The organism is Steroidobacter flavus (assembly GCF_042651805.1).
Lineage (GTDB): Bacteria > Pseudomonadota > Gammaproteobacteria > Steroidobacterales > Steroidobacteraceae > Steroidobacter > Steroidobacter flavus.
Genome location: NZ_JBHSDU010000015.1, coordinates 1,986,939 through 2,042,974, shown reverse-complemented (window position 1 = coordinate 2,042,974; position 56,036 = coordinate 1,986,939). Strand labels below are relative to the sequence as shown.

General features: G+C 61.6%; 53 protein-coding genes (2 of these 53 cut by a window edge). 39 read left to right on the top strand and 14 right to left on the bottom strand.

Translation table 11 applies throughout. The features are described from left to right. On the top strand, positions 1-155 hold the 3' portion of the coding sequence (locus ACFPN2_RS35875) for a hypothetical protein (RefSeq protein WP_380605729.1). The gene continues 1,468 nt to the left of window position 1, outside the view; only the last 155 of its 1,623 coding nucleotides appear in the window; its start codon lies beyond the left edge, outside the window; it ends in the stop codon at positions 153-155. Here the strand turns inward: ACFPN2_RS35875 and ACFPN2_RS35870 are convergent. Next, positions 113-1,114 carry an acyltransferase family protein gene (locus ACFPN2_RS35870; RefSeq protein ID WP_380605727.1) on the bottom strand — a complete coding sequence of 334 codons (1,002 nt, stop codon included), beginning with the start codon at positions 1,112-1,114 and terminating at the stop codon, positions 113-115. The genes ACFPN2_RS35875 and ACFPN2_RS35870 overlap by 43 nt on opposite strands. A 121-nt stretch (positions 1,115-1,235) precedes the next feature. Here ACFPN2_RS35870 and ACFPN2_RS35865 point away from each other — a divergent pair, with 121 nt between their 5' ends. Beyond that, positions 1,236-1,619 (top strand): DoxX family protein, encoded by a 384-nt coding sequence (locus ACFPN2_RS35865; RefSeq protein ID WP_380605725.1) that lies wholly within the window; start codon positions 1,236-1,238, stop codon positions 1,617-1,619. On the opposite strand, the gene ACFPN2_RS35860 is transcribed toward ACFPN2_RS35865, so the two are convergent. After that, positions 1,606-2,481 (bottom strand): aldo/keto reductase family oxidoreductase, encoded by an 876-nt coding sequence (locus ACFPN2_RS35860; protein WP_380605723.1) that lies wholly within the window; start codon positions 2,479-2,481, stop codon positions 1,606-1,608. The two genes, ACFPN2_RS35865 and ACFPN2_RS35860, sit on opposite strands and share 14 nt — an antisense overlap. Positions 2,482-2,572: 91 nt before the next feature. Between ACFPN2_RS35860 and ACFPN2_RS35855 the strand changes: the two genes are divergently transcribed. Both ACFPN2_RS35855 and ACFPN2_RS35850 read left to right on the top strand, forming a co-directional pair. Further along, the gene (locus ACFPN2_RS35855) at positions 2,573-3,523 is read left to right on the top strand and encodes a LysR family transcriptional regulator (protein ID WP_380605722.1); all 951 of its coding nucleotides are present in this window, start codon (positions 2,573-2,575) and stop codon (positions 3,521-3,523) included. 212 nt (positions 3,524-3,735) lie between these two features. Continuing rightward, a complete protein-coding gene (locus ACFPN2_RS35850) occupies positions 3,736-4,179 on the top strand; it encodes a hypothetical protein (RefSeq protein WP_380605720.1) in 444 nt (147 codons plus the stop codon). 105 nt (positions 4,180-4,284) lie between these two features. Here the strand turns inward: ACFPN2_RS35850 and ACFPN2_RS35845 are convergent, their stop codons facing one another. Continuing rightward, positions 4,285-5,880, bottom strand: a complete 1,596-nt coding sequence (locus tag ACFPN2_RS35845; protein WP_380605718.1) for an amidase family protein — start codon at positions 5,878-5,880, stop codon at positions 4,285-4,287. Positions 5,881-6,141: 261 nt separating this feature from the next. Here ACFPN2_RS35845 and ACFPN2_RS35840 point away from each other — a divergent pair, with 261 nt between their 5' ends. From ACFPN2_RS35840 to ACFPN2_RS35825, 4 genes are read left to right on the top strand one after another with little or no spacing between them, the layout of a single operon-like run. Next, positions 6,142-6,498 (top strand): ArsR/SmtB family transcription factor, encoded by a 357-nt coding sequence (locus ACFPN2_RS35840; RefSeq protein WP_380605716.1) that lies wholly within the window; start codon positions 6,142-6,144, stop codon positions 6,496-6,498. Positions 6,499-6,500: 2 nt separating this feature from the next. Next, positions 6,501-6,938 (top strand): arsenic resistance N-acetyltransferase ArsN2, encoded by a 438-nt coding sequence (arsN2, locus tag ACFPN2_RS35835; RefSeq protein ID WP_380605714.1) that lies wholly within the window; start codon positions 6,501-6,503, stop codon positions 6,936-6,938. A 12-nt stretch (positions 6,939-6,950) separates the two neighbouring features. Then, positions 6,951-7,382 (top strand): ArsI/CadI family heavy metal resistance metalloenzyme, encoded by a 432-nt coding sequence (locus ACFPN2_RS35830; protein ID WP_380605712.1) that lies wholly within the window; start codon positions 6,951-6,953, stop codon positions 7,380-7,382. Positions 7,383-7,385: 3 nt separating this feature from the next. Beyond that, a complete protein-coding gene (locus ACFPN2_RS35825) occupies positions 7,386-7,880 on the top strand; it encodes an arsenate reductase ArsC (protein WP_380605710.1) in 495 nt (164 codons plus the stop codon). Here ACFPN2_RS35825 and ACFPN2_RS35820 read toward each other — a convergent pair. Beyond that, on the bottom strand, positions 7,877-8,671 hold the full coding sequence (locus ACFPN2_RS35820; protein WP_380605708.1) for a 2-keto-4-pentenoate hydratase: 795 nt from the start codon (positions 8,669-8,671) through the stop codon (positions 7,877-7,879). The genes ACFPN2_RS35825 and ACFPN2_RS35820 overlap by 4 nt on opposite strands. 109 nt (positions 8,672-8,780) lie before the next feature. Here ACFPN2_RS35820 and ACFPN2_RS35815 point away from each other — a divergent pair, with 109 nt between their 5' ends. The 4 genes from ACFPN2_RS35815 (at position 8,781) to tsaA (ending at position 11,445) form a co-directional block, all read left to right on the top strand. Next, positions 8,781-9,101, top strand: coding sequence for a DUF1330 domain-containing protein (locus ACFPN2_RS35815; protein WP_380605706.1), 321 nt, complete (start codon positions 8,781-8,783; stop codon positions 9,099-9,101). Positions 9,102-9,116: 15 nt separating this feature from the next. After that, the gene (locus tag ACFPN2_RS35810) at positions 9,117-9,854 is read left to right on the top strand and encodes an SDR family oxidoreductase (protein ID WP_380605705.1); all 738 of its coding nucleotides are present in this window, start codon (positions 9,117-9,119) and stop codon (positions 9,852-9,854) included. A gap of 147 nt (positions 9,855-10,001) precedes the next feature. Then, positions 10,002-10,586, top strand: coding sequence for a pyridoxamine 5'-phosphate oxidase family protein (locus ACFPN2_RS35805; protein ID WP_380605704.1), 585 nt, complete (start codon positions 10,002-10,004; stop codon positions 10,584-10,586). Between the two features lie 34 nt (positions 10,587-10,620). Further along, complete coding sequence (gene tsaA, locus ACFPN2_RS35800; RefSeq protein WP_380605703.1) at positions 10,621-11,445, top strand: tRNA (N6-threonylcarbamoyladenosine(37)-N6)-methyltransferase TrmO; 825 nt, start codon at positions 10,621-10,623, stop codon at positions 11,443-11,445. Here tsaA and ACFPN2_RS35795 read toward each other — a convergent pair. Further along, entirely contained in the window at positions 11,442-11,993 is a 552-nt protein-coding gene (locus ACFPN2_RS35795; protein WP_380605701.1) for an energy transducer TonB family protein, read from the bottom strand. The genes tsaA and ACFPN2_RS35795 overlap by 4 nt on opposite strands. 189 nt (positions 11,994-12,182) lie before the next feature. Here ACFPN2_RS35795 and ACFPN2_RS35790 point away from each other — a divergent pair, with 189 nt between their 5' ends. After that, the gene (locus ACFPN2_RS35790; protein WP_380605699.1) at positions 12,183-12,809 is read left to right on the top strand and encodes an RDD family protein; all 627 of its coding nucleotides are present in this window, start codon (positions 12,183-12,185) and stop codon (positions 12,807-12,809) included. Positions 12,810-12,811: 2 nt separating this feature from the next. Then, positions 12,812-13,162, top strand: coding sequence for a DUF2200 domain-containing protein (locus ACFPN2_RS35785; protein WP_380605697.1), 351 nt, complete (start codon positions 12,812-12,814; stop codon positions 13,160-13,162). A gap of 39 nt (positions 13,163-13,201) precedes the next feature. Here ACFPN2_RS35785 and ACFPN2_RS35780 read toward each other — a convergent pair whose 3' ends face one another. Continuing rightward, positions 13,202-13,705, bottom strand: a complete 504-nt coding sequence (locus ACFPN2_RS35780) for a GIY-YIG nuclease family protein (RefSeq protein ID WP_380605695.1) — start codon at positions 13,703-13,705, stop codon at positions 13,202-13,204. Between the two features lie 70 nt (positions 13,706-13,775). Between ACFPN2_RS35780 and ACFPN2_RS35775 the strand changes: the two genes are divergently transcribed. Both ACFPN2_RS35775 and ACFPN2_RS35770 read left to right on the top strand, forming a co-directional pair. Further along, positions 13,776-14,348, top strand: a complete 573-nt coding sequence (locus tag ACFPN2_RS35775) for a hypothetical protein (protein WP_380605693.1) — start codon at positions 13,776-13,778, stop codon at positions 14,346-14,348. Positions 14,349-14,639: 291 nt separating this feature from the next. Further along, on the top strand, positions 14,640-14,864 hold the full coding sequence (locus ACFPN2_RS35770) for a hypothetical protein (protein WP_380605692.1): 225 nt from the start codon (positions 14,640-14,642) through the stop codon (positions 14,862-14,864). Here ACFPN2_RS35770 and ACFPN2_RS35765 read toward each other — a convergent pair. Continuing rightward, the gene (locus tag ACFPN2_RS35765) at positions 14,854-15,297 is read right to left on the bottom strand and encodes a hypothetical protein (protein ID WP_380605690.1); all 444 of its coding nucleotides are present in this window, start codon (positions 15,295-15,297) and stop codon (positions 14,854-14,856) included. The two genes, ACFPN2_RS35770 and ACFPN2_RS35765, sit on opposite strands and share 11 nt — an antisense overlap. 231 nt (positions 15,298-15,528) lie before the next feature. On the opposite strand from ACFPN2_RS35765, the gene ACFPN2_RS35760 reads away from it, so the two are divergent. The 7 genes from ACFPN2_RS35760 (at position 15,529) to ACFPN2_RS35730 (ending at position 22,023) form a co-directional block, all read left to right on the top strand. After that, entirely contained in the window at positions 15,529-16,020 is a 492-nt protein-coding gene (locus tag ACFPN2_RS35760; RefSeq protein ID WP_380605689.1) for an RNA polymerase sigma factor, read from the top strand. 2 nt (positions 16,021-16,022) lie between these two features. Further along, positions 16,023-17,078, top strand: a complete 1,056-nt coding sequence (locus ACFPN2_RS35755) for a FecR family protein (protein ID WP_380605687.1) — start codon at positions 16,023-16,025, stop codon at positions 17,076-17,078. A gap of 59 nt (positions 17,079-17,137) precedes the next feature. Beyond that, on the top strand, positions 17,138-17,446 hold the full coding sequence (locus tag ACFPN2_RS35750; RefSeq protein WP_380605685.1) for an STN domain-containing protein: 309 nt from the start codon (positions 17,138-17,140) through the stop codon (positions 17,444-17,446). Next, the gene (locus ACFPN2_RS35745) at positions 17,436-17,885 is read left to right on the top strand and encodes a winged helix-turn-helix domain-containing protein (RefSeq protein WP_380605684.1); all 450 of its coding nucleotides are present in this window, start codon (positions 17,436-17,438) and stop codon (positions 17,883-17,885) included. Before ACFPN2_RS35750 ends, ACFPN2_RS35745 begins: the two co-directional genes overlap by 11 nt. Positions 17,886-17,891: 6 nt before the next feature. Further along, on the top strand, positions 17,892-20,345 hold the full coding sequence (locus ACFPN2_RS35740) for a TonB-dependent siderophore receptor (RefSeq protein WP_380605682.1): 2,454 nt from the start codon (positions 17,892-17,894) through the stop codon (positions 20,343-20,345). A 67-nt stretch (positions 20,346-20,412) separates the two neighbouring features. Next, the gene (locus tag ACFPN2_RS35735) at positions 20,413-20,940 is read left to right on the top strand and encodes a GNAT family N-acetyltransferase (RefSeq protein ID WP_380605680.1); all 528 of its coding nucleotides are present in this window, start codon (positions 20,413-20,415) and stop codon (positions 20,938-20,940) included. A 6-nt stretch (positions 20,941-20,946) separates the two neighbouring features. Next, the gene (locus ACFPN2_RS35730) at positions 20,947-22,023 is read left to right on the top strand and encodes an alpha/beta hydrolase family protein (RefSeq protein ID WP_380605678.1); all 1,077 of its coding nucleotides are present in this window, start codon (positions 20,947-20,949) and stop codon (positions 22,021-22,023) included. On the opposite strand, the gene ACFPN2_RS35725 is transcribed toward ACFPN2_RS35730, so the two are convergent. Together ACFPN2_RS35725 and ACFPN2_RS35720 are read right to left on the bottom strand one after the other, a co-directional pair. Next, positions 22,020-22,268 (bottom strand): hypothetical protein, encoded by a 249-nt coding sequence (locus ACFPN2_RS35725; RefSeq protein WP_380605676.1) that lies wholly within the window; start codon positions 22,266-22,268, stop codon positions 22,020-22,022. The genes ACFPN2_RS35730 and ACFPN2_RS35725 overlap by 4 nt on opposite strands. Before the next feature lie 80 nt (positions 22,269-22,348). Next, positions 22,349-24,709 carry an arylsulfatase gene (locus ACFPN2_RS35720; protein ID WP_380605675.1) on the bottom strand — a complete coding sequence of 787 codons (2,361 nt, stop codon included), beginning with the start codon at positions 24,707-24,709 and terminating at the stop codon, positions 22,349-22,351. Between the two features lie 243 nt (positions 24,710-24,952). Between ACFPN2_RS35720 and ACFPN2_RS35715 the strand changes: the two genes are divergently transcribed. The 3 genes from ACFPN2_RS35715 (at position 24,953) to ACFPN2_RS35705 (ending at position 28,602) form a co-directional block, all read left to right on the top strand. After that, entirely contained in the window at positions 24,953-27,160 is a 2,208-nt protein-coding gene (locus ACFPN2_RS35715; protein ID WP_380605673.1) for a methyl-accepting chemotaxis protein, read from the top strand. A gap of 15 nt (positions 27,161-27,175) precedes the next feature. Further along, complete coding sequence (locus tag ACFPN2_RS35710) at positions 27,176-27,469, top strand: chemotaxis protein CheW (RefSeq protein ID WP_380605671.1); 294 nt, start codon at positions 27,176-27,178, stop codon at positions 27,467-27,469. 92 nt (positions 27,470-27,561) lie between these two features. Further along, positions 27,562-28,602: an MBL fold metallo-hydrolase gene (locus tag ACFPN2_RS35705; protein ID WP_380605669.1), complete on the top strand. Its 1,041-nt coding sequence runs from the start codon at positions 27,562-27,564 to the stop codon at positions 28,600-28,602. Positions 28,603-28,689: 87 nt separating this feature from the next. Here ACFPN2_RS35705 and ACFPN2_RS35700 read toward each other — a convergent pair whose 3' ends face one another. Then, positions 28,690-29,763, bottom strand: a complete 1,074-nt coding sequence (locus ACFPN2_RS35700; protein WP_380605667.1) for a branched-chain amino acid aminotransferase — start codon at positions 29,761-29,763, stop codon at positions 28,690-28,692. A 65-nt stretch (positions 29,764-29,828) separates the two neighbouring features. Here ACFPN2_RS35700 and ACFPN2_RS35695 point away from each other — a divergent pair, with 65 nt between their 5' ends. The 7 genes from ACFPN2_RS35695 (at position 29,829) to ACFPN2_RS35665 (ending at position 41,082) form a co-directional block, all read left to right on the top strand. Continuing rightward, positions 29,829-30,566 (top strand): helix-turn-helix domain-containing protein, encoded by a 738-nt coding sequence (locus tag ACFPN2_RS35695; protein WP_380605665.1) that lies wholly within the window; start codon positions 29,829-29,831, stop codon positions 30,564-30,566. A 138-nt stretch (positions 30,567-30,704) separates the two neighbouring features. Then, positions 30,705-32,855 (top strand): S9 family peptidase, encoded by a 2,151-nt coding sequence (locus tag ACFPN2_RS35690; protein ID WP_380605663.1) that lies wholly within the window; start codon positions 30,705-30,707, stop codon positions 32,853-32,855. 10 nt (positions 32,856-32,865) lie between these two features. After that, complete coding sequence (locus ACFPN2_RS35685; RefSeq protein WP_380605662.1) at positions 32,866-34,587, top strand: serine hydrolase domain-containing protein; 1,722 nt, start codon at positions 32,866-32,868, stop codon at positions 34,585-34,587. A gap of 11 nt (positions 34,588-34,598) precedes the next feature. Continuing rightward, positions 34,599-35,588: a class A beta-lactamase gene (bla, locus tag ACFPN2_RS35680; RefSeq protein ID WP_380605660.1), complete on the top strand. Its 990-nt coding sequence runs from the start codon at positions 34,599-34,601 to the stop codon at positions 35,586-35,588. Between the two features lie 80 nt (positions 35,589-35,668). Next, on the top strand, positions 35,669-37,438 hold the full coding sequence (locus tag ACFPN2_RS35675; protein WP_380605658.1) for a DUF885 domain-containing protein: 1,770 nt from the start codon (positions 35,669-35,671) through the stop codon (positions 37,436-37,438). A gap of 11 nt (positions 37,439-37,449) precedes the next feature. Beyond that, on the top strand, positions 37,450-38,376 hold the full coding sequence (locus tag ACFPN2_RS35670) for a proline racemase family protein (RefSeq protein ID WP_380605656.1): 927 nt from the start codon (positions 37,450-37,452) through the stop codon (positions 38,374-38,376). A 3-nt stretch (positions 38,377-38,379) separates the two neighbouring features. Then, positions 38,380-41,082, top strand: coding sequence for a DUF5695 domain-containing protein (locus ACFPN2_RS35665; RefSeq protein WP_380605654.1), 2,703 nt, complete (start codon positions 38,380-38,382; stop codon positions 41,080-41,082). A gap of 98 nt (positions 41,083-41,180) precedes the next feature. Here ACFPN2_RS35665 and ACFPN2_RS35660 read toward each other — a convergent pair whose 3' ends face one another. Together ACFPN2_RS35660 and ACFPN2_RS35655 are read right to left on the bottom strand one after the other, a co-directional pair. Then, complete coding sequence (locus tag ACFPN2_RS35660; RefSeq protein ID WP_380605653.1) at positions 41,181-43,565, bottom strand: beta-L-arabinofuranosidase domain-containing protein; 2,385 nt, start codon at positions 43,563-43,565, stop codon at positions 41,181-41,183. 9 nt (positions 43,566-43,574) lie between these two features. Further along, positions 43,575-44,996, bottom strand: coding sequence for an NAD(P)/FAD-dependent oxidoreductase (locus ACFPN2_RS35655; RefSeq protein ID WP_380605651.1), 1,422 nt, complete (start codon positions 44,994-44,996; stop codon positions 43,575-43,577). Here ACFPN2_RS35655 and ACFPN2_RS35650 point away from each other — a divergent pair. The 5 genes from ACFPN2_RS35650 (at position 44,877) to ACFPN2_RS35630 (ending at position 53,700) form a co-directional block, all read left to right on the top strand. Then, positions 44,877-45,779, top strand: a complete 903-nt coding sequence (locus ACFPN2_RS35650; RefSeq protein WP_380605649.1) for a dihydrodipicolinate synthase family protein — start codon at positions 44,877-44,879, stop codon at positions 45,777-45,779. The genes ACFPN2_RS35655 and ACFPN2_RS35650 overlap by 120 nt on opposite strands. A 45-nt stretch (positions 45,780-45,824) precedes the next feature. After that, complete coding sequence (locus ACFPN2_RS35645; protein ID WP_380605647.1) at positions 45,825-47,249, top strand: amino acid permease; 1,425 nt, start codon at positions 45,825-45,827, stop codon at positions 47,247-47,249. After that, the gene (locus ACFPN2_RS35640) at positions 47,236-48,939 is read left to right on the top strand and encodes a DUF885 domain-containing protein (RefSeq protein WP_380605645.1); all 1,704 of its coding nucleotides are present in this window, start codon (positions 47,236-47,238) and stop codon (positions 48,937-48,939) included. The genes ACFPN2_RS35645 and ACFPN2_RS35640 overlap by 14 nt, the downstream gene beginning before the upstream one ends. Before the next feature lie 372 nt (positions 48,940-49,311). Continuing rightward, positions 49,312-52,164 (top strand): TonB-dependent receptor plug domain-containing protein, encoded by a 2,853-nt coding sequence (locus ACFPN2_RS35635; protein ID WP_380605643.1) that lies wholly within the window; start codon positions 49,312-49,314, stop codon positions 52,162-52,164. A 27-nt stretch (positions 52,165-52,191) separates the two neighbouring features. After that, positions 52,192-53,700, top strand: coding sequence for a glycoside hydrolase family 27 protein (locus tag ACFPN2_RS35630; protein ID WP_380605641.1), 1,509 nt, complete (start codon positions 52,192-52,194; stop codon positions 53,698-53,700). On the opposite strand, the gene ACFPN2_RS35625 is transcribed toward ACFPN2_RS35630, so the two are convergent. Then, positions 53,684-54,379: a GntR family transcriptional regulator gene (locus ACFPN2_RS35625; protein ID WP_380605639.1), complete on the bottom strand. Its 696-nt coding sequence runs from the start codon at positions 54,377-54,379 to the stop codon at positions 53,684-53,686. The genes ACFPN2_RS35630 and ACFPN2_RS35625 overlap by 17 nt on opposite strands. A 33-nt stretch (positions 54,380-54,412) precedes the next feature. Next, positions 54,413-55,249, bottom strand: coding sequence for an endonuclease/exonuclease/phosphatase family protein (locus tag ACFPN2_RS35620; protein WP_380605637.1), 837 nt, complete (start codon positions 55,247-55,249; stop codon positions 54,413-54,415). A gap of 231 nt (positions 55,250-55,480) precedes the next feature. On the opposite strand from ACFPN2_RS35620, the gene ACFPN2_RS35615 reads away from it, so the two are divergent. Continuing rightward, positions 55,481-56,036, top strand: the 5' portion of a protein-coding gene (locus ACFPN2_RS35615) for a TonB-dependent receptor (RefSeq protein ID WP_380605636.1). It continues 2,252 nt past the right edge of the window; 556 of the gene's 2,808 nt are visible here — the first part of the coding sequence; its start codon is at positions 55,481-55,483; its stop codon lies off the right edge, out of view.

Genomic DNA, 56,036 nt, shown 5'->3' with positions numbered 1-56,036 from the left:
ACATGACGGCTCGCATGGTGGCCTTCTCGAAAGCGGCCTTATCCGGGCAGCGTGAAGTGCCGGGCGCGGCGCGGTTCCAGGATCTCAAGAGCCTGGTGACAACGAGCATTCCCTACTGGGAGCCGACCAACGATCCCAGCCGGGCGCGACGCTGACGTTTGATCGGCGCATCGACCCAGTGATAACAAATCGCCGCCATCGCGAACGCGAACGGCAGTGTCGCGCTCAGCGTCACCCACCAGGGTTGCCCGTAAGCCCGATTGAGCAGGACGACCAGGGGAAAGTGCCAAATATAAATGCCATACGACAGTTTGCCGATGTAGACCATGGGGCGTGACGACAGGAATCTGCTTTGCGCATGCGCCGCTGCGTAGCTCACGATGACGACGGCGGCAAACTCCGCCACCGTGATCCGCCACATGTCGGCTTCGTCCACCCGATGTGACGGCACCGTGGGTAGCGCAATGAGCACGGCAAGCACGACGCAGGCGATCATGAAAACGCGGCGTGAGATGGTAGGGCGGACGAGTGCGGCAATCGCTCCCAACAGAATGCCACTCATACGCGTGTCGAAGCTGAAATAAGCCTGCGCCCAACCCCAAGTGCCATTCACGAAGTAGCGCCACGCGCTTGCGACGAGAAATGCCGCCACCAGCCAAGCGATCGGACGCCGCGCTTTCAGAATGAGTGGCAACAGCAGCGGCCACAACAAATAGAACTTCTCTTCGACGCCGAGCGACCACGTGTGCGCAATGGTCAGCGGCGCATGCCAGAACGCGATTGCATAGTCCATGGTGTACGTACTGGCAAGCACCGCGGAGAGCCATCGATCGTCCGTCGGCCACAGCAGCGGCGCGAGCACGAGGTAGGCCGCCACCAGCAGTAGCAAAGTCGGGTACAGCCTCAGCGCGCGGCGAGCGTAGAACCGACCGATCTCGATGCCGTCGTTCCGGTACTCCGCCGCCAGTAGCGACGTGATGAGGAAACCCGAAAGAACGAAGAAGATGTCCAGACCCACGAAGCCGCCGCCGACGCCCGGCACTTCGCAATGGAAGAACACGACCACGAGAATGGACAAGGCTCGAATACCGTCGAGCGCCGGGTTGTACTGCATGGACCGGACCGAAACTGTTGAGCTCAGCCCGGTAATATCACAAGGCCGCCGCGAAGTCTTGGATCGGAGCGCGCTGTCGGGGATGGGCTACAATGGCGCCCACCTCGGCTGGAGAACACTCATGAACGACAACACTGGCAAGCTGATTCTTCGGTTGGCGCTCGGCATCCTGATCCTGTTGCACGGCATAGCCAAACTCAAAGGCGGCGTCGGCGGCCTGTCCGGCATGGTCGCCGCGGCCGGTCTGCCTGCCTTTGCCGTCTATGGCGTCTATGTCGGCGAAGTGGTCGCGCCGATTCTGGTCCTGCTCGGCTGGTACAGCCGCATCGGCGCCGGCGTGATCGCGATCAACATGCTGTTCGCGCTCTACCTGGCGCACCGAAATCAGTTCTTCTCACTGAGCGAGACCGGCGGCTGGGCGCTCGAGCTGCAGGGAATGTTTCTATTCACCGCCATCGCGATCGCGCTGCTCGGCCCGGGGCGCTTCAGCCTCAATGGGAAGTAGCGCCGATCCGATCCAACGTTTGCAAAGCCTCGGCCGGCAGTCGCAGGTGGGCTGCCGCCAGATTCTCCCGAAGATGCTCCACTGACGACGTGCCTGGGATCAGCAGGATGTTGGGCGATCGCTGCAGCAGCCAGGCAAGCGCGACCTGCATCGGAGTCGCGCTGAGCTGGATTGCGACACTGGCCAATTCGTCGGATTGCAGAGGACTGAACCCGCCGAGAGGAAAGAACGGAACGTAGGCCGTGCGTGCGGCGGCGAGTTCGTCAATCAATGCATCGTCGCTTCGATGGGCCAGGTTGTATTGATTCTGCACACATACGATCCTGGCGATCCGGCGCGCCTCGGCGACCTGTTTCGAAGTGACGTTGCTGAGTCCGATGTGACGAACCAGACCTTGTCGCTGCAACTCGGCCAGCGTTTGCAGCGGCGCTTCGATCGAGCCTTCCGCGGGCCCATGCACGTCGAACATGGCGCGAAGGTTGACGACATCGAGCACGTCCAAGCCAAGATTGCGAAGATTGTCGTGGACGGCCTGCGTCAGTTGCTCCGCTGAGAATGCCGGATTCCACGAGCCGTCCGCGCCGCGTAGCGCGCCAATCTTTGTGACGATGGTCAAGTCGCGAGGATAGGGATGCAACGCTTCGCGGATGATTTGATTGGTGACATGCGGGCCGTAGAAATCGCTGGTGTCGATGTGATTCACGCCGCTTGCGACCGCTTCGCGAAGCACCGCGAGGGCGGCTTGTCGGTCTTTCGGTGGCCCCATGACCCCGGGGCCGGCCAGTCGCATGGCGCCGTAACCCATGCGATTCACACTTCGATGACCCAGCGTAAAAGTTCCGGCGTGACTGATATCGATCATGGTTGCCTCCGCGTCAGGCATTCAATGTAGCCAGCGGGGCTGTGTGTGACAATCTGCTACAATCGATACAGGTTGTTCGGAGAGGCGGACAATGGCGGCGGAACTCAGCGATCTGACGGCGTTTGTCGCCGTGGCGCGTGCCGGTGGATTCCGGGAGGCGGCCCGAGGAAGCAATTACAGCGCATCCAGTTTGAGCGAGGCGGTCCGGAGGCTCGAAGCTCAACTCGGCGTGCGCTTGCTCAATCGCACCACCCGCAGCGTTGCGCCGACGGAGGCGGGGGCGCAGTTACTCGAACGGCTCAGCCCGGCGTTGTCCGAGATCGAATCGGCGCTCGACATCGTCAATGGCTTTCGCGACCGGCCCGCCGGCACGTTGCGTTTGAATGTACCTATCAGCGCGGCGCGCCTGGTGCTACCTAAAATCGTGCCGCCGTTTCTTGCCGCGTATCCGGATATTCTGCTCGAGGTTGTTGCTGAGGATAGTTTCGTCGACGTGCTCGCCTCCGGTTGCGATGCCGGCATCCGCTACGACGAACGGCTGGAGCAGGACATGGTGGCCATTCCCATCGGCCCACGTCAGCAACGTTTCGCCGTCGGCGCTTCGCCCGACTATTTGAATCGTCGTGGCCGCCCGGATCATCCTCGCGACTTGTTGAATCACGACTGTCTGCGCGGCCGATTTCCCAGCGGCGCGATGATCAGCCCATGGGAATTCGAGCGCGATGGCGAGGTCGTCAAAATCGAGCCGAACGGTCGGCTCATTGTCCGCGTCGGCGCCGCTGCCGACCTTGCCGTCGATGTAGCCATTGCGGGCGGCGGCATCGTCGCTCTGTTCGAAGAGTGGCTGCGGCCGCACTTCGACAGCGGCGCGCTCGAACCCGTGCTCGAATCCTGGTGGCCGACGTTCTCCGGCCCCTTCCTTTATTATCCAGGCCGCCGCCATCTGCCCGGTCCGCTGCGGGCGTTTGTGGATTTCATTGGATCGCTTCAAGGAAGATGGGGGGAAACCGATCAACGTGGGCGCTCGGTGGGGTCATGGTGAGGTCCTCGCAAGTGGCGGTCCGGCGGTCAGCAACTTGGCTGAAACGCACCGGCGGCCGTGCGACGAACGGGGTGAAGTGTTGGGAACGATGATCGATGCGGTAGGAAACCAGCTCGATACTGGCGGCAAGGCCAAGGCCGACTGCGAGCGTAGTAAATGCTGAGGGCGAATGAGCGCGGAAGCATTGTCGACCCCAGCGCGGTGGGCGCGGGATGCTGACGCTTTTCGCTCGATTCATGGTCTGGGGCGTGGCGTCCATGGCAGGCATCGCGCTCTTCGGCGTGGCGTCTCGATACCTGTTCGTCACACGCGATCTCGTCGTTTCCGCCAGGATGGTGAGTGCGGTGTTCGTGGGAGCGACAGCCATGGCGCTTTGCATTGCTTTATTACGAACGAGGGTGAGCGTACACGTCGCATCCCCGGGCCCAGGCCGGCTCGCTCAGCGATTCGTTCACCTGGTAAAAACCCTGCTTGGCTGCTTTTGCATGGTCGTCGCTCTTACGGCGGCAAGGGTCCTGTTAACGGAGTTGTCCTCTGCCGGGCCGGTTGAGATTGGCTACAGCCGGGTCCTATCGGAAATGCTGTTTGTATCGACTCTGTCCGGGCTTTGGCTGTTCTATCGGGATCTTCGATCCGATAAAGCAGGTGAGCAGTAGCGCCCACCGACGGATCACCGTTGATTGGATTCGAGTGCGCACTGAGCTGTTCGAGCGGGCGACAGACGCCGTTTCGCTTCCCGCCGTCTCGCTTGCGATTGGACTTCAAGGCATCGTGACCGCCTGATCCGGCAACGCCGGCGTGTGCACGGGCAATCGCCGTACGTGTGTTGCTTGTTCGAAGCTGTAGCCGAGTGCCAGTAACTTCGGTTCGCTGAAGGCGGGCCCGAAGAAAGAGATGCCGACCGGCAGGTCATCCGTCGTGAAGCCCGCGGGGACGATCAGATCGGGAAAGCCTGTGAGATTTGCGATGTTGGTGGCGGAGGCGGTGTCGGGTTGCGGCTGGGCTTGAGCGATCAGAGCTGGGCGACGGGGAGACGTTGGATAGACGATAGCATCGAGCTTCTCGGCGGCGAGAAGGCCCTCGACGACCATTCGCACCATCGGCAGCGCGTGATCGCGCACGGACAGATAACGATAATCGTCGAGCTTGCCAGCCTCCGCCTCTTTCTTGAACAGTGTCCAGCGTATCGGATTCGGGCCGGCGCCGTCGGCGCGCAACGATCTCACACCGGTTGAGCTGGCGATCAACTGTTCGAGGTTCTTCGGATAACCTGCCCCGGTCGCGGCGAGATAGTCGCCGATTTGAGCGGCGAACTCCGGGTTGCGAATCGCGGAATAGAACTCCTGTTTGCTATCGAGCAGCCACTTCGGATAACGCACGTCGACCACGGTCGCGCCCGCCTTGCGCATGGACTCGAGCGCCGACTCGATGACCCAATCGACGTCAGCGTCGGCCCCGAGGAAATCTCGTGCGATGCCGATGCGTGCGCCTTTCAGCGCGTCGGCTTTGAGAAATTGAGTGTAGTCGGTGGCGGCTTTTCCTTTGCTCTTCTGAGTCGCCGGATCCGCGGGATCCACGCCCGTCATGACGCCGAGGGACACGGCGATGTCATAAACGCTGCGTGCCATGGGCCCGCCGGTATCGAACGTGAGCGACAACGGAATGATGCCGTCGCGGCTCATCAATCCATGCGTGGGCTTCAGGCCCACGATGCCATTGGCCGTTGCAGGCCCACGGATCGAGCCGCCTGTGTCCGTTCCCAAACCGAGTGGCGCGTAGGCGGCTGCGATGGCTGCGCCCGTTCCGCCAGAGGAACCGGAAGGTGTGCGCGTCGGATCGTGAGGATTGAGTGTCTGGCCGCCGAGCGAGCTGTGCGCGGCTCCCGAGGCGAACTCGGAAAGATTGAGTTTCCCAAGAACGATCGCTCCGGCATCGCGTAGTTTCTTGACGACGTACGCGTCGTCCGGTGGCACCCAGTTCTCCAGCATCACGGAACCGCCGGTGGTCGGCATATCAAATGTGTCGTAGTTGTCTTTCAGCAGCACCGGTATGCCGTGCAAGGGCGAACGCGGTCCTTTGCTTTTGCGTTCGGCATCCAGCGCACGCGCGATCTCAAGCGCCTTCGGGTTCAGAGTGATGACGGCGTTGAGCTTCGGCCCGTTGTCGTCATAGGCCTCGATGCGAGCAAGGCACTGCTGCACCAGTTGTTCCGAAGTGAGCGTGTTCGCCTCGAACGCTCGATTCAGATCGGAAATGGTCGCTGCGTCGAATTCGATGGCCGCCGCGCGCACGCAGACGGTGTAACTGATCAGCAACGCGGCCAGCGCTGCCAGACGGAATGAACGATGCAATCGCACGGGTGCCCCAGGATTGTTGTTGTCCTTCCGGCGAAAGCACGATGCATGCCAGAAAAATCCATCCGCGCGAGGGGCGGTTCGCGCTCAATTCTTGTCGCGTCTGTGCCGTATGAGTGAGCTGGCGGGGTGGGCGCAAAAATCATGCACGGCCACTGCGCCACGATCGTGCGCCGCGAGCGCGGCGTGCACGCAGAAGGGTCGGCGCGCGGGTATCGACGCCGTTCTTGACGTTTCGACTATTCTCGTAATATCGTACTTCCCATGGAAGCCAAGCACGCTGTCGCCGCGTTGGGTGCGCTCGCGCACGAGTATCGCCTGGGGATCTATCGTCTGCTGGTCGAGCAAGGCCCGACGGGATTGTCTGCCGGCGCGATCGGCGAGGCCGTCGGTCTGGCGCCGTCGTCACTTACTTTTCATCTGCAGAATCTGCATCGCTGCGGCTTGATCGTGCAGCGACGTGAGAGTCGCAGTTTGATTTACAGCGTCGATTTCAGCGCCATGGACGAGCTGGTCGGCTATCTGACCGAGAATTGTTGTGCGGGTAGCGGCGACGCGTGTGAAACGGTGTGCAAGCCGGTGGCGCCGGCCAAGACAGGCAAGCGCCGGAAGGTGGCCTGATCATGGCAACTCCATTGGCAATCCATCGCGGCCCCCGCCATGAAGATGTCATTCGACTTCTGGAAATGGCGGCGCTGCCGACAGCGGACCTCACCAATGAGCACATGCAGGACTTCTTCTATGCGGGCCCGGCGACTGCACCGATTGGAATAGTTGGCGTGCAGCTATACGGCACGGACGCATTGTTACGCTCGCTCGTAGTGATGCAAGAACATCGTGCGCACGGCCTCGGGCAAGCTCTGGTCGAGCGCGCCGAGCAACACGCCCGAGAGCGGGGTGCTGCAACGATCTATTTACTAACGACGACAGCCGAGTCGTTCTTCCGCTCCCGAAACTATGTGGCGACATCCCGCGATAGCGCGCCACTCGCGATCCGATCGACGCCGGAGTTCGCGGGCTTGTGCCCGGCCAGCTCGGCGTTCCTGTCCAAACGACTTTGAGGGCGATCCGTCATGAAACGATTGCATGTGCATGTGAGCGTCGATGATCTGGCCAGGTCGATCCAGTTCTACAGCACGCTGTTCGCCGCCGAACCCACGGTGACCAAGGACGACTACGCCAAGTGGATGCTCGAAGATCCGCGAGTGAATTTCGCCATCAGCCAGCGTGGCGGTGACGCAGGTATTCGGCACTTGGGAATCCAGGTGGAGGATCGGGCCGAGCTGGCCGATGTTTATTCACGATTGCAGCGTGCGGAAGCGCCGATTCTCGAAGAGGGTGCAACGACCTGCTGTTACGCGCAGAGCGAAAAGAGCTGGGTGGAAGATCCGCAAGGGATTCAATGGGAGACGTTCCTCACGACCGGCGAGAGCACGACGTACAGTGCGGCACCGGCGAGGTTGAACAAGGGACGGCCTTGCTGTGAGCCCACCAGAGCGCCGTGAGCTATGCGCGATCGTCCTTACAACGTGCTCTTTCTGTGCACGGGAAATTCCGCTCGGAGCATCCTGGCGGAATCTTTGCTGAATCATTGGGGCAAGGGACGATTCCGCGGCTTCAGTGCAGGCAGCTTTCCCAAAGGCGCCGTGCATCCGCTCGCGATAGAACTCCTAAAGCGAACCGATCTTCCGACAGAAGGACTGCGTAGCAAGAGTTGGGAGGAGTTCGCCGCACCGGGCGCACCGCCAATCGACTTTGTCATCACTGTTTGTGACAACGCCGCTGGCGAAGTCTGTCCGATCTGGCCGGGCAAGCCGATCACCGCGCATTGGGGTATCGCGGATCCGGCGGCGGTTGAGGGCGAGACGGAAAAAGCAGCTGCCTTTCGCCACGCGCTCGCCGAGCTCGAGGCGCGCGTGAAGTTGCTCGTGAACGTTCCTATCGAGTCGCTGGATCGTATGGTGCTTCAGCAGACAGTGCGTGGTATCGGGCAGACAAGTTAGCGAATTCTCACTGTCACTGCCGGCAGCGAGCCCAGCTGAAACGTATACGTGTCGCCCTCGACCGCGAACTTCGTCGGGATGATCGAACCCGTCATGATCCATTGACCCGGGCGCAGCGCTTCGCCAGAAGCGCGGGCGAAACCGGCAATCCACGCCAGGATGAAGAGCGGACCCGACAAAACATCGCTGCTCGAGCCAGTCGCGACTTGCGTGCCGTTGACGAGCAATCGTCCTTCCAGCTCACGAAGATCGCCGAACGCGGCGGGTGAGACGGGCTCGCCGAGTACCATGCCTCTGTTCCAACTGTTCTCGGCGGCGATGGAGCTGGCTTCGAGGTGAGCGTAGTCGGCATCGCGATCGTCGATGACTTCGAACGCCGCAGCGATGGCATCGACGTAGCCGATCAACTCTTGAGCGCTCGTGTCCGGTCGCAGGGCGGGAATTTCTTTGCCGATGTGCAACGCGAGCTCGCTCTCGATCCCGAGTCGATGGAAGTCCGACTTTCGCACGGTGGCGCCGCTCCGGTGAACGCCGCTTTTGAGAATGCGTCCCGCGATCGGCTCGTTCACGCCGCAAAACTGCTGCATCTTCCCGGTGGTCAATCCGACCTTGTAGCCGGCGACGCTGTCGGTCCCGGAACGAAGCGCACGCGTCAGGATTTCCGATTGAATGGCGTACGCTTCATCGAGCGTCGCCGGGCGGTTATCGATGCGATAGAGCTGGAAGCGGGTGCGGTTCCGGACGTGCGCTTCAAAGCCATCGACGATGGCGCGAACCTGATCGGCGTGCACTGGCAACCTCGACACATCGGGCGGGTGCCGGAAACTGTAGCACAGGCCATTTAGGAAAAATTTCTGCATCCGGGGCAGTAAACTGCGTGAGCCAGTCGAGGAGACACAGATGGCCGCCTACATGATCTGCACGATGAAGGTCCACGATCCCGTGACCTTTCGAAAGTATTCCGATCACACGCCCAAGACGCTGGAAAAATACGGCGGCCGCTTTCTGACCCGCGGCGACCAGGTGACGACGTCGGAAGGCGAGACCTTCGGCGAGCGCATGGTGATTCTGGAATTTCCAGACCGCGCGTCGGCGGAGGCGTGGTACAACGACCCGGAATATCAACGACTGTCCGAGTTCCGGCGCGCGGCGACCACGAACGGGCGGATGATTCTTCAGGAAGGCCGGGCGGATCAGGTCGCGCCGGATCCTCGTGTTTGATCGGAGAGTGCGGCCATGGATTTAAAAATCTCCAATCGTCGTGCGCTCGTGTTCGGCGCGTCGAAAGGGCTGGGCAAAGCGGTCGCGCGCGAGTTGATTGCTGAGGGCGTGCAGGTCGCCATCGTTTCTCGCGACCCTGCTCGCGTCACGGTGACAGCAGCCGAGATCGGCGCGATCGGCATTGCGGGCGACGTATCCAAGCCCGGCAGTTCCGAAGCGCTCATCGCACAAGCGGCGAAGGCGCTCGGAGGGCCGCTGGATATTCTGGTGACCAACACCGGCGGCCCGCCGGCCGGCCCGTTCGAGCGCATGACCGCGAGCGACTGGCAGAAAGGGTTCGACAACTTATGGATGAGCACGGTGGAAAGCGTGCTCGCCGTGCTGCCTCACATGCGTGAGCGCAAGTGGGGACGCATTCTCGCGATCACGTCGATCTCAGCGCGAGAGCCACAACCCGGTTTGGTGATCTCGAACAGTTTGCGAGCCGGTCTGCTCGGGCTGATCAATTCAGTCAGTCGCGACGTCGCCAAAGATGGAATCACGATGAACGCGCTCTTGCCCGGTTACACCGCAACCGAGCGACTGACGGAGTTGGGTGTGGATGACGCGACCATGGGCCCGAAGATTCCCGCGGGACGCATCGGACGGCCCGAGGAGTTCGCCGCGCTGGCGGCGTTTCTCGCATCCGATCGCGCGTCCTATATCACGGGCCAGGCAATTGCCGTCGACGGCGGCTTCTTGAATTCGATCTGATCAGTATCGAGCGTCGATCCTGAGTGTCCAGTTGCGAGGCTCGTAGCATGCCTCATCCCCTGTCATGTGCCACCGCGCCGCACCAGCCACTTCCTGGCCCGAACCGGCGTATGCTTCCGCTGGCACCCGACGAGCCGGAGGCATCCCATGACGATGTTTCATCAGGGCAACCGAGATCTGCAGCAGCAGTTTGGCTCGACCGCGCTGGCCGACCGGCTGGTGGAGCGTCTGCGCCGCTCCGAATTCAACGAGGAGGACCGGGCGTTCATTCACTCGGTCGAGTTTTTCTTTCTCGCGACCGCCGCTCCCGACGGACATCCGGATTGTTCCTTCAAGGGCGGCCCGCCGGGCTTCGTTCGCATCGTGCGGCCGGATCTGCTGGTGTGGCCGGACTACGATGGCAACGGCATGTTCAAGAGCCTTGGAAACATCGGTCTGAACCCGTTCGTGGGGCTGTTGTTAATTCGGATCGGCGAGGCGCCCAAACGTTTGCGAGTCAATGGACGTGCCGAGGTTGTGTTGGACGATCCGTTGATGCGCGAGTTCGTGGGTGCACAGGCGTTGGTCCGCGTCACGCCCATCGATATCTTTCCTAACTGCCCGCGTTACATCCCCGATCTCGCGGCCGGCAAACCGTCGCCATATGTTCCCTGCGCCGACCGGCCGCCGCTGGAGCCGGGGTGGAAATCGAATCCAGCGTGGAACGAGGTGGTGCCGCCGCGACGGGCATGAGCCGAAGCGGCGGCGATGACGTATCCTGCACCTCATGTCGTCCGTTCAAGATAGTGACCCGTCCCGCCTCGTTCTCGAGCCGATCGGAATCGTCCGCACTTCACGCGTCACCAAAGTCGAAGCGCCCCGGCAGCCGCGGGCCGCGCAAGGTGAGCCTGCTCGCATCGAGCTCTTTCCCGGTCGGAACTTCGAGCACGCGCTCGAGGATCTGTCGCGCTGGCAGTGGATCTGGGTGATCTTCTGGTTTCATCAGAATCCGGGTTGGCGCCCCAAGGTGCTCCCGCCCCGCAGTACTTCCGGTCGCAAAGGCGTGTTCTCCACGCGCTCGCCTCATCGCCCGAATCCCATCGGCCTGTCCGTAGTCCGGTTGGAAAAGGTGGAGGGTTTGAATGTCCACATCCTCGACTCGGACATGCTCGATGGCACGCCCGTGCTCGACCTCAAGCCCTATGTTGCTTACACGGACTCACATCCCGATGCGGGCAATGGCTGGCTCGATGACGCCGACGTTTCTCAGCCGGCCGATCCGGTGAGTGCGTATTCAGTGACCTTCCTGCCGCTGGCGGTTGAACAAGCGAAGTGGATCGAGACGCGAACGGGCCTGGCGATCGAGGAACGAATTCGCTCGACGTTGACGCTCGGCCCGGAGCCGCATCCCTATCGACGTATCCGTCGGCTCAAGGACGGAATGCAGCTGGCGGTGAAAGAGTGGCGTGTTCGATTCAGTGTTGAAGGGCGCGACGTGCGCGTCATCGCGATTGCTTCAGGGTTTCGAGAGTCGCAGCTCGCGAGTGAGAGTGACGATGAGATGTTGCGAGCTCATCGGGAGTTTCGGGATCGTTGGAGCGAGCCTCGCTAGTCGGCGTCGGCCGTCGCGCCGTTACGCGTGAAGTTGAACTTCAGCAGCATCGTCCGCTGCTCTTCCAGCGTCGCCGGCGTGAACGTCCATTTCTTCGCTGCATCGACCGCGAGCCGCTGGAAATAACGGCTCGGCCCTCGTTCCTCCACGACCGCGCCCGTCACTGCGCCTTGTTTATCGATCGTCACGCGGACGGACACTTTGACGGTGCCGGTGATCGTGTCGAGCGCACTTTTCGGGACGTCCGGGACCGCTTCGTGGACGGGGGAGAGCGGGGCGTCGGGTTTCGGCGTCACGGCCGGCTCGACGGGCATCGCCTTCACCGGTTCGGTCTTCGTCGCGGGCGCAGGAGGGGGATCGGATTTGAAAGTGCTGATACCCAACCAGCCGAGCAGCACTGCGACAACGCCCACGATTACTAGCAGCGCAGGTTTACCCAAACGTGGTGGCTGGGGCGGAGGAGGAAGCTCCTCTTGCGGAATCAGCTTGACACGAATCACCAGCCGGCCAGCGGACGGAGTCTCTACCTCGGATTCGGTCGCCGGCATCTCGGTTCTAATGGGTTCGAAGAAGACAGATGAAGTGTGTCGAAGCGCCCCTTATCCTTCATCCAACGGACCTGCGCAATCGGATAGTCACCGACTTGTCATTTCAAGCATCAGCCGGCAGCCGGTGCTCGGTCGCTTGCTGTCCCCTGACTGAACACCTATTGTCCGCGCTCAGTCACAAGGAAAGACATGAAAGTCACCGAGCAGGATCTTCTCGAGCGCTATGAGTCGCTGGAAACAGAACAACTCATCGAATTGCAGGCGCAGGGCGGGTTGACCGAGACCGCCACGCGGGTTCTCGAGCAAGTGCTCGCCGGAAGATCGGTTTCGCCGGCGGAACGGGTCGCGGTCGCTTCGGAGGCCCAGCAGCGAGTGGCCGAGCAAGCGGCGATGAAGGCGGCGATCCCATCGCCCGGAGTACGGCTGGGCGCCAAGCTGATCGACGTAGTTGTGTCGCAGGCGATCTCGTTGCTTGCCTTCATGTTCTTTCCGCTGGCCAAGCAGTTCGGCTGGCTGGCGATCTACTTGGGATTCTTCGGTCTGTTTGTTTCTGTCGTCTACCTGCTGCTCGCCGACGGTCTGCCTCGGGGGCAAAGCGTGGGCAAACGCTTGCTCGGCATCGCCGTGATCGATCAGGTCACGCGCCACCCTTGTACCTACACCAAATCGGTCGTGCGCAACGTCACGCTGTGGCTGCTGGGGCCGATCGATTGGCTCCTCATCCTCGGTCGCCTTCGCCAGCGGCTGGGCGATAAGTTGTGTGCCACTCTCGTTGTTACAGTAAATCGGCAAGGTGCCCCTGCGGAGGCGGGCTGACAATGGCTAACGATCGAGTGTTTGCGATGAAGTTCGCCAAGGTCTATCCGCTGTACGTGCAAAAAGCGGAACGTAAGAATCGCACGAAAGAAGAAGTCGACCGGATCATCTGCTGGCTGACCGGCTACAGCCAGGCGGAGCTGCAACAGCAAATCGACCAGGAAAGCGATCTCAAAACCTTCTTCGCTCGCGCCCCCGCGCTTCATCCCAATCGTTCCCTCATCAAAGGCGTGGTCTGCGGCGTCCGCGTGGAAGATGTCGCGGATCCGTTGATGCAGAAGATTCGCTATTTGGACAAGTTGATCGATGAGCTGGCCAAGGGGAAGGCGATGGAGAAGATTTTGAGGCAGTAGCAGCCATGCGTGAGATCAATCCATTTCCCGACCGGACGATCAGTCTTGATTTGTCTGGGGCAGGAACCTGGCGGGATCGCGACGGGAGCCGTGCTTGTTCTCCCATGGGTCCAGTCGATCGATCAGGAACTCCTCGAGACCCGCGGCCTCGAAGGACTCAAGCAGGGGGATTGTTGCAACAAAGCACGGCTTGAAGTGCCAGCCACTATCAACAATGTGGCAGTCGCTGCCTCTTCCATTGGAGTACCTGAAATAGTTGTCGAGCCGAGTGCCTAGAGACCTCGACTTGCCGACATAGAGAAGCTGTCCGTCAGCTGCAAAGATTAAGTACACTCCAGGGGAATCTGCATTGGGCCATGAAGAAGGCCAGCGAAGCAGGCCTGAGACGGCATGGGTTTCGGAAGGGAATAGCGAGTAGAGTGGGCTCAACGTCGGCACGTATAAATCAGGGTGCCTCCAGTTGGCATGGTAGAACGAGACCGCTGCATCGATCTCATGCATCTGCATATTAAATTGATGAGTAAACATGTGGTCGACGATCATCGGCTCTTCTTCCCCTGAGTGATGCTTGTTCGTATGGATGATAGCTGCGAATGGACAAAGAAGGATAACAATGAACAGCGCACCAGCCAGGCTCAATGCCGATTTGATTCAACAGGTAATCCAGAGCTTTCCTTGTGACGGAGGCTGGCAAGAGCTGGCGTGCAGCATCTTGCGCCCTGACAGAGCAGCCAAGCGTAGTTGGACGAGCGTTTCCGCAGAACTTTCAGGCCAAGCCGGCCTGTACGCTTTTCTTTTTCCAAGGACACAGTTTTCGCGCACCTTCACGTTTGAGCTGGATGGGCCGGCGAAGAGAAAAATCCCATTCGGGTTCTGCGTCGAAGATCTCCCGGTCGTGGCGAAGGACTACTTCGTAGCGTACGTGGGGCGCAGTGCCAATCTACTGCAGCGTCTGCAGTGGCATTTCCAGTCATGGGAAGAATCAACCGCTGCTCAAGTACGCAAGGCGCTCATCAGGTGCGGCTACGTGCGGAGTGTCGAAGAAGCCGTCGATTTCATGATTCAGCACGGAAAGGTTGTGTACCGACGTATGCCGGGCGATGAGAATGTCGCCAACCGGGACATCATTGAAGTCGCGCTGTGGGCGACGTATCGATGTCCTTTCAATATCAAGTCTGAGCGATAGGATGCAGAGCAGCCCGTTTCTAAGGATCGGATTGTAGCTGGGCGGGCGTTTCTGCGGAAACGTCTGGCGCGCTGGAACCTCGAGCGATGGGTTATACCAGCTCCCAGTCGTAGATCTTTGTTGACAGAGTCATCGAGAAAAAGATCCGTAAAAAACTAAAGAAATTTTCTGCTGTGCCGCATTAAGAAAATCTAACCTACATCGCGACGGTGTACATGTTGCGTTCAGCGAGCTCTGCTAGATTTCAGTCACGGGAAAACTCTGCACGAAGGAAACTAACAAGGAGCCGGAGTGATGAAGACGCTGTATCGACCGCTTCTATTGCTGACCTTGGTGAGCGGCGTCGTTGTTGCCGCAGCGGGCCCATTCAACGCGACCTGCACCGATAATCACGGTCTGTCCGGTGGCTACCTGGGGCCGCCGCAGAAGACACGCGCCGAGGCGGAGAAGGATTGCGTGGCTCATAAGGCTTCGAAACCCGCGTACAAGAATCACGAGTGCTGGGTTACTGAGTGATGTGGAGCCGGGCCGGCGACCAGGCGAACGCGGCGGTGGCGACGATCGCGGCGGGGAGGGTGAAGAGGCTGCCCAGGAATTGGACAGACATCAGGCGAGCGCTGCTTTCGATGAAGGTCAGGGCAGCCATGGCGACGAAAGCGAGCCAGCCGGCCAATAGCCCGTAACCGTCTTTGGCGCGGCCGCCCTGCTCGGGTGGCACATAGGTCGAATGAATCCAGAGGCGCTTGCCGATGGACCAGATTCGCCAGACGCCATACAGGCCGGCCAGGGATGCCAGAACGACACAGCCTCCGATCCAGGGATTGCTCAGCGATCCTTGGAGGGTCACGACGATGTTGAAGGACAAGATCGCGTAGGCCTGCAGGGTCGTTGCGGCTAAAGGAACATAAGTGACGAACAGGAGAGTCCGCAGCGCGAGGGTTCTCAGCATCGTCTCAACAACTCCCTGTGACCCAGCAGTCACGTCGTGGCTATTTTATTCGCCGTCGGGTGGATGAGCTATCGCGTGGGTTCGGGCGGATCGGGCGTTTCACGGTCCGCTGACGCACCTGGAAAATTCGAAACCAGGCGCCCAAAAAAATTTTCACGGGAAGGGGGGCCCGGCCTCGCTTTTTCTCCTCTATACAGGCACACCCAGTCGATTCGGGCCTGTTAGCCACTCATGTCAAATACGTCGTTACTCGCAGGTTGGCGGCAACGCTGGAACAGAAGTCTGTTCCAGTTCCTGCGCCAGCGGGCGCGGAGCTCGGTCGACGTGGAGGATCTTGCTCAGGAGACGTATCTCCGGCTCCTCCGCGCACCGGACCTGAGCGGGGTGCGGAATCCGCAGGCCTACCTGCTCCAGGTGGCGCGGCACGTGATGTTGGAATGGCGCGGGCAGAAGGTGCCGCCGGAGGCATTGGTCGAACTCGACGAAGATACGTTGGTGGACCCGACCGCGCCGGAGCTCGAGCTGGAGGCGCAGATGGCCCAGCGCCGGCTCGAAAAGGCGCTCGAAGAAATGTCGCCCGTGGTGCGCGCCGTGGTGTTGCTACGGTTACGGGACGACTGGCCCTGTCAGCAGATCGCGCAACAACTGGGCCTGACGGATCGTCAGGTCAAACGACATCTCGCGCGTGGCTACGACCACCTGCGTGCCCGGATGGAGGGCTGAACATGACGCGCGAAAAAAATCTGGATCCTTCGACTCGCGAGCAGGCCGCCCAGGCTTGGGAGACCTTCCACAGTACGGACGACGCGTCGGCCGCCGAGCATCGTGAGTTCGGTACGTGGGCGATGCGCTCGCCCGAGCACATCGAAGCCTATCTGCGCGTGGCTCGCACGATGCAGGCGTTGAAGTCTGCTGACATTCGCTGGCCGAACACGTCGGCGGAAGAGCTGATCCGTGAAGCGAAGGCGCACTCCGATCAGGTCGTGACAAGCTTGCGCGATGAGCAGCCGATCCAGCGTCCGAAGCAGCGGCCGCGGGTCGCTCCGTTCGCCTTCGCAATGGCGGCGGCGTTGCTCGTGGCGATCGGTATGGCCTGGATGGTCTGGATGACGCCGCAGTCTTTCGAGACGGGCTTCGGCGAGCAGCGCTTCGTCCAGCTGGAAGACGGCTCGGGCATCACGCTCAACACTGCGACGAAGATCGAAGTGAAGCTCACCAAGGGCCATCGAGTCATTCGTCTGCTTCAGGGCCAGGCCCTGTTCGACGTTGCGCACGATCAGGCGCGTCCGTTCGATGTGTACACCGGCAACTCGATCCTGCGAGCGGTGGGAACACGCTTCGACGTGGATGTGCGCCCGGATCGCACGACGGTCACCATCGTCGAAGGCACGGTGTCGCTGACGCAGGGGCTGAGCCAGGCGCTGCCTCAGGGCAATACGCCGCTGCTGCATGTGTCGGATCGGGTCGTGATCGACAGCACCGGCCCGAGTGCGCCCGAGCATGGCGTGCGTCTCGACGAGACGACATCGTGGACGCGGCAGCAGCTGGTGTTCAACGGCCGCGCGTTGGGCGATGTGGCGAATGAATTCAATCGTTACAACCGCGAGCGCATCGTCATCGCCAGCCCCGAGCTGCGGGCGGAGCAGATCACCGGCGTGTTCAAAGCGAACGATCCGGTGTCGTTCCTCGCGTTCCTGGCCAGTATTCCAGGCGTGCGTATCACGGACGACGGCAAGGGCAATCATGTGGTGACGCTCGATAAGGGCACGGATACACCTTGAGTGCGGCGTATTTACGGCGTGGCGTGCGCGCATGGTCGTGCATCGTGATGCTCTGTCTGATGTTGGCGATCGACAGCCCTGCGGCCGAGCGCCAGCCCGAGCCCAGGATGTTCGAGCTGCGCATTACGGCGCAGCCTTTGGATGAAGCATTGAAAGAGTTTTCCAGGCAAAGCGGTATGCAGGTCATTTACTTTTCCAGTCTCACCGACCGCCTCCAGTCGCCGGGCGTCAACGGGAAATACACCGTGAACGCGGCGCTGTACGCGTTGCTGGCCGGGTCGCGACTGTCGTTTCGAGTGATCAATGCCAGGACTGTCGAGATCCGCAAGGAGGATGAGGGCGCGAAGGAGGAACGTAATGTCCATTGAAATGAACCATGCCGCCCTGGAGTCCGTGTCCTTTGGGCCGTACAGCCTGTTTCCGAGGGCGCGGGTGCTGCATAAAGACGGCACGCCCGTCGCGTTGGGCAGTCGGGCGCTGGATATTCTGATCGCGCTGGTGGAGCGGGCCGGTGAAGTGGTGAATCAACGTGAGCTGATCTCTCGCGCCTGGCGCGGGTTGGTGGTCGAGACCACGAACTTGCGAGTGCAGATGACGTACCTGCGCCGCTGCCTCGCTGACGGCGAACAGGGCGCGCGTTACATCGCGAATGTGCCGGGTCAGGGTTATAGCTTCGTGGCTCCGGTACGACGCTCCACCTCGCAAGAACCGAGGCACCGTCCGGCGCAGAGATGTTCAACGAACCGCAGAATCATCCAAGAACGTCGTCCGCGAACCTGCTACGGTCAAATGACAGGATCGGTATGATAGTTCGTGACCGCACGCGCACTGTTCTCACTGCTAATACTCAGCTCGCTCGCCCACGCGGGATCGGTTGATTTCTCCATCGAGCGTCAACCGCTCGCGGGCGCCTTGCAGCAGCTGGCGCGTCAGGCCGATGTGCAGGTGATTTTTTTCTCGCGCGTGACCGAGGGGCTGAACGCTCCGGCCCTCGCTGGGAACTACACCCTCGAGGCGGCGATGGAACGGCTGCTGGCCGGATCGGGGCTGACGTTTCGAATCATCAATCCGCAGACGGTCGAGGTTCGGCCGATGCAGACGAGAGCCGCGGCGAAGCCTCGCCCTATAAGCAAACCCAAAGAGCAGCCGGCCGAAGCGACTGCGCCACTGGAAGAAGTGGTTGTCGTCGGTCTTGCCGAACAGCTCGTAGCGACGCGGATCGCGACGCCGTTGCGCGAGATTCCGCAAACCGTGTCGATCGTATCCGGCGAGCAGATGCGCCAACGTAATGAGGTCACGCTCTCGGACGTGCTGGCGAACGCGCCCGGCATCACGATGGCTCGAAGCAACTCGCTCGATCCGGATTTCTACGCGCGTGCCTATCAGATCACGTCGTTTCATATCGATGGCGGCGCGGCGGTCACGCCAAAGATCGATACGACCGTGATGTTTCTCGGCACGCCGGACCTGATCGAGTTCGATCACGTCGAGATCCTGCGTGGCGCCGACGGCTTGTTCAGCGGCAATGCCAACCCCGGGGGCACGGTCAGCCTGGTGCGCAAACGTCCGCAGAACAACTTCGCCGCCTCGGTCAACGCCACGAGGGGATCGTGGGATACCCAACGCGTCGAGCTCGATCTCACAGGGCCCATTGCAGAGGACGGCGCTTTGCGCGGGCGCATGGCTGGCGTCTATGCACACAACGGCTACTTCTACGACATCGATGCGCACGAGCGAAAGAAGGTGTTCGGCGCGCTCGAATATGACGTCACCGATTCGGCGACGTTGACCGCGGGTGCCAGCTATCAATGGGACAAGGCGTCGCCGACGACGCTCGGTCTGCCGCTGTATGCGGACGGTCGGGATTCGCGTCTGCCGCGTGACACGGCGCTGGCGCCCGATTGGAATCGCTATCGCGCCGATCTCGCGAGCGTCTATTTACAGTATCGGCAGGAGTTGTCGCCGGGCTGGGCGTTGCGAGTGAACGCGTCGGGATGGCGTGCCGAAGTGGAGTATGAGCTCGCGTCGTTCAACGCGCTGATCGATCCGTTCACGAACATGTTGAGCATGCTGCCGGTCGCGGAGGCCGGGGTTACCGCAGGTCCGAACATTCACGAGCAAACATCGGCGGACGTGACGGTGACCGGCACGCTGGATTGGTTCGGCTGGCGCGAAGAGGTGGCGATCGGTGCCGATTTCAGTCGCTTCAGGCCACACGCGCACAACGAAAGCTACTACGGGCTGGGCACGGCCCCGATCGATCCGCGTGCTTTCGATTCAAGTGCCATCGTCAATCCGGCACTCACGCGCGACGCCGATGTCGACGCCTTCAGATCCTCGATCCTGGATCAGTACGGAATGTTTGCATCCTTGCGCATCTACTTCGACGATGCCTGGTCGGTCCTAGGTGGCGCACGAATCAGCGGGGACAGGAACCGCTCGCGATACATCATTCGCGTCGGCTCACGCGAGCTCGATCTGTCGACGGATTTCGGCACCGATCATGTCGTCACGCCGTACGCGGGCGTGACGTATGCCATCAGTCGCAACTATTCGCTGTACGCCAGCTATTCCGACATCTACCGCGCGCAGGGCCTCTACGATCGATCGCCGGGCAATCCGCTCGAGCCGGTGAGAGGCGTCAATATCGAGGCGGGCATCAAAGGCGAGTGGCGTAATGGCGCGGTCAATGGCTCGCTGGCGGCGTATCGCATCGAGCAGAGCAATTTGGCGCAGTTGGTCTCGACGCCGCACGATGTGACAACGATCAGTAAGCGCGATTGTTGTTACGTGGGCGTCAGCAATAAGAGTCAGGGCGTGGATGCGGAGCTCAGCGGCGAAGTGTTGGCAGGCTGGAGTCTCGGCGCGGGCTACACATACAACGACAACGAGGCCCCAACGGGCGGGCCGCTCTCGCGGCTCACGCCGAAGCACTTGTTCAAGGCCTGGACCAACGTACGGATGCCAGGTGCGTTCGATCGCTGGCAAGTGGGCGGCAGCGTGCACGCACAGAGCAAGACAACGGCTCGTGCAATGACCAACTATTGCCCGGCGCCGGCTTATGTGTGTCTTTCAGTGGATACCGTGCAGCCGTCGTACGCCGTGCTCGACCTGCGCGCCGCCTTCGATGTCGATCCGAACTGGCGGGTGGCGCTCGGCGTGAGCAACGTGTTTGACAAGATCTACTACGAGGCGATGGAATCCAATCTGCACGGCTGGTACGGCGAGCCGCGCCACTGGATGCTGAGGATCGACGGCCGATACTGAACCTGGCTTTCCCCTGGGGCGGGGCGGCGTGGCATAGTGGAGGCCTGTCCGGTTTCTGTTGTCCGCCATGACCCTCACTCCCGATTCGATCTCCATCCGTAAGGCCACTCCCGCCGACGCCGTGCCCATGGCCGAGCTGGGGGGCGCGACGTTTACTGAAACGTTCGGGCACTTGTATCCGCCCGAGGACCTGCAGAATTTCCTGGCCACGAGTCATACGCCGGAGAGCTGGGCTCGTTCGCTCAACGATCCAACCCGCGGCGTGTTCGTGGTCGAGCACCAGAGCGGGCGGAAGATCGGCTTCATCGCGGTGGGTGCCTGCAAACTTCCGGTGGAGAATCTGGAAGCGCAGGCCGGCGAGATACAGCAGCTGTATGTGCTCGCGGAGTTCCACAATCTTCGGCTCGGCCGGCGGTTGATGGACCTCGGTCTCGAATGGCTCGCCTCGCAGGGGCGCGCACCGCTGTATATCGGCGTCTGGTCGGAGAACTACGGCGCGCAGCGGTTCTATGAACGCTATGGATTCAGCAAGGTCGGCGAGTATGGTTTTCCGGTCGGGAAGACGGTTGATCGGGAGTTCATTCTGAAACGCTGAGGGCGAATGAATAGCAAACGGACTGCGCTGTTGCTGGTGGCGCTGCTGTCGAGCGCCGCGTTGGCCGAGCCGGCTGGCTCACCGCCGCCGTTCTGGAGTGCCGCTCCCACGACGACGGTCGAGGTGCAGGAGCGAACGTTTGCTAATGCCGGAGCGGAGCTGAGTGGCACGCTGTACGCGCCCAAAGTCGACGGGCGCGTTCCGCTCGTCATCGTGTATCACGCGGCTTCGGCGGCGACGCGAGACTTTCCTTTGTATCGACACGTGACCGAAGCGCTGCCGCCGCTGGGTATGGCCGTGTTCGTGTTTGATCGTCGCGGTAGTGGCAAGTCTGGCGGCAAGCTGGAAGACAGCGACTACAACATGCTGGCCGACGATGGCATCGCGGCTCAGAAGATGTTTGCGAAGGACACGCGCATCGATCCCAAACGTATCGGCTTCTGGGGATTGAGCCAGGGCGGCTGGCTGTCGTTGCTCGCGGCTTCTCGCAGCCCCGAGGCCGCATTCGCGATTTCAATTTCGGCGCCGATGACGACGCCGGATGTGCAGATGATCTTCGCGTCGCAGAACATTCTGCGGATCAAAGGATTCTCTCAGGCCGACATCGATCAGGCCACGGCGACGCGCCTTGCAGTGGATGATTTCATGCGCGGGAAACGGGATCGTGCCAGCACTCAGTCGGTGCTCGACGCGGCGGCGGCCAAGCCGTGGTTTGAGCTCATCTATATGAACAAGACGTTCAAGAATCCCGACGAGTCGCGCTGGGCCAAGGAGATTCAACATGATCCCCTGGCGACGTTGGACAAAGTTCGTCAGCCCGCGCTGGTCATTTACGGAACGGCCGATCCATGGGTGCCCGTGAAGACTTCCGTAGAGCGCTTTCGCGCGAGTGCTCCTCATCATCCCAACATCGAGGTCGCCGTCATTCAAGGCGCGGACCATTCGATGGCGACGACCGTGTCACCGGTGGATCAGATCGATCCAGTGTTGTCCCCGAAAGAGACGCCGGACTCGGCGGAATATTTCAGCCTGCTTGGCGCGTGGCTCGCGAAGCAGGGGCTGGCAAGAATCGGCACCCGCTAGACGTCGGCGCCCGACTCATCTTCTTTCTTAACCGCCCGATCCCGATTGACCTGCTCGATCTGTTCCTGCGGCGGCGGCTTGGGATTCATGCCCGCCGTGGGCAGCAGCATCGCCCAGCTGACGAAGGTTGCCATCGGAGATCCTTTGCGGGCCCATTTGACCGCGGCGGTGCCAGCCACGGCGGCGCCGATGATGACGGCGGCGGTAGCGATCGTGACTACAATGAAGCGAATGAGCGAGTCCATGCTGAGCTTCTGTTAGGAGTATGAAGCCAGCTGCATGGGGGCAGGGCGACGCCTTACAAGGGGCATCGTCCCCTGATAACTCAGCTCGCCTTCGCCGTCACTTTCTCGCCGACATCCAGCGGCCCCAGATCGATGGTTACATGGGAGATCTTGCCAGTGAAGGTGAAGGGCAGTTGATACGTGAAATCGATGGGCGAACCGGTGTCTGTGCCGACGTCGATGCCTTCGCCGAGGGAGAGCTGGATCGGGATGGTGCGATTCAGGCGGCCGCTGGCGATGGGCTTGCCGTTCGCACTCATCGAGATCTGACCGCCCTTGCCGAAGCCGCCGCCGTCGTATTTGAACTCGACGACCAGCGTGGTCTTGCCGGGCGGCAGCGGTTCCTTCGCGGCGAAGGTGATGCGCTCGACGCTCAGGAAGTTATAAACGAACGTCGGCTTGCCTTCCTTGAGATAGAGGCCATAGCCGCCTTCGAGTCCGCCGTGAGTGATGACCATGCCTTCGGTGTTGCCGTCGGCGATCTCGATTTCCGCGGTGATCTTCCATGACTTGTTACACATCGCCGGTGACGCTGCGTCCGGCAAGCCGATCGTGCCCGGATAATAGGTGATGGAGTTGCGGCCACGGATGAGGCTGGGGCGTCCCATCAGCTCTGAGTTCAAGCGAGTCGCGGCGCGCCAGTCCAGCGGCAGCACGCTGTACTTCGCCGCTTCGACCCACCACAGGTCCTGCAGCTCCCGCAGCTTCTCGGGAAACAGTTTGGCGAGATCGCGAGCTTGCGAAAAATCCTCCTCGACGTTGTACAGCTCCCAGATCGCCTTGTCCGGATCCCACTCCTGTCGATTCGGATCCCAGGGCACAAACGCGGGAGCGGAGGCCATCCAGCCTTCGTGATACAGGCCGCGGTTGCACCCCAGCTCGAAATATTGAGTCTTGCGACCGCTCTTGGCCTGCGCATCGTCGAGCGTGGCCGCGAAACTTACGCCTTCGATGGGCTTTTGTTTGACGCCGTTCAGATCGGTCGGCGGCGTGATGCCGCACAGCTCGTACAGCGTCGGCACGATGTCGATGGTGTGGATGAACTGGTCGCGCAACCCGCCTTTCTCTTTGATCTTCGCCGGCCACGAGATGATCATGGGATTGCGGGTGCCCCCGAAATGACTCGCGACCTGCTTGGTCCACTGGAACGGCGTGTTCATCGCGTGCGCCCACGCGGACGGGAAATGATTGAAATGTTTCGGGCCGCCGAGCTCGTCGATGGCCTTGATATTGTCCTGCCATTTCTCGGAGAAGCCGTTGAAGAACATGTTCTCGCACAGCGAGCCTTCGAGGCCGCCTTCGGCGCTCGCGCCATTGTCGCCGGCGATATAGATGACGAGCGTGTTGTCCGAGCCGGGCAGTTGCTTGACCGCATCGACGATGCGCCCAAGCTCGTAGTCGCATTGCGCGGCGTAGCCGGCGAACACTTCCATCATTCGCGCATAAAGACGCTTCTGATCCGCGTTGAGCGAATCCCACGCGGGCAAGCCTTTGGAACGAACCGTCAGCTCGGTCTTTTCGGGAATGACCCCGAGTTTTCTTTGTCGCGCGATGGTCTGCTCACGGTAAGCATCCCAGCCGTCGTCGAACTGGCCCTTGAACCTGTCTATCCATTCCCGGGGCGTTTGATGAGGCGCATGGGTCGCGCCCGTCGCGACATATAAGAAGAAGGGCTTATCGGGGGCGATGGCTTTGGCCTGTCGCACCCAGGCAATCGACTTGTCGGCGAGGTCGGTGGTCAGATGATAGTTGGGGTCTCGCGAGGCCGGCACCAGATTCCGATTCTCGAACAACACTGGATTCCAGTGATTCATGTCGCCGGCATTGAAGCCGTAGAAATAATCGAAGCCGAGCCCGTTGGCCCACCGATCGAAGGGGCCCACCGCGCTCGTTTCCCAAGGAGGCGTGTTGTGATTCTTGCCGATCCACGCCGTCATGTAGCCGTTCTGGCGCAGGACCTCGCCGATGGTTCCGCAGCTACGCGGCAGGATGCAGGTATAGCCGTCGTAACCGGTCGCAGCTTCGGTGATGCCGGCGAACGACGTCGAATGATGATTGCGACCGGTGATCAACGCGGCGCGCGTCGGGCTGCATAACGCCGTTGTATGAAAACGGTTGTAACGCAAACCTTCCGCCGCGAGCTTGTCCATCGTCGGCGAAGGAATGCCGCCGCCGAAGGTGCTGTACTGACCGAAACCGCAATCGTCGATCAGGATGAGCAGAATATTCGGCGCGCTGGCGGGCGCTCGCACAGGTTGCGGAAATCGCGCCGGATCGGAGTCGAGATAAGTGCGACCGACGTCGCCGGTGAAGTGAAAGTCCGGACGCGGCAGGACTTCAGGCGTGCCATGACTGTTGGAGGGATGCGCAGTTCCGTTGGGTTTGGCGGCAGCTTTCTTCATGACTCCCTCCGCAAGACGAATCGTGCGGCGAACTATGCGGAGCGATCGGAGGCGCGTCGATTCGTGCGCTGGGGCGCGGTGCGCTGCCTGTTACCACGAGTCGTTCACACTTCTGAGCGTCCACCCCCGGCCCATTTCCCGGTTTTACTAAAGGTTATTCAGCAGGGGCCGTAGTGAGCCCCAGCGGAGGGCCGTTTTGCGGCACTGCACGAATGCCTGTCATCCGAGAATTGGAGTCGAACGATGTTTGGTAAGAACAAGATCCTGGCGCAGGCGTTGGACGCTGTGCCCGCCAGTCTTCTGGTGACGGACTCACGAGAGACGATCGTCCACCTGAATCCGGCGCTTCGCGCGCTGTTGCGGTCGGTGGAAGGCGACATCAGGAAGAGCTTGCCGCAGTTCTCCGCTGACGACTTGGTCGGTAAGCCGCTGGATCTGTTCTACCGCCTTGCGAGCCATCCCCTGGAGCAGTCGGGCGCCAGTCTCAAGATCGGCGTGCGGACGTTTGCTATTGAGAACGCGCCGATTCTCGACGGCGGCGGCCGGAAGACCGGCGCGGTGCTGACGTGGACCGAGCATACCGACCGGTTAGCACAGGAAGCGCTGATCAAGAGCTGCATCGGCGGCGTGGTTATAGCCGCGGCGCAGGGCGATCTTTCCAAACGTATCGAGAGTAACGGCTTGCCGCCGCACCTCGTCGAGGTTGCGCAAGGCGTCGATACATTGCTCGAGCGCATCAAGCAGATTTCATCGGATATGGTTCGCATGAGCGCCGAGCATGAAGCCGGCGACATCGATACGCGGATCGACGCGAGCAAGTACGCTGGAGCATTTCGTGAGTTGGCCGCCGGCATCAACGACATGGTGGCCGGTCACATCGCGGTGAAGAAGAAGGCGATGGCCTGCGTCGCCGAGTTCGGTCGCGGTAACTTCGATGCGCCGTTGGACAAGTTCCCCGGCAAGAAAGCTTTCATCAACGACACCATCGAGCAGGTTCGTGGCAACTTGCGCGGCCTGATCGCCGAGATGAACCGGATGTCGAAGGAGCACGACGCGGGCGACATCGACGTCATCATCGATATCGATAAGTTCCAGAACGATTTCCGCACCATGGCCAAGGGCATCAACGATATGGTGGCCGGTCACATTGCCGTGAAAAAGAAGGCGATGGCGTGCGTGGCCGAGTTCGGTCGCGGCAATTTCGACGCGCCGCTGGATCAGTTCCCCGGCAAGAAAGCGTTCATCAACGAGACCATCGAGCGGGTGCGGGCGAACCTCAAGGCGCTCATCGTCGACACCGACATGCTGGTGAAGGCCGCGGTCGAGGGACGTCTGGACGCACGCGCCGATGCCACTAAACATCATGGCGATTTCGGCCGGATCGTCGGCGGCATCAACGCCACCATGGAAGGCATGGTTCAGCCGATTCGCGATCTGATCCGCGTGCTGAGCGCGCTCGCCGAAGGCGATCTGACTCAGACCGTCGATGCAAAGTACGCCGGTGCTTTCGGCGAGATGAAAGAGTACGCGAACAGCACGGTGCTCAAGCTCTCCGTGATCATCAGTGAAGTCAACGCGGCGGCACAGTCGTTGTCGAGCGCGGCTGAAGAGGTGAGTGCCACCTCGCAAACATTGTCTCGCTCCGCCGGGGAACAGGCAGCTGGCGTCGAAGAGACGAGCGCGTCCGTCGAGCAGATGACGGCGTCGATCGCACAGAACAGCGACAACGCCAAGGTCACCGACAGCATGGCGACCAAGGCGGCCAGCGAAGCGGTCGATGGCGGCGAGGCCGTGCGCGAAACGGTGTCGGCGATGAAACACATCGCGCAGAAGATCGGCATCATCGATGACATTGCTTATCAGACGAACCTGCTGGCGCTGAACGCGGCCATCGAGGCGGCGCGTGCCGGTGAGCATGGCAAGGGGTTCGCGGTGGTGGCCGCAGAAGTTCGCAAGCTCGCCGAGCGCAGCCAGGTGGCGGCTCAAGAGATCGGTACGGTGGCTTCCGGCAGCGTCGAGCTGGCGGAAAAGGCCGGCGCGCTGCTGAGCGCAATCGTGCCGTCGATCAAGAAGACTTCGGACCTGGTGCAGGAAATTTCGGCGGCCTCGCAGGAGCAGTCTTCCGGTGTCGGGCAGATCAACTCTGCGATGACGAACCTGTCGCAGGCGACTCAGCAGAATGCGTCGTCGTCCGAACAGTTGGCGGCCACCGCCGAGGAAATGAGCTCGCAGGCCGAGCAGCTTCAGCAGACGATGCAGTTCTTCAAACTGTCTCAAGAACACTCGGTGGCGCGACAGTCGCAGGCCCGCAAAGCGGCGACTGCATCGCCGGTCACCGCGCCGAAATCTCGCGGTCGCGCACCGGCGCGCTCATCTGCTCCGCCCATGAGCGGCAGCTTCAGCGTTCCGAGCGGCGAGATCGATCCGGCCCAGTTCTCGAAATTCGCCTGATCGGTGGGAGCACGGATGCAAACGCCCCAGTACCTGACGTTCTCGCTGGGCCGGCAGGTGTATGCGACCGGAATCCTGGCCATCAAGGAGATCATCGAATACACCGCGCCGACCGAGCTGGACATTCCCGAATCGGATATCGAGTCGGCGCCCGATTTCGGCACCAACATTCGTAGCGACTTCATCGCCGGCATGGCGCGGGTGGACGGGAGCTTCGTGGTAGTGCTCGACGCCGGCCGTGTGCTCGCGTTCGATGAGCTGGAACAATTCGCTGACACCATGCTCGAGACGCCGGGCGAAGCGGCGTAACCTACTGAAGTCGGTGGCCGTAGCCGCGCTATTGCGGCTGTCGCCGGCTTGCTACTACGATTCTTGCCAGTGCCTTCGGCCTGGAGCGTGTCATGTTGTTCGAAACCGTGGTCTCCGGGGGCTGCCGCTCCTATCTCATTGGCTGTGAAGAGACCTGCGCTGCGGCGCTGATCGATCCGGAGCTGAGTCAGATCGATCGTTATCTGGCCCTGGCCGCGCGCGATGGGCTACGCATCAAATATCTGGTCGATACCCACACCCATGCGGATCATTTCTCGGGCACGCAGCAGTTGGCCCGGCAGCTCAATGTTCCCGTGGTGATGCATGGTTTCAGCCCGGCGCCGTTCGTCGATTTGCGGCTGCAAAGCGGGGAGCTGCTGGTCGTCGGCAAACTTCGACTGCAGGCGATGCATACGCCCGGCCATACGCGCGATTCGATGTGTTTGACGGTGCAGGATCGGGTCTTCACCGGCGATACCTTGCTGATCGGCGGCACCGGCCGCACCGATTTGCCGAGCGGCGATGCCAGCGCGCTCTACGACAGTCTGTTCAACAACGTGTTGAAGCTGGACCCGGCGACGATGGTGTTTCCGGCGCACGAATACAAAGGTCGCTCGCACACTACGATCGGTCAGGAGCTGGCCGAGAATCCGCGGCTTCAGCAGCGCGATCGCGGGGCCTTCGTCGAGATGATGCAGAACCTCAACCTGACGATGCCGACGCATATCACCGAGGCACTGCGTACGAACATGACCGGAGGCAAGACGGTCGCGCAAATGTTGGCGGAGGCTGCGGCGGCCGTGCCTTTCATGTCGCTCGCGGAGTTGAGAGGATGTGTCGAGAGCGACAAATGCGATTTCATCGTGCTCGATGTGCGCGAGCGCGACGCGTTCCAGGAAGGTCACATTCAAGGCGCACAACATCTGCCTCGCGGGCAGCTGGAGTTGCGTGTGAATCAGGAGCTGCCGGATCCCACGCGGCGAATTCTGGTCTATTGCGAATTCGGCCGGGTGTCGACGCTGGCGACGGCGACGTTACGACAGATGGGGTTCAAGGGCGCCGTGGCCCTGGATGGTGGAATGAAGGCGTGGCGTGAGGCGGGCTATCCAATCGTAGCTGGCGTGAACCAATAACGGCTGTGTTCGGCCGGCCCGGGCATTTCACCCGGGCCGGCATTTGTATCACTGTGGTATTAGCCGGCGGCGTGGATCGTCGCTGACTCAGATCTTGCGAACCCAGCCGCGTGAGTCGGCGATGTTACCTTTCTGAATTCCGACCAATTGCTCTTTGAGCTTGCTGGCGACCGTCGCGCCCGACGCATTCTTGACGCGGAACGAGCCCGACGAGCTGACGATTTCGCCGATGCTCGCCACCACCGCAGCCGTGCCGCAGGCGAACGCTTCGCTGAGTTTTCCGCTCTCCGCGTCGCTGCGCCACTGATCCATGGAATAGGGCGCTTCGGTGACTTTCATTCCCATGTCACGCGCGATATCGATAATGCTGGTGCGGGTGATGCCCGGCAGGATCGTTCCCGTGAGCGGCGGCGTGACGATGGAGCCGTCGCTCATCACGAAGAACAGGTTCATGCCGCCCAGCTCTTCGATCCAGCGATGCTCGGCGGCATCGAGGAACACGACTTGATCGCAACCATGCTCGGAGGCTTCGGCTTGAGCGATGAGGCTCGCGGCGTAGTTGCCGCCGCACTTCGCCGCACCGGTGCCGCCGGGCGCGGCGCGAGTGTATTTATCCGACACCCACAGCTTCAGCGGCTTGTCGCCGCCTTTGAAATAAGGGCCGACCGGGCAGGCGATCACACAAAACAGGTATTCCTGCGCCGGGCGCACGCCGAGGAAGGCCTCGCTCGCAAACATGAAGGGGCGCAGATACAAGCTGCCGGCGCCGCTCGGCACCCAGTCCTTATCGATCTTCACCAGCGCTTCGACGGCCTGGATAAACAGTGCTTCGGGAATGACCGGCATGGCCAGGCGCTCGGCCGAGCGTGCAAAGCGGTTCGCATTCTTGTCCGGACGAAAAAGCACGATATCGCCTTTAGCGGTGCGATACGCTTTCATGCCCTCGAAAATTTCCTGCGCGTAGTGAAGCACGGACGCGGCGGGGTCGATGGCGATCGGCGCGCGTGCTGTGACTTTGCCGTCGTGCCAGCCTTGCGCCGCGCTCCAGCGCAGCGTGACCATGTGATCGGTGAAGACACGGCCGAAGCCGGGATCTTCGAGAGCTTTCTCGCGGGCCTGGGCGCTGACGGGCGAAGCGTGCGGGGTGATCGTAAAAGTCATGTGGGATCCTCGAGGACGCGAAGCAAGCTGCACAGGAGCAGCGCTGACGTTATGATTTGCATTGTATGGTAAAGGCCAAACCCAGCCTGGGAAATATCGTTAGGCACATCCGCACCAGCAACGGCTGGACGCTTGCAGAGATGAGCCAGCACGTGGCGATTCCGCTCTCGACGCTCGCCAAGGTCGAGAAGGGTCACCTGACGCTGACTTACGACAAGCTGGTGGATCTGAGCGACAAGCTCGGCATGAGCCTGTCGGACTTTCTCAACGCCTCGCCGGCCGCGTCGCAGCCCAAAGGCATGGCTCGCCGAAGCGTGGGTCAGACCGCCGACAGCCTGACCATCGAGACCAAGAACTACGACTATCGCTACCTGTGCACCGAGCTGCGCGGCAAGATCATGATCCCGCTGATCAGCCGGGTGCGTTCCAAGACCATGCAGGAGTTCGGCGAGCTGCTGCGTCATCCCGGCGAGGAATTCACGTACGTGATCGAGGGTGCCATCGAAGTGCACTCGGAGTTCTACGATCCGATTACGTTGCGAGCCGGCGAGTACATTTATCTGGATAGCGAAATGGGCCACGGCTACCTCGTTGCCGATGGATTCGAGGAAGCGACGGTGCTCGCCGTGTGTGCCTCGGCCGCGACCAACCTCCAGCAGGAGCTGATCGCCCAGGCGCGCGGCGAAGCGCCCAAGCCTATCAAGGCCGACGCCGCTGGCAACGCTGAAAAGCCGAAATTGGCCAGATCTCCTACGAACAAGAAGGCTCCCGCAAAAGCCAGGCGTCGCGCCGGCACGGCGTAGCGGCATTTTACCGCAGGGTAAGTTTGCCGCGGTAGTCTCCATCTGGAGCGGTTTATCCTGTATGGAGAAAATTCTCTTGACAGGGAGGGCTTGCTCCCTAGACTGGCCCGTGGGGGATACCACAGTCCGGGAGTCGCAATGACGCTTTCCGAATCGCCAGACCGCGCTCGGCAACGAGGCGCGGGCCTGCTGCTTTCTTTGTGCCTATGGCTCGGTGCCACTCTCGCTCCGCAAGCCGACGCCGCCGACAAATCCATCAGCATCGAAGATCTGTTGAGCGCGCCGTTTCCCTCTGGATTGACGGCCGCGCCGACAGGCGAGCAGGTCGCTTGGATCGCTAATTATCAGGGGGCGCGCAATGTCTATTTGGGGCAGGCAGGCAAGGACGGAAAGATCGCCGTTCGCGCGCTCACGCGCGAACAAGGAGACAACGGCGTCGAGCTGGCCGATCTGCAGTGGTCGCATGACGCCTCGACGCTCGTGTTCTCGCGTGGCGGCAGTCTCGAGGGCGGCGGGCCGGTCAATCCATTGAGCTCGGCGGCGGGCCCCATCGCGATGGAAATCGCGTCGGTGCGGCTCGACTCGGGCGAGGTCCGCTCATTTGGCCCGGGCAGCAATGCTGTTACTTCACCGGTTAATGACGACATCGCGTTCGTGCGCGCCGGGCAGATCTGGATCGCCAATCTGTCTCAAGCCGCCGCTGCGACACAGTTGATCCAGGATGCCGGCGCGGCCAGCGAGCTGTCCTGGTCGCCGGATGGCAAGCGCCTGGCGTTTGCGAGTAATCGCAAGGATTATTCCGTGATCGGCGTCATCGAGGTGGCGTCCAAAAATATTCAATGGCTGAGCCCGGGCGTCGACCATGACATGAGTCTGCGCTGGTCTCGCGACGGCAAGCGGCTCGCGTGGGTTCGTTATCCGTCGTTGCCCATCTCTTTCTGGACCGATGCGTTCTTCGCGAAGCGCGCCGGCGATCCGTGGTCGGTGTGGGTTGGCGATGTAACCACCGGCAGCGCCAACAAAGTGTGGACCGCCGATGCGGGCCCCGGCAGCGTGTTCCAGCCCATCGAAGGCAGCGCGAGTTTGCTGTGGACCGCGGACAATCGTTTGCTGTTTCCGTGGGAGAAGACGGGTTGGCTGCGACTCTATTCTTTGGATCTGTCGCAGAAGGGCGCACGCCCGGTGGCGTTGTCGCAAGACGGTGCCGAAGTCTTCTCGATGACCGTGGATCCGGCCGGTCGCGAGGCGATTTATTCGTCCAACGCTGAAGATGACGATCATCGTCATTTGTGGCGCGTGCCGGCAAAGGGCGGCAAGCCACAGCGGACGACCAAGGGCGAAAGCATCGAAGATTTTCCGGTGCTGACCGAGAGCGGCGCGCTGTTCGCACTACATAGCACGGCTCGCAATCCGATGGCGCCCGCGCTGGTTCAAGCGGATGGCTCGTTCAAGACGATGCCCGCCAGTGGCGAAGCTCTGTCATTCCCCAGCGACCGGCTGGTCGTTCCGCAGCGGGTGGTCTTCAAGAGCCCGGATGGATTGTCGGTGCACGGTCAACTGTTCGCGCCGGCTGGAAAGAAGAGCTCGAAACAACCGGCGGTGTTGTTCTTCCACGGCGGTCCGCAGCGGCAAATGCTGCTCGGCTGGCATCCGATGGGCGCATACACTCATATGTATGCGATGAATCAGTTCCTCGCTTCGAAGGGCTACGTCGTTCTCTCCGTCAACTACCGCGGTGGCACGGGCTATGGCCTGAACTTCCGAGAGCCGGACGACTTTGCTGCCGGCGGCGGCAGCGAGGCTCGCGATATCGGTGGCGCAGTTGAATATTTGAAGAGTCGCGGCGATATCGATCCCGCTCGCATCGGTGTGTACGGCATGAGTTATGGCGGCATCATGACTTCGCTGGCGCTTGCGAAATTTCCGCAGGACTTCGCGGTCGGCGTCGACATGGCCGGCGTGCATAACTGGAAAGCCATCCTGCCGGACCTGACGGCTCCTGGCGCGTCGGCCCAGGTCGCCGAGGTGGCATGGCAATCATCGGCGCTGAGCTCGATCAAGAACTGGCGTGCGCCGGTGCTGATCGTTCACGGCGACGACGATCGCGCCGTGCCCTTCGATCAAAGCGTCGAGCTGGTGCGCGGCCTGCGGGAGCACACCAACGTCGAGCCCGAGTTGCTGGTCCTGCCCAACGAAGTGCACGATTTCATTTTGCATCGAAGCTGGCGCCGCGTGTTCCAAGCGACGCACGAATTCCTCGACCGTTATTTGCAGCAGCCCGGTTCATAAGGAGAACACCATGGGGATCAGCCGCAGAGAGATGTTGGTACAGACCGGGTTACTCGCAGGCGCGACCGCGATAGGCGGTTTCGCGGTGGCCGATTCGACAGGCAGTGCGGCGTCGGGCGCCGACGCGAATCTGTTCGCGCGCCTGGACGAGTTCGCGCGCCAGTTCATGGAAGAAATGAAGTCGCCCGGCATGACGCTGGTGCTGGCGGATCGCAAAGGTCTGCGCCGGGTTGTGAATTACGGATTGGGCGATGTGGAGCGTCACACGCCGGTGCGGGACGATGAATTGTTCGAGATCGGCTCGATCAGCAAATCGTTCGTCGGTGTCTGTCTGCTGCAGCTCCATGACGAAGGCAAGCTCGATCTTCACAAGCCGATCGTGGAATACCTGCCTTGGTTCCGCATCGACTCGGCCTTCAAGCCCATCACGACTCATGATCTGTTGACGCACGGCTCAGGCTTGCCGGGTAATTGCCCGCTGTTCCCCTCCGATCCGACGCTGCGCCATCGCGCCGCTTATGCGCCTGGCGAGCACTTCCATTACTGCAATATGGGCTATCAGGCGCTCGGCGAGCTTGCCGGCACTCTCGACGGTCGCGAGTTGCCCGACGTCATTCGCAAGCGCGTGCTCGAGCCGCTTGGCATGACGTTGTCCGAGCCGGTGATCACGATGGATATTCGCGATCGCCTGGTGAAGAACTATTCGCTGTTCCAGAACGATCGTCCCAACACGCGCGATGCTCGGCTCGCCGAAGCGCAAGGTCTGATCGTCACGACCGGCGCCGGCTGTGTCGCCGCGACGGCGAAAGATATGGGCGCGTACGTGCGCATGATCGCGAACGGCGGCGAAGGTCCGAACGGTCGCAGGCTGATGTCGAAGGAGTCGTTCGCGCTGTTCTCCAAAGCCCACATCGTTGCTGGCGAGTTCGGCCCGACCGCGAGCTACGGCTACGGCATCGCGGTCGACAAGCTCGATGGTCACAACGTCGTGCGTCACACCGGCGGCATGACCTCGTTCATGTCGTCGTTGCTGGTCGATATCGACAACGGCGTCGGCGCATTCGCGTCGGTCAACGCTCAGCAGGGTTATCGGCCCACGCCGGTCACGCAGTACGCCGTGCAGCTCATGCGTGAGCAGCAGTTGTCCAAGCCATTGCCGAGCCTGCCTGCCGCCAATCCGGCGCTGCGTGTGCCGGATGCCGCCGACTATGCTGGTTCCTATCAGCAGAGCACCGGTGGCAAGCTGGAGATCGCGAGCAGCGGCGATAAGCTGTTCCTGGTGCGCGCTGGAAACAAAGTGCCTCTGCAACCGGCCGGTGCACCCGGCGCATTTCTCGTTGCGGACGGCGGCAAGAGCCTGTTCCCGCTCGTGTTTGGTCGTGCCAATGCGAAAGATCCCAGGAGCGCCGTGGTTGAGGTGGCCTGGGGCAGCGACTGGTACACGAACGCCAAGTACCAGGGCGAGAAACAATTCAACGTCCCCAAGGAATGGAAGAACTACGTCGGTCATTATCGCAACGACAATCCCTGGATCGGCAGCATCCGCATCGTGCTTCGCAAGGGCAAGCTGTGGGTCGACGGCATGATGCCGCTCGAGGCCGCCGGCGATCGTTTCAATCTGCGGGATGAGCCGCACAGCCCCGAGTGGATTCAGTTCGGCGAGGTCGTCAACGGCCGTTGCATGCGACTGAAGCTGTCGGGCGAAGACATGTGGCGCGTGGCTGCCGCTTGAGGATGTATCGAATGAAACAACAACTGCGTCGTTGGCGGCTGGCTCTTGTGTTGTGTGCCGTGTCGTCGTTTCATGCGGCCATGGCATCTCCCACGCTCGAAGCTGAAATTGCACGAGTATCTAAACCGATCGGCGGCAAAGTCGGTGTCGCCGCCTGGAAGCTCGATGGCAAAGGCGAGCAAGTGCTGGTGAATGCCGGCGATCGTTATCCAATGGCGAGCACGTTCAAGATCGCGGTCGCCGGGGCGATTCTGGCGCAGGTGGATGCGGGCAAGTTGAAGCTCGACCAGCTCGTCCCGGTGCAGCCGAATGACATCGTGCTGTCTGATGGAATCGCCACCCTGGCGATTCATCCCGGCATCAGCCTGTCGGTGCACAACCTGCTGGAGCTGATGCTCACATTGAGCGACAACACCGCGACCGATGTGCTGACCCGGGTCGCGGGTGGCCCCCAGGCGGCGACTGCCTGGGTGCGAAAGCAGGGCGTGGAAGATCAACGCATCGATCGCGACACCGCGACCTTGCTGCGTGCCTTCTACAATTTGCCGCCGGGCCCGTTCAGTGAGGTGCTGGAAGCGGCGATGAAGAAAGATCCGCAGCTCGAGGAACGCGCTCTCCATCCCAACCCGGCCTTCGATAAAGATGTGCGCGACACCTCGACGCCGACTGCGATGGCGCAGTTGCTGACGAAGATTTTCAATCAGCAGACGTTGAGCGCGTCGAGCACCAAGGTGCTGATCGAGATCATGCAACGTTGTCACACCGGCGCGGGCCGGCTGCTCGGTCGGATGCCGGCCGGCACCGTCATTGCTCACAAGACCGGCACGATCGGCGGCACGGTGAATGATGTGGGCGTGATCACCTTGCCCGACGGCAAGGGTCAGGTCGTGATCGCCGTCTTCATCAAAGAGAGCGACAAGTCGATGGAAGAGCGCGAGAAGGTGATCGCGGAGATCGCCCGCTCGGTGCGCGACTACTACCTGCTCGCCGAGGCCAGCTAGTCCGGAAGCCGCTCCAGCTTGCCATGCTCCTCCTGGCTAGATAGTATTTCGTATACTAAATGCCATGAGGAGCGATCGGCATGCGCTGGATTCTTGCGACGGCCGGAGCCCTCTGGCTATGCGCGCCCGTGGTTTTCGCCCAGTCGAATGGGGCCGAAGCCGCGCGTCAGCTCAACGCTATCTACCAGTCCGAGTGGGAATGGTGGAAGAACGAGATGGCCGAGGAGCCCGACGACGAGCGGCCGGGCGAGGAATCGGATCATCTGGCCCGCGTCGATGAGGCCAGTCAGCAGGCGCGACTGACTCATCTGCAGGCGGTGCTCGCGGATGTGAGTCGAATCAGCACCGACTCGCTGTTGTCCGAGGAAAAAATCAACGCGGAAATATTCCGCACCATTCTCGAGGAGCGCATCTCCGACCTGCGCTTCAAGACCTACCAGGCGCCGTTCAACGCCGACTCGTTCTTCTGGACCGAATTCACGCCGCGCGAAGGATTCCCCGATCAAGAAGCCTATCGCCGCTATCTCGGTCGCCTCGCCGACGTATCTCGCTTCTTCGACGAGCACATCGCCAACATGCGGGCGGGGTTGAAGCGCGGCTTCACGGTGCCCAAGGTTTCGGTCACGGGGCGCGATAAGACCATCGAGCCGTACCTCGCCACCGACGATTCGAATCCGCTGTATCTGCCGTTCACGCAGATGCCGACGAATATTCCCGCCGCCGATCAGGAACGCATGCGCGGCGAGGCGCGGACGCTACTCACCAAACAGGTCGTGCCAGCGTATCAGAAGCTGCTGGACTTCATTCGCAAGGAATATCTGGTGAAAGCGCGCACCAACATCTCGGCGTCGTCGCTGCCCGATGGCCCCGCGTTCTATCAAGCGCGCATCGAGAAATTCACGACGCTCAAGCTGACGCCGCCGCAGATTCACGAGATCGGCTTGAGCGAGGTCGCGCGCATCAAGGGCGAGATGGAAGTCACCATGCGCAAGGCGGGATTCACGGGCACACTGCCGGAGTTCTACCAGTTCCTGCGCACCGACCCGCAATTCTATGCGAAGACGCCGCATCAGCTGATTGCCGAAGCGTCTTACATCGTCAAGAAGTCCGATCTGAAGCTCAAGGATACGATCGGAACATTGCCGCGCTTCCGGCACGGCATCCTGCCTGTGCCCGATGCGCTGGCGCCGATCTATACGGGCGGTCGCGGCGGGCTCGAGAGCTGCCTGTTCAATACATATAACTTGCCGGCGCGTCCGCTCTATACGCTGCCGTCGCTGGTGCTGCACGAGTGCACGCCGGGACATAGCTTTCAGGCGGCGTTGGCGCTGGAAGCGCCGGAGCGCCCGAAGTTTCGCAACGATGTTTATTTCTCGGGCTACGGCGAAGGCTGGGGCCTGTACACGGAATGGCTGGGCCGCGTGATGGGCATCTACGAGACGCCTTACGAAGAGTTCGGCCAGCTCACTTACGAGATGTGGCGTGCCGCGCGGCTCGTCGTCGATACCGGCATTCATCATTACGGCTGGACTCGCGATCAGGCGCTCCAGTACATGAAGGACAATGTCGCGCTGTCGACGCACGAGATCACCACCGAAGTCGATCGTTACATCGCCTGGCCGGGTCAGGCGGTTGCGTACAAGCTCGGCGAATTGCAGATCCGCCGGCATCGTCGCGAAGCGGAGCAGGCGCTCGGTCCGAAGTTCGATCAGCGCAAATTCCACGACGCCATCCTTGCGCTCGGTGCGGTACCGTTGCCGGTACTCGAGCAACGCATGGCGCAATTCATCGCGGACGGTGGCGAGAATCCGCCGACACCGTCGCGCGATCCCGCTGACCACAGCAATTGAACGACACGACCATGGACAGCATCCGAATTCTCGATTCACACACGGGCGGCGAGCCGACACGCTTGGTGCTCGAAGGCGGGCCGGACCTTGGCGAAGGCCCGCTCGATCAGCGCTTGCGACGCTTTCGCGAACGCTTCGACGCATTCCGTTCCGCCATCGTCAATGAGCCTCGTGGCAGTGACGTCATCGTCGGCGCCTTACTGTGCAAGCCGCACCGTGAGGAATGCGACATCGGCGTGATCTTTTTCAACAACGTCGGCTATCTGGGCATGTGCGGTCACGGCACCATTGGCGTGATTGTTTCTTTGGCGCATCTGGGCATGTTGAAGCCCGGCGTGGTGAAGATCGATACGCCGGTTGGCGTCGTCGAGGCGCAGTTGCGGCCGGATGGTTTTGTCTCGGTCGCGAATGTTCCCAGCTATCGCAAGGCACGCGCGGTCAGCGTCGATGTTCCGGGCGTCGGTGTCGTCACCGGCGATGTGGCATATGGCGGCAACTGGTTCTTCCTCGTCGAGCACGACCGCATTCCTTTGCAGGTCTCGAACGTCGAGCCGCTGACCGATCTCGCGTGGCGCATCCGCCAGGCGTTGAATGCGCAGGGATATCCCGACGTCGATCACGTCGAGTTGCTGGGTGCGACGCCGACGGCGCGCAGTCGAAACTTCGTGCTCTGTCCCGGCAAAGCCTACGACCGCTCTCCCTGCGGCACGGGCACGAGCGCGAAGCTCGCGTGTCTCGCTGCCGATGGCAAGCTCGCGGAAGGCGAGGAGTGGACTCAAGAGAGCGTGCTCGGCAGCGTCTTCAAAGGGCACTATCGCTGGCTCGATCGCGAGCAGGGCACGATTGCGCCGACCATCATGGGCACCGCGCATGTGACAGCGGATGCGAAGTTGCTGCTCGATCCCAAAGATCCATTCTGCTGGGGCATCCGAGGCTGACCGATGAGAAATGTCGTGATCGCCGCGCTGCGCGTCGGCGCGGTGCTGTTGTTCGTTCAGCCGTTGGCGATCGCGAGCACGGTCCTCAACGTGCAGAGTCGCGATTTCGACATCGTGCTCGACGGACCCTCGCAAACGCTGGTGTCGCTGAAGCCGAAGCAGGGCGGCGGATTCGATTTTGCGCCGTCGAAGTTGAATAAGGCTCGCAGTGGCGACGGCTATTACCAGCTGGGCGATCTCGACCTGCGCCTGCGTGCAGCGGGTGAAGCTCAATGGCAGGACTATTCGACGGCCTATCGACGAGCGCCGGCTCGTGAGCTGCCGCACGACGCGACGACACTAGCCGCGGCTGAAATATCTTTGGGATTGCCAAGCGATCTGGGTGTGCGCGTGGTGCGGCGTTGGCAGGTCAGCGACGGCGGCCATCTCTCGTTACGTTTCGAACTGACCAATGCGGGCAAGCGCGACGTCGAGCTCGGTGGCGTCGGGCTCGCGATGGTGTTCGACAATGTGCTGTCGGATCGCTCGCTCGCGGAAGCACACACCGAAGCCAGCTTTGCCGATCCCTACATCGGGCTCGATGCGGGATATCTGCAGGTCACGCGGCTCAACGGCAAGGGGCCGGCGTTGATTGTCACCGGCGAAAGCGGCACGCCGTTCGAAGCGTATCGACCCATCGCCGACAAGAAAGATGACAGCGGCAAAGCGCTGCTGCTCAATGACGCCACCAAGCGCGGCCAGACGTTCGAAGGCTTCTACAGCTGGATGGCTGCGAGCCGCGGCTTCGCGGAGCGTGAATGGAAGAATGCTCAGCAATGGAATGAGCCGACGGTTGTGATACTTCGACGCGGGGAGACGCGTCGCTTCGGCGTGCAGTTCCTGGTGTCGAAATCGATTCGGGATATCGAAAGCACGCTTGCAGCGAACGCTCGGCCGGTGGTCGTGGGCATTCCCGGTTACGTGTTGCCGACGGATCTTGCGGGCGATCTTTGGGTGTCGTCGCGTCAGGCTATTCGCTCGATCAGTGCTTATCCGGCGGGCGCATTGGAGACCGCGGCTGCTGAAGGTGCGCAGGGCTGGTCCAGATACAAGGTGACCGGTCGGCACTGGGGTCGATCCCGCCTGACCATCACTTATGCCGATGGATCGCGCCAGGCGATTCATTACTTCGTCACCAAGCCGAGCGCCACGGTGCTCGCCGACCTGGGACGATTCATCTCCACCCAACATTGGTACGACGATCCTTCCGATCCGTTCAAGCGTGGGCCGTCGTTCATGACGTTCGATCGCGAACGCAATGCCGTCGTCTTACAGGATCAGCGAGTGTGGATGGCTGGGCTGAGCGACGAGGGCGGCGCGGGCGCGTGGCTTGCGCTCATCATGAAACAACTCGGCGCGCCGGACGCATCTGAGATCGAGAGGTTCGAGCGCTTCGTCACGCAGACGCTGGACGGTCGCCTGCAGGTCAATCAAGGGCCGGACAAATTCGGCGTTCGCAAGAGCCTGTTCTATTACGAGCCGCAGGCGCCCAAGGGCGTGAGCTACGATCCGGCCATCGATTGGACCCTGTGGTCGGCGTGGCGGAAGTCACAAGCAGACTCGGTGGTGCGCTCGTTCAACTACGTGCACGTGGCCGCCGCGCATTGGGTTTTGTATCGGCTCGCGCGTTATCACGAAGGGTTGGTGAAAGCGCATGACTGGCGGTGGTATCTGGATCGCGCTTATCAAACCGCGCTCGCGATGCCGCGGCTCGCACCGGAGTATGTGAAGTTCGGTCAGATGGAAGGCGAGGTGTTCGTCGAGATCCTGCGCGATCTGCAGGACGAGGGCATGAAGACGGAGGCGTCGCAGCTCGAGCAGGCGATGCGTCAGCGCGCCGATCATTGGGCCGCCGAGGAATATCCGTTCGGCAGCGAAATGCCGTGGGACTCAACCGGTCAACCCGAGGTGTATGCGTGGATGCGCTACTTCGGTAACGCGCCGAAGGCTGACCTGACGCGTGAAGTCATCCTCGGCTACGACCCGACTATTCCGAGCTGGGGCTACAACGGCAACGCGCGACGCTATTGGGACTTCATGTACGCCGGCAAGACGGCGCAGCTCGAGCGTCAGCTCCATCACTACGGCTCGGCGAACAACGCGCTGCCGTTGCTCGATTCCTTTCGACGCGATCCGCGCGACCTTCATTTGTTACGGGTCGCCTACGGCGGCTTGATGGGCACGCTCACCAATATCGATCAGGACGGATTTGGCGCGGCGGCGTTTCATTCCAATCCGGACCTGATGAGATTCGATGCCTACAACGGCGACTACGGCTCGGCGTTCTATGGCTACGCGTATGGCATCGGCAGCTATCTGGCTCGACATCCGGTGTTCGGCAACGTTGGCTTCGGCGGCTCGACGCAAGAGCAGGGCTCGACCGTGAGCTTCGCGCCGCGCGACGGTTTCAGAACGCGCGTGTTCCTGGCGGAGCCGGGCTTGTGGTTGACGTTGGATGGCGGAAAGTTCGCTCGCCTCGACTACGACCGAAGCAGCGGGAATGTGAGCGTGTACTTAGATACCGCAGACCAGTTCACATCGAAGGCGCATCTACGAGTCGAGGGCGCTCGCTATGAGCCAGGCTCGGCGCTGAGCAAAGAGCGCGGTCGCTACGTGATTCAGCTCGGCAGGAACGAAACATCCGTGCAGTTGCGGCCAGCGCGCTAGCCAAGAACGCCGCCACTACGTGATCCCGCTCGGCAAGAACGAAACATCGGTGCAGTTACGGCCGGCGCGCTGAGTTCATCAGCGCGCCGTACGCTCGATCAAGCGGTGACGGTCGCGTTCTTGGTATAGATGCGACAGCCGAACACCGGGCCGGCCGTGTTGCCCGGCTCGGGCTCGAAGCGCACCAGCACGCTCTGCTTGCCACGCGTGAGCGCTTCCGGAATCTCATAGTCGACGTCGAAGAACACCGGCTTGTCCGGACGCAGCGCTTGGGTCGCGATCCGCTGACCTTCGACCAGGACGTGGAATTTCCGTGCGCGCTCATCGGCCCAATAGGTCGCCTGCAGGATCAGCGGGCCGGGCTTGACCTTCATGCGGAACGCGAAGAAGCCGCCGGTGCGAGCGTCGCGACCCTGGCGACCGCGATAGACCACCGGATAGGAAATCTCCGAAGTCAGCTCGTGATCGCGCTCCGGTTGCATCTCGCCCAGATGCATCACGTCGACCGAGCGAGCGGCGAGCTCTTTCTGTCGCGCCTGTTCGGCATTGAACGAACGTTCCTCGTTGACCCACTCGGCGTCGGTGAAGCGACGGAAGTAAACGGCGCTGCGACGATGATAGTTCTTGTAGAACGGCGAGAACGTGAGCGCTGCGGGCCTGACGATGGTGCCCGCCCGATACACGGCCTGATTCGCATCGACCGGCTTGAAGTCGGCGAGCAGGTCGGCGCCGACGAGCGCCGGTGCCGCGGCTTCGAACGGCTGATCGGCGGAGCCGAGATCGCCCGCCAGCACCATCGGTCCGCGCAAGATCGCAATCGTGCTGTCATCGCCCGGCGTCGCTTCGATGCGAAGTTCCAGCGGCAGTGTGAGGGCCAGCGCATCGCCTTCGCGCCAACGGCGGCGAACGATCAGATAGCCCGCGTCCTTCGTGGTCTCGGCCGGCTTGCCGTTGACGGTCAGTTGCGCGTCCTTGGCCCAGCCCGGAACGCGCAGGGCGACGGCGAACTCCTGCGCCTTCTTCAACGAAGCCACTTTGACGTTCACCGCGCCTTCGTACGGATAGCGCGTCGTCATTTCCAACTGTGCGCCCCGCGATTTCCAGGTCGCGCGCGACGGAATGAACAAGTTGACCAGCAAGGTGTCGCCGTTCTCCCACCAGATCGACTCGCCATGCTTGGAATGGCTTTCCATGCCGGAGCCGACGCAACACCAGAAGCTGTCGGTGGGCGAGGAGAACTCGCGATTGATGCCGGACATCAGCGGCGTCATGTAAGTAAACATGCCGGTCGCCGGATCTTGATGCGCGAGAATGTGATTCAGATGCGCGCGTTCGTAATAGTCGAACAGCGCGCCGGACGGCTGCCACGCAAACAGATGGCGCGTCAGCTTGAGCATGTTGTACGTGTTGCAGGCTTCGCAGGTCTGCTCGGTGATGTGTCGCGAGACCGTGCGCGGCTCGGAGAAGTACTCGCGATCGGAGTTGCCGCCGATCACGTAGCTGTGCTCGGTCGTGACCGTTTTCCAGAAGAAGCGGGGCGCGGTGGCCTGATCGCTCTTGCCCGTGATCTCATGCAGGCGGGCGAGGCCGATCAGTTTGGGGATCTGTGTGTTGGCGTGACGTTGCGCCAGCTCGTCGCGCTGCGCGGTCAGCGGATCGAGAATGCGTTTGTGATAAAGGCGCTCCGCGAGTTGTAGCCAACGACGGTCGCCGGTGCGCGTATAGAGCTCGGCGAAGCTTTCGTTGATGCCGCCGTGCTCGCAATCCAGCACCGTCTGCACCTGCTCGTCATTCAGCGCGTTGAAGACTTTCTCGATGTAGCCGCCGAGGTCGACGGAGACCTGGATTGCGCGCTTGTTGCCCCCGCAGTACATGTCGACGTCCATCAAGCCGGCAAACAACTTGTGCCAGTTGTAGAGCGGCACCCAGCAGCCGTTGAGATCGAATCCCGCCGAGCGGATTTCACCGCGCATGATTTCCGGGAAGATCTCTTTACCGTCGACGATTGTGCCGTCCTTGCGCTTGCGGGTGAAGCCCGCGACATAACCATCGCCTTGCTTGGCTTGAACCTCGGCCAGTTCCGCGACGATATATTCGGCGCGACGCTTTGCTTCGGGCTCGCCGGTTTGCGCATAGATCAATGCCAACGCGGAGAGATAATGGCCGAGGCTGTGGCCGGCGATCGTGTCCGCTTCCCAGCCGCCATACACTTCACCCTTCGGCGTCAGCCCGGCGAATTTGCGGAAGTTATGGAGCAGGCGATCCGGCTCCAGCTGCAACAGATATTTGCGATTCGCTTCCACTGCATCGGCGAACGGTGAAGGCAACAACCGCACGTCGCCGAGCGGCAGGGACTTCGCGGTTCCAGGCAGTACTCCAGTGTTCGCCCAGGCGCCCGCCCAAGGCAGCCCGGCGCAGAGCGCACCGGCCGCGGCACCTTTCAACAGTGCGCGACGATCGGTGATCAGCAGGGATCGAGTCATCGTGGCTCCTCAAGAAAAACGTTGCAGATCGAAGGGCGTCAGGCTCACGGCCGTGGGCGAATGTGTCGCGAGCTGCGCGATCAAATCGCCGGTGATAGCCGCGAGCGTGAGCCCGAGGTGTTGGTGACCGAATGCGTAAAGAATGTTGGGTGCGTGCGGCAGCCGCCCGATCGCGGGCAAGTAGTCCGGCAATGTCGGGCGCGCTCCCATCCATTGACGAGCTGGAGCGTCACAGGGCAGGCCAAGCGCAGTCACATGACTGCGCAAGCGCTGCCATTTGCGTTCGTCGGGCGGCGCCTCGAGACTGCCGAATTCTACGAAGCTCGCGGCGCGCAGACCCGATTCGAAGCGTGTGACGATCATCGAGCGATCTTCAAACACCACGGGCGGCAGATCGGGCCAACGGTGTTCCGTCATTTGCAGGTGATAGCCGCGCTCGGCGATGATCGGCACCGATTTGCAGTAAGGCTCCATCAATTCACGGGAGCGAACACCGGCGGCGACGACTGCGAAGTCGGCTTCTTCTGAGCTGCCATCGTCCAGCGTGACGCTGACCGATTTGCCGCGATGGGCGATAGCGCGGGCTTTGGCATTCAGCATGCGACCACCACGTTCTGTGATTGCGGCGCGCAGCGCGTCCCCAAGCTTGGGCAGATCGGCGATCTGCGCGGTGTTCTCGAATCGAATGGCGCCGGCCGGGGCTTGTTTCATGAGGCCCGCGAGCTGCCGCATCTCATCGCTATCGCATTCGTGAAATCGAGCGCTGCCGATGTCGGTGGATCGCCACGCCGCGAGTCCAGCGGCTGCACTGGCGGGGGATTCCCATACGACGAAATGTCCCGTCTCACGCACCAGGCCCGGCATGCCGAGCTGTTCAGTCAGAGATTTCCACGCAGGCAGCGCGTTTGTGAGTAATGAACGAAGCGCCGTGCGCCCGTGTTCGACTCGATTGGCGGCACCGGCCATTCGAAGGGCGAACGGGAGCCAACGTTTGATTTGCGAGGGCGGCAGACCCAGCGCGCCCCCTCTACTAAAGAGTCGACGGGGTGCTGAACGTATAGTCGACCATGAGGCCAACGGCTCTACTTGCTCGATGGCGATGTGCCCGGCATTTCCCCACGACGCCGCGCCGAGCGCAGGTGCTGTGTCGATCACAGTCACCGCGACGCTCGCGCGTTGCAGGGTCGTCGCGATGCTGAGTCCCACGACGCCGCCGCCTAGAAGTAGTGCCCGTTGCATACGACCGCAGATTACACTGGCTAAGGCCGAATAGTATACGATATACTTAAAGTTCCAGTAGACGAGGCTATCATGACACCGACTTGGCAGGGCGTTTATCCGGCGGCGACCACTCAGTTCAAGGAGGATCTGTCCATCGATCTGCCGGCGAGCCAGCGGGTGATCGACAACCTGGTCAAAGACGGTGTCCACGGCATCATCGCGATGGGCACGTGCGGCGAGAACAACTCGCTCGATCCTGCCGAGAAACAAACATTGCTGCGTGCGGTGACTGAAGTCGTCGCGGGCCGCGTGCCGGTTGTCACTGGCGTTTCTGAATTCGACACGCGCCGCGCGGTGGCCTTCGCCAAAGATGCGAAGAAGGCGGGCGCCGATGGCTTGATGGTGTTGCCCGCGATGGTCTATGTGCCCACCGAGGCAGAGCTGATCATGCACTTCCGCACCGTGGCCGAGGCGACCGATCTGCCGGTGATGTTGTACAACAATCCGCCCGCGTATCGAGTCAACATTTCCGTGAACGTGCTCGAAGCCCTGCGCGATGTGAAGAACATCGTCGCGGTAAAGGAATCGGCGCCGGATCCGCGTCGTTTCACCGATCTCATCAACGCGTTCGGCGATCGCTATGTCCTGATGGCCGGACTCGACGACGTTGCGCTGGAAGGTTTGTTTCTCGGCGCGGCAGGTTGGGTGTCAGGACTCACGAGCGCGTTCCCGCGCGAATCCATTCAGCTGATCGAGGCGTTCAACGCCGGCGATTTTGATCGGGCCCGCGCCATCTATCGCTGGTTCATGCCGTTGTTACATCTGGATGCCGAGCACGATCTGGTTCAGTCCATCAAGCTCGCCGAACAAATCATGGGCCGCGGCTCGGAGCGGGTGCGGCCGCCCCGCTTGCCGTTGGCAGGCGAGCGTCGCCGGCAGGTGACCGCAATGGTTGAACGCGCGGCCGCCACCCGGCCATCGCTTCGCGCATAAGCCCAGACGCAACAAGCGCGGGCCGGAATTACAGGGGAGTCGAGCATGGGAATATTCGGCCAGCGTAAATCGCTGCAACACTCGGACAGCATGGACGAGGGCAAGCGACTCGCAAAGACGTTGAGCTGGCCGCATTTGATTGCGCTAGGTGTCGGTGCCATCGTCGGCACCGGCATCTACACACTGACCGGCGTGGGTGCCGATCGCGCCGGGCCCGCGGTGATCTTCGCTTTTGCCATCGCTGGCGCAGTCTGTGCCTGCGCCGCGCTTGCCTACGCTGAAGTGGCGACGTTGATGCCAGCGGCGGGCGGCGCCTACACGTATACCTATGTCGCCATCGGCGAGCGCCTGGCCTGGGTCGTGGGCTGGAGCTTGATCCTGGAATATTCGCTCGCCTGCAGTACCGTCGCGGTCGGATGGTCGGCGTATCTGGTTGGATGGCTGAAGACCGCAGGTATCCATCTGCCCGCCGCATTGCTTAGTGGACCGCACGGTGGAGGCATCATCAATCTGCCCGCGGTGCTCGTTGCACTGATCATCACCGGCATGCTCGTCGCCGGCACGCGCGAGAGCGCGACGTTCAATATTTTTCTGGTGATCATCAAGCTGACTGCGTTGGCTTGTTTCGTTTCGCTCGCGCTGCCGGCGTTCAATGCGGGCAATCTCGAGCCGTTCATGCCCTATGGCTTCGCGAGTCATGAGGACGGCGGGGCGAAGCGCGGCGTGATGGCTGCCGCTGCGATTGTGTTCTTCGCGTTCTATGGATTCGATGCCGTCGCCACGTCCGCGGAGGAGGCGAAGAATCCGGGGCGCGATTTGAAGATCGGCATCATTGGCTCGATGGCGGTTTGTACGCTGATCTACATGCTGGTGGCAGTGTCGGCGGTGGGCGCGGTGAAACACACCGAACTGGCTGCTTCCTCCGAACCGTTGGCGTATGTCTTGCGAACGCTTCAGCATCCGGTCGCGGCGTGGGCGGTTGGGTTGGCGGCGCTGATCGCCTTGCCTTCGGTGATTCTGGTGATGATGTACGGCCAGAGCCGCATCTTCTTCGTGATGGCACGCGACGGGCTGCTGCCGAAGCGACTGAGTGCGGTGTCGTCGAAGACGGGCACGCCGGTGTTGATCACGGCGGTGACCGGCATCTTCGTCGCCGTCGCCGCGGGATTGTTTCGTCTCGACGAGATCGCCGAGCTGGCTAATGCGGGCACGCTGCTGGCGTTCGTGACCACTGCGGCGTCGATGATGGTGCTGCGTCGGACTGCACCCAACACTCCGCGCGTGTTTCGATGTCCTGCGCCGAATTTGGTCGGGACGTTGGCGATTCTCGGCTGCTTCTATCTGTTCCTGAGCTTGCCCGGGCTGACGATTCAGCGGTTCCTGCTGTGGAATGCGGTGGGCTTCGCGATCTATCTGTTGCTTCAGCGGTTGCGGGGGCGAGTTGTCGCGGTCGGTGATGTCGCGCGTTAGGCGCCTGCTCGCGTGCGCGTTGCTCGTCTCGCTGCCGACGGCGGCTAGCGTTGCGGAGTCGTTGAACGACGTTATCGCTGAGTACGAGTCGCTGGCGCGCGAGACGGATACAAACGAAGGGCCGGGATGGCCGGATGTGAGTCTCGCCGCGTCTCAGCGGCGAACGACGAAGTTTAGTGAGCTGCGCGATCGACTGGGGAAGGTCGATGCGCCCGGCGAAGAAGATGCGCTCACACGCGAGTTGCTTCTGTGGCGGCTGAATGTATTGATCGAAGGCGCTCGCTTCGATGAAGACCGCATTCCGTTCGATAGCGGCGATGGTTTCTTCAATGCCGCGACGTATGCGGCTCAGGTGACGCCCATCGCGACGGAGGCGGACGCGACGGCGTGGATCGCGAGATTGCAGGCGCTGCCGTCCTATTACGACGCGCAGATCGCGAATTTGAAGCGCGGCATCAAGACCGGCTTCACGCAGCCGCGCTCTACTGCAGAGTCAGCGTTGCGATCTATGAAGGTCGCGGCGGAGCAGTCGGCCGCGGATAGTCCGTTGTTGAAGCCGTTGGCGTCGATGCCTGAGACGATTCCAGAGGCGCGACAGAAGGCGTTACGGGCTGAGGCGGTGGGTGTAGTTGAGCGGTTCGTCAAGCCGGCGCAGCGTTCGCTCGTTACGTTTTTCGAGAAGGACTATCTGCCGAAGGCGCGGCCTAAGCTCGGCGCGTCGACGGTGAAGGACGGCAAGGCGTACTACGCGTTCGCCGTGCGTCGGTCGACGACGACTGCTCTGACTACTGACGAGGTGTTCGATATCGGCACGGCGGAGGTCGAGCGCATTAGAGCGGAGATGGTCGGTGCGCAGCGGGCGGAAGGCTTTCAGGGAACGTTACGAGAGTATCTCGACGATATGAATCAGCGGCCGGGCAGTCATGTCCCGGACATCGAGAGTTACGTCGACAAGGCGGCAGGCATTGGGAATCGGGTCTCGTTGGAGTTGCCGCGCTGGTTCAAAACATTACCCAGATTGACGTGGGGCGTTCGTATCAAGCCGCCTGAGTTGGAAGCGGCGTCCGGTGCCTACAACCTTGGCGATCCGGAGAAGGGCGTCGCGGGCGCGGTTGTCGTTGGAAGTCAGGCGTATCGAAGCTCTGTGTATGGGCTTACGGCGTGGATGCTCCATGAGGGCGTGCCGGGGCATCATCTGCAAATTGCGCTCGGGCAGGAGCGACTGGATCTACCGAAGTTTCGGCGTCGAGACGATGTGACCGCCTTCGTCGAAGGTTGGGCGTTGTATGCGGAGCGTCTTGGCGCGGAGATGGGGATCTACCGTTCTCGCGAGGAGCGAGTTCAGCAGCTGTCGTTCGAGATGTGGCGGGCTTGTCGGTTGGTGATGGATGTGGGCATCCATTGGAAAGGTTGGTCGTATGAGCAGGCCGCTGCTTGTTTGCAAGAGAACACGGCGTTGTCGCCGGGCTCCGTGGAAGGGGAGACGCAACGGTACATCTCTTGGCCGGGGCAGGCGCTGGCGTACAAGATTGGCGAGCTGCGGATTCGGAAGATTCGAGCTGAGGCGGAGCAGGTTCTCGGCAGCCGGTTCGATATTCGTGAGTTTCACGATGCGTTGATTGGGAGTGGGCCGATGCCCCTCGACATTCTCGATCGTCACATGCGCCGGTGGGTGGAGCGCCAGCGCTGACGTTTGTTGCGTGCGTCGCCTCGTCTTGTCGCCGCCACTGCCGTTGCTTTAACAATCGAGCACCCTTCCCGACCCCGCAGACTGCTGGGCCCTCCGGCAACCCGGCGTCGCAACCTGCCGACCCCTCGCCGTAAATGGCACCTCTATGCCCCAGAAAAAACAGGCACTTGCGAGTCAACTACAGTTATATCGTATAACGTATTTGATTTATTAACTCAGACATGTCTTAAATGTCAGCAAGTTCGACTGGCTGAAAACAACATCGTGGGGGCTGACATGCACAGCAAAAACACAGGGCTGCCAAAGCCGGCAGTCCGATTGGAACGGGTATCCCTAAGCGGCAGGGTCGCTGTGGCCGCGTGCGCGATCGGAATGTTCGGTCCGATCAGCAGTCACGCGCAGGAGCAGGAAGCGGCAGCGGCTCCGCTGGAGGAAGTGGTTATCACGGGCTCGCGTATCAAACGAGCCAATCTGGAGACGGCGAGTCCGATCACGGCGCTGCCTCAGGAAGAGTTCAAGTACCAGGGCACCTCGAGCGTCGAGTCGGTGTTGAACCGCATGCCGCAGTTCACTGCGGACTCGAATGAAAACGGTTCCAACGGTTCCGACGGCACCGCCCGTGTGAACCTTCGCAATCTCGGCTCCTCGCGCGTGCTGGTACTGATCGACGGTCAGCGCATGTTGCCGGTGGAAGGCAACGACGTGAACTTCATCCCCAGTGCGCTGGTCGAGCGCGTCGACGTGGTCACCGGCGGTGCCTCGGCCGTGTACGGTTCCGATGCGGTCTCGGGCGTCGTCAACTTCGTGCTGAACAAGAACCTCGAGGGCGTGCGCTTCTCCGCCCAGTACGGCTCCGCCTGGCACACGAACGACAACTCCTACGCACGCTCAGTGGTGCGCGATGCGAACTATGAGCTGGCGCCTTCCTCGGTATGGGACGGCGGTCGTGCCGACTTCAACGTGGCCATGGGCATGAACAGCGCGGATGGCAAGGGCAATGCGACGTTCTACCTCGGCTATCGCAAGCTCGAGCCGGTAACGCAGGACACGCGCGATTACTCGGCTTGCGGCCTGAACCTCGGTGGCGTGGACAACGACGCGCTGGTGTGCGGTGGTTCGAGCAACAACCAGTGGGGCAGCTTCGTGATGCTCGGCGGTCCGAACAACGGCCGCACGTTCAACAACACGAAGGACGGTCAGCAGACCTGGGTGCCGTACGACAACTCGTTCCTGTACAACTACGCGCCGACCAACTACATCCAGCGCCAGGACCGGCGCATCACCGCGGGTGGCTTCGCTCACTACGATTACAACGATCACATGAAGTTGTATGGCGGCGTGATGTTCATGGACGACCAGACGTACTCGCAGGCTGCGCCGAGCGCCTACTTCCAGGGCAACGTCTATCCGATCAACTGCGACAATCCGTTGATGTCCTCGCAGCAGGCCGCGATCCTTTGCGGAGCGGCGGCGGGCACGGCGACCAACGTCAACACGTTCGTCGGCTATCGCTTCGCCGGCGCGGGCGGTGCACGTATCGATGACTTGCGCCACACCGACTACCGCATGAACATCGGTTCGCGTGGCGACATCGCCACCGGCTGGACCTACGACGTGAGCTATCTGTTCTCTCGAGTCATCTACGATGAGAGCTACAAGAACGACCTGGACCTGAATAAGGGCGCCCGGGCGCTGCAGGTCGTGAATGTGGGCGGCGTGCCGACCTGTCGCTCGGTCGTCGATGGCACCGATCCCAACTGCGTGCCTGCCAACGTGTTCGCTGCCTTCGGTATCAGCGACGAAGCTTACGGCTACCTGCTGACTCCGACCTTCACGCACGGTGTGCAGACCGAGAAGGTCGCCAACCTGACCGTCAACGGCGACCTGGATCGGTACGGCATCCGCAGCCCGTTCGCCTCGGCGGGTGTGGCGATTGCGACCGGCGTGGAACATCGCACTGAAGAGCTGACCTTCGAGGCCGATGCGCTCGCCCAGCAGAAGGGCACGATGGAGAACGCCGGCGAGTTCAATGTCAAAGAGCTGTACATCGAAGCGGACGTGCCGCTGGTTTCGGACAAGCCGTTCGTGGACGAGCTGGCGATCAACATGGGTTATCGCTACTCCGACTACTCGATCCAGGGCGGTGCCGGCTTCAAGGCCGATACTTACAAGTTCGAGCTGCGCTATGCACCGGTGTCGTCGTTCAAACTGCGTGGCAGCTACAACCGCGCGGTTCGTGCTCCCAACATCACAGAGCTGTTCGCCGCTCAGGCGCTCGGCAACGTGGCGGCTCAGGACCCGTGCGCCGGCGCTACTCCAGGCGCAAGTCTCGAGGACTGTATGCGTAGCGGTGTGACGCAAGCTCAGTACGGGCTCATCCCCGAGTGTCCGGCGGACACCTGTGTGACGCTTGGCGGTGGCAATCTCGGGCTGCAGCCGGAAGTCGCCGATACCTTCACGTACGGCTTCGTGTTCACCCCGAGCTTCCTGCCGAGCTTCACGTTCTCCGCCGACTACTTCGACATCTACGTGGATGGATACATCGACGCGGTCGACGCAAACACGGTGATCGACGAGTGTATCAACAGCGCCTCGCCGTACTTCTGTAACCTGTTCCATCGCGATCCGGCGTCAGGTGTGCTGTTCGGTACCAATGGCTACATCACGGCCACCAACCAGAACACCGGCTTCCTGCAGACCTCGGGCATGGACTTCACGTCCGGCTATGACTTCGATCTGGGCAACCTCCTGCCGGGCGCGCCGGACGTGGGCTCGATCGATGTTTCCTTCGTCGGCACCTGGTTGAACAGCCGCCGTATCGAGCAGCTGCCGGGCCTGGGCAGCTACAACTGCGTGGGCTTGTTCGGTCCGAGCTGCGGCCAGCCGACGCCGAACTGGCGTCACAACGTGCGTGCGACCTGGACGTCACCGCAGCGTTCGACCACGGTGTCGGCCAACTGGCGGCACTTCGGCTCGGCCTCGCTGTCGACCCAAGCGGCCCCCATCAACCGCCGTATCGCTGCGTACAACTACTTCGATCTGGCGGCCACCTGGAAGTTTGTCGAGTCGGTCGAGTTCCGCGCGGGTATCAACAACCTGTTCGATCGGGATCCGCCGGTGATCGCCGCAGGCCTGCTCACCGAGTTCGGCAACGGCAACACCTATCCCGGGGTCTACGATCCGATGGGTCGTCTGGTGTACTTCGGCATGACGGTGGAGTTCTGATTCGACATGCGGAGAGCGGTTGTTTCAATGGTTCTGATGACCGGCGCGCTGGCTTCCAGCGCGTCGGAGCAGCGGCACTCGGTGGACGGCGCGTGGGTCTTCGACAACGCGCCGCCTTACCCCGGCGTGACGATGCTCGAGATCGCGACGCGCGGCGGTCGCACGACAGGGAATGTCACGACGGCCTGGTACGGGCCGATGGTCATGCAGAATGTGAAAGTCGACGGCGATCAAGTCAGCTTCGACATGCGCAATCTGAACGACAAGGCGAATGCCACGCGTCGGTGGACGGCGAAGTTGAATGGTGACCAGGTCTCGCTCGTCGGGGACATGTGGTACGCGCATGTCGAACAGAACGGTCGTCGCGCCTCGGCCGATGACGTGAAGGCGCGGCGGTTCAGATTTACCGAACTGCCTGCGCTTGGAACGATCGCACCCGACGGTCAGGCGAAGGCGCCGCCGATGGGCTGGAGCAGTTGGAATAAATTTGCTGAGCACATCGACGACGCCACGGTTCGTGCGATGGCCGATTACCTGGCGAGCTCCGGTCTGCGTGACGCGGGCTATATCCATGTGAACATCGACGATGGCTGGCAAGGTCGGCGCGACAGCAACGGCGTGCTACAGCCGAACGAGAAATTCCCGGACATGAAGGCGCTGGCGGACTATGTGCATAGTCGCGGCTTGAAGCTGGGCATTTACAGCTCACCGGGGCCGAGAACCTGTGCGGGCTACGAAGGAAGCTACGGTCACGTGGCACAGGATGCGCGCACGTTCGCAGCGTGGGGCATCGACTATTTGAAATACGATTTGTGCTCCGGCGAGTGGTTCTATTCCGATGCCGACACCGTGAAGCGCACGTACTACGAAATGGGGGCGGCGTTGAAGGCCACCGGCCGGCCGATGATTTATTCCCTATGTGAGTACGGCAGATTCGATGTGGGCGAGTGGGGCCGCTCGGTGGGCGGCCATCTGTGGCGCACCACCGGCGACATCACCGATCAGTACTCGACCATGGCGGCGATCGGCTTCGAGAAGAACGGCAATGCGGCTCACGCCGGGCCGGGCGGTTGGAACGATCCTGACATGCTGGAAGTCGGCAATGGCGGCATGTCGGATGACGAATATCGGACGCACATGACGCTGTGGGCAATGTCCGCCGCGCCGTTGTTGATGGGTCATGATTTGCGACAGACCAGCCCGGCGATGTTGAAGTTGCTGACCAATCGCGAAGTGATCGCGGTGGATCAGGATGTCAAAGGCGTGCAGGGCAGGGCGGTTTACAAGGACGGCACCACGGAAATCTGGGCCAAGCCGCTGCAGGATGGCTCGGTCGCGATCGCATTGTTCAATCGGGGCGAGTCGGCGGCGCAGATCTCATTCGCACCGGCCGATGCGGGGCTGGAGTCGCTGAAGTCGATTCGCGACCTGTGGCAAGCGGCGGATCTGAAGGTGGGCGAAACGCGCTTCAACGTGCCGGCGCACGGCACCGTGATGCTGCGAGTTCGCGGGCAGCCGCTCAGTCGGAATCTTTGAGCTGCGCTCGAAGATCCTTGAGCGTGCCCTGGATGTGTTCCTTCAAGAGTTTTTCGACCTTGCGCTTGTCGCGTTCGAGCCAGGCGTTGAAGAGCGCTTGATGTTCGATGTGAGCGCGGGCATCGCGACCGGCCGGTTCGAGGTGCGCGATGACATAGCGTTCCGCCAGCACCGCCAGTCGCTCCACGAGCTGCGTGGTGAGAACCTTGCGGCCGGGTTCCACCAGCGCGATATGAAACTCGCGATTGCGAACCGCCACGTCGGCCAGGTTGCTGTGCGCGGCGGTGTCGAGCGCAGTGAAGGCCTTCATCGCCACCGCGCGGTCGTCGTCCGTCGCGACACCCGATGAATACGCCGCCGCTTGCGGCTCGATGGAAAGCCGCAACGCATAGATCTCATCGACCTGATCGCGCGACATCGCCTGCACGTAATAGCCGCGATTCGGGTGATTGATCAGCAGGCCTTCCTGTTCCAGCCGGGCCAGCGCCTCACGCAACGGGATCTTGCTGATGCCGAGCTCGTTGGCCAGCGCGTCCTGCCGGATGGGCTCGCCGTTGGGCAACTGACCCTTGAGGATCTGCTCGCGGACGATTTCAAACACGCGATCGGAAAGCGTGCGGACGACGATGCTCATGGCGGTGAAGACGCAGGCCCCGGATGGAATACCGTAGACGATCATACCCGAACCGGTGGGCTGATTCCGCTACATCAACTACCGAGCCGAGAGCTCCAGGTCCGCCACCACGGGAAAATGATCCGACGGGTAAAGTCCGTCACGATGGGTAGTCACCGTCTTAACAGAAGTTGGCTGCACGCCGCGAAACAGGATCCAGTCGATGCGCTTCTCGGGCTTGCCAGTGAAGCCATGGAAGGTGCCTTCCGGTCCGCTCCGCTTGGGCGCCGCGATCCAGGCGTCGGTGAGTGAGGCCGCGAGACTCGAGTGGGCACGACTATCGGAGGTCGTATTGAAGTCACCGACCAGGATCACTTGCTCTCTCGCAGGTAACTTGGCGAGGCGATCGCGGATGAGCTCGGCGCATCGAACGCGGGCCGGCTCGTCGATGTCACGATAGGGAAAGTGAGTGTTGTAGAACGTGAACCTCGCGCCGTCGGCGATGCGTTCGAAGCGGGCCCAGGTCACCATGCGCGGATAAAGATTTCCCCAGGTGCGGCTGCCGACCACATCGGGCGTGTCTGAAAGCCAGAAGTTGCCGGATGCGAGCACGCGCAAGCGGTCTTTGCGATAGAACACGCCCATGTGTTCGTCCTCGTCGCCGCCGCGACGGCCTACGCCGAACCAAACAAACTCCGGCAGACGTTCGACGATGTCGTCGCCCTGTTGTTTGAAAAGTTCCTGTGTGCCGATGACGTCAGGATCTTCTGAACGCAACATCTCTGCGACTAAATCCCGCCGAGCGTCCCACTTATTTGCACCGTCGTTGCCAGTAAGCAAACGAACATTGAATGTCATGACACGCAGTGGCAGCACCCGCACCGGGGCAGGGATCACCATCAACAGCGCGAGGCGCAGCAGAAGTCGTCGGTTCATCGGCATGCCTTCACTGTAAAGCGGACAGGTTACAGCAACGCGACCCGTCCCTCTCTTGACAGCGTCCGCCGGATGGCGCGATCCTCGGTGACACCGGTGGCAATTGCAGATATTTGCAATTCCACAAGGCAGGGGGACGACGCTCCATCGGGCGAAGTCGAAGGATCAACATGAACGGACTCGCGCCGTGCATGCGGCTGCCTGCGTCCGAAAATAATCAGGAAGATTGACATGACGCTAAGGAATTCGAGGCGGGTTTGGACGGGCGTGTCGCTGCTGGTGTCGTTGAGCGCGGTCGCGGAGGCGCAGCAGCAGACGGTCGAGGAAGTGGTCGTCACCGGTTATCGAGGCAGCCTGGCCCTAGCGCTGGAAGAAAAGCGCGAGCAGAACGGCGTCGTCGATGTGATCAAAGCCGAGGACGTGGCCAAGTTTCCTGACGCGAATCTCGCTGAATCGTTGCAACGCCTGCCGGGTGTCGTCGTCGCGCGCGATGGCGGCGAGGGACGAAGCATTTCGGTGCGCGGTCTCGGGCCCGATTACACACGGGTGCGTCTGAATGGATTGGAGGCGCAGACCACGTCCAACGGATTCGAAGGAATCAATCGCTCGCGCGGGTTTGATTTCAACGTCTTCGCGTCCGAGCTGTTCAATAGTTTGACCGTGCGTAAGACACCGTCCGCGGAGACGGAGGAAGGTTCGCTGGGCGCGACCGTCGATCTGCAGACGGCGCGGCCGTTCGATAAGACCGGCACGCAGTTCGCGTTCTCCTCCAAGGTGAGCTTCAACG

Excerpts from the sequence above, each read along its gene's own strand:
- ACFPN2_RS35785 (WP_380605697.1), top strand. The coding sequence starts at position 12,812 with ATGGCTAACGATCGAGTGTTTGCGATGAAGTTCGCCAAGGTCTATCCG.
- ACFPN2_RS35810 (WP_380605705.1), top strand. The coding sequence starts at position 9,117 with ATGGATTTAAAAATCTCCAATCGTCGTGCGCTCGTGTTCGGCGCGTCG.
- ACFPN2_RS35805 (WP_380605704.1), top strand. The coding sequence starts at position 10,002 with ATGACGATGTTTCATCAGGGCAACCGAGATCTGCAGCAGCAGTTTGGC.
- ACFPN2_RS35730 (WP_380605678.1), top strand. The coding sequence starts at position 20,947 with ATGAATAGCAAACGGACTGCGCTGTTGCTGGTGGCGCTGCTGTCGAGC.
- ACFPN2_RS35645 (WP_380605647.1), top strand. The coding sequence starts at position 45,825 with ATGGGAATATTCGGCCAGCGTAAATCGCTGCAACACTCGGACAGCATG.
- ACFPN2_RS35775 (WP_380605693.1), top strand. The coding sequence starts at position 13,776 with ATGAACAGCGCACCAGCCAGGCTCAATGCCGATTTGATTCAACAGGTA.
- ACFPN2_RS35725 (WP_380605676.1), bottom strand. The coding sequence starts at position 22,268 with ATGGACTCGCTCATTCGCTTCATTGTAGTCACGATCGCTACCGCCGCC.
- ACFPN2_RS35735 (WP_380605680.1), top strand. The coding sequence starts at position 20,413 with ATGACCCTCACTCCCGATTCGATCTCCATCCGTAAGGCCACTCCCGCC.
- ACFPN2_RS35640 (WP_380605645.1), top strand. The coding sequence starts at position 47,236 with ATGTCGCGCGTTAGGCGCCTGCTCGCGTGCGCGTTGCTCGTCTCGCTG.
- ACFPN2_RS35855 (WP_380605722.1), top strand. The coding sequence starts at position 2,573 with ATGGCGGCGGAACTCAGCGATCTGACGGCGTTTGTCGCCGTGGCGCGT.
- ACFPN2_RS35870 (WP_380605727.1), bottom strand. The coding sequence starts at position 1,114 with ATGCAGTACAACCCGGCGCTCGACGGTATTCGAGCCTTGTCCATTCTC.
- ACFPN2_RS35755 (WP_380605687.1), top strand. The coding sequence starts at position 16,023 with ATGACGCGCGAAAAAAATCTGGATCCTTCGACTCGCGAGCAGGCCGCC.
- ACFPN2_RS35760 (WP_380605689.1), top strand. The coding sequence starts at position 15,529 with ATGTCAAATACGTCGTTACTCGCAGGTTGGCGGCAACGCTGGAACAGA.
- ACFPN2_RS35690 (WP_380605663.1), top strand. The coding sequence starts at position 30,705 with ATGACGCTTTCCGAATCGCCAGACCGCGCTCGGCAACGAGGCGCGGGC.
- ACFPN2_RS35635 (WP_380605643.1), top strand. The coding sequence starts at position 49,312 with ATGTTCGGTCCGATCAGCAGTCACGCGCAGGAGCAGGAAGCGGCAGCG.
- ACFPN2_RS35650 (WP_380605649.1), top strand. The coding sequence starts at position 44,877 with ATGACACCGACTTGGCAGGGCGTTTATCCGGCGGCGACCACTCAGTTC.
- ACFPN2_RS35830 (WP_380605712.1), top strand. The coding sequence starts at position 6,951 with ATGAAACGATTGCATGTGCATGTGAGCGTCGATGATCTGGCCAGGTCG.
- ACFPN2_RS35620 (WP_380605637.1), bottom strand. The coding sequence starts at position 55,249 with ATGAACCGACGACTTCTGCTGCGCCTCGCGCTGTTGATGGTGATCCCT.
- ACFPN2_RS35675 (WP_380605658.1), top strand. The coding sequence starts at position 35,669 with ATGCGCTGGATTCTTGCGACGGCCGGAGCCCTCTGGCTATGCGCGCCC.
- ACFPN2_RS35625 (WP_380605639.1), bottom strand. The coding sequence starts at position 54,379 with ATGATCGTCTACGGTATTCCATCCGGGGCCTGCGTCTTCACCGCCATG.
- ACFPN2_RS35720 (WP_380605675.1), bottom strand. The coding sequence starts at position 24,709 with ATGAAGAAAGCTGCCGCCAAACCCAACGGAACTGCGCATCCCTCCAAC.
- ACFPN2_RS35660 (WP_380605653.1), bottom strand. The coding sequence starts at position 43,565 with ATGACTCGATCCCTGCTGATCACCGATCGTCGCGCACTGTTGAAAGGT.
- bla (WP_380605660.1), top strand. The coding sequence starts at position 34,599 with ATGAAACAACAACTGCGTCGTTGGCGGCTGGCTCTTGTGTTGTGTGCC.
- ACFPN2_RS35795 (WP_380605701.1), bottom strand. The coding sequence starts at position 11,993 with ATGCCGGCGACCGAATCCGAGGTAGAGACTCCGTCCGCTGGCCGGCTG.
- ACFPN2_RS35850 (WP_380605720.1), top strand. The coding sequence starts at position 3,736 with ATGCTGACGCTTTTCGCTCGATTCATGGTCTGGGGCGTGGCGTCCATG.
- ACFPN2_RS35860 (WP_380605723.1), bottom strand. The coding sequence starts at position 2,481 with ATGATCGATATCAGTCACGCCGGAACTTTTACGCTGGGTCATCGAAGT.
- ACFPN2_RS35840 (WP_380605716.1), top strand. The coding sequence starts at position 6,142 with ATGGAAGCCAAGCACGCTGTCGCCGCGTTGGGTGCGCTCGCGCACGAG.
- ACFPN2_RS35685 (WP_380605662.1), top strand. The coding sequence starts at position 32,866 with ATGGGGATCAGCCGCAGAGAGATGTTGGTACAGACCGGGTTACTCGCA.
- ACFPN2_RS35665 (WP_380605654.1), top strand. The coding sequence starts at position 38,380 with ATGAGAAATGTCGTGATCGCCGCGCTGCGCGTCGGCGCGGTGCTGTTG.
- ACFPN2_RS35790 (WP_380605699.1), top strand. The coding sequence starts at position 12,183 with ATGAAAGTCACCGAGCAGGATCTTCTCGAGCGCTATGAGTCGCTGGAA.
- ACFPN2_RS35825 (WP_380605710.1), top strand. The coding sequence starts at position 7,386 with ATGCGCGATCGTCCTTACAACGTGCTCTTTCTGTGCACGGGAAATTCC.
- tsaA (WP_380605703.1), top strand. The coding sequence starts at position 10,621 with ATGTCGTCCGTTCAAGATAGTGACCCGTCCCGCCTCGTTCTCGAGCCG.
- ACFPN2_RS35745 (WP_380605684.1), top strand. The coding sequence starts at position 17,436 with ATGTCCATTGAAATGAACCATGCCGCCCTGGAGTCCGTGTCCTTTGGG.
- ACFPN2_RS35780 (WP_380605695.1), bottom strand. The coding sequence starts at position 13,705 with ATGATCGTCGACCACATGTTTACTCATCAATTTAATATGCAGATGCAT.
- ACFPN2_RS35815 (WP_380605706.1), top strand. The coding sequence starts at position 8,781 with ATGGCCGCCTACATGATCTGCACGATGAAGGTCCACGATCCCGTGACC.
- ACFPN2_RS35710 (WP_380605671.1), top strand. The coding sequence starts at position 27,176 with ATGCAAACGCCCCAGTACCTGACGTTCTCGCTGGGCCGGCAGGTGTAT.
- ACFPN2_RS35715 (WP_380605673.1), top strand. The coding sequence starts at position 24,953 with ATGTTTGGTAAGAACAAGATCCTGGCGCAGGCGTTGGACGCTGTGCCC.
- ACFPN2_RS35670 (WP_380605656.1), top strand. The coding sequence starts at position 37,450 with ATGGACAGCATCCGAATTCTCGATTCACACACGGGCGGCGAGCCGACA.
- ACFPN2_RS35695 (WP_380605665.1), top strand. The coding sequence starts at position 29,829 with ATGGTAAAGGCCAAACCCAGCCTGGGAAATATCGTTAGGCACATCCGC.
- ACFPN2_RS35865 (WP_380605725.1), top strand. The coding sequence starts at position 1,236 with ATGAACGACAACACTGGCAAGCTGATTCTTCGGTTGGCGCTCGGCATC.
- ACFPN2_RS35630 (WP_380605641.1), top strand. The coding sequence starts at position 52,192 with ATGGTTCTGATGACCGGCGCGCTGGCTTCCAGCGCGTCGGAGCAGCGG.
- ACFPN2_RS35750 (WP_380605685.1), top strand. The coding sequence starts at position 17,138 with ATGTTGGCGATCGACAGCCCTGCGGCCGAGCGCCAGCCCGAGCCCAGG.
- ACFPN2_RS35765 (WP_380605690.1), bottom strand. The coding sequence starts at position 15,297 with ATGCTGAGAACCCTCGCGCTGCGGACTCTCCTGTTCGTCACTTATGTT.
- ACFPN2_RS35705 (WP_380605669.1), top strand. The coding sequence starts at position 27,562 with ATGTTGTTCGAAACCGTGGTCTCCGGGGGCTGCCGCTCCTATCTCATT.
- ACFPN2_RS35700 (WP_380605667.1), bottom strand. The coding sequence starts at position 29,763 with ATGACTTTTACGATCACCCCGCACGCTTCGCCCGTCAGCGCCCAGGCC.
- arsN2 (WP_380605714.1), top strand. The coding sequence starts at position 6,501 with ATGGCAACTCCATTGGCAATCCATCGCGGCCCCCGCCATGAAGATGTC.